At 74.0% G+C, this 57,164-nt stretch carries 50 protein-coding genes and 1 pseudogene (1 of these 51 cut by a window edge); 27 read left to right on the top strand and 24 right to left on the bottom strand.

Annotated features, from left to right (window positions below):
• Positions 1–123 precede the first annotated feature (123 nt).
• From AC07BF_RS22660 to AC07BF_RS22700, 9 genes are all read right to left on the bottom strand, one after another.
• A complete protein-coding gene (locus AC07BF_RS22660) occupies positions 124–669 on the bottom strand; it encodes a hypothetical protein (RefSeq protein ID WP_478333836.1) in 546 nt (181 codons plus the stop codon).
• Complete coding sequence (locus tag AC07BF_RS22665) at positions 669–3,176, bottom strand: helix-turn-helix domain-containing protein (RefSeq protein WP_478333837.1); 2,508 nt, start codon at positions 3,174–3,176, stop codon at positions 669–671. Before AC07BF_RS22665 ends, AC07BF_RS22660 begins: the two co-directional genes overlap by 1 nt.
• A 14-nt stretch (positions 3,177–3,190) precedes the next feature.
• Positions 3,191–3,793, bottom strand: coding sequence for a hypothetical protein (locus AC07BF_RS22670; protein ID WP_400812111.1), 603 nt, complete (start codon positions 3,791–3,793; stop codon positions 3,191–3,193).
• A 485-nt stretch (positions 3,794–4,278) separates the two neighbouring features.
• A complete protein-coding gene (locus AC07BF_RS22675) occupies positions 4,279–6,228 on the bottom strand; it encodes a DUF3732 domain-containing protein (protein ID WP_400986911.1) in 1,950 nt (649 codons plus the stop codon).
• Positions 6,229–6,259: 31 nt separating this feature from the next.
• Positions 6,260–6,745 carry a three component ABC system middle component gene (locus AC07BF_RS22680; protein WP_400986909.1) on the bottom strand — a complete coding sequence of 162 codons (486 nt, stop codon included), beginning with the start codon at positions 6,743–6,745 and terminating at the stop codon, positions 6,260–6,262.
• Entirely contained in the window at positions 6,742–7,992 is a 1,251-nt protein-coding gene (locus AC07BF_RS22685; RefSeq protein WP_478317904.1) for an ABC-three component system protein, read from the bottom strand. The genes AC07BF_RS22680 and AC07BF_RS22685 overlap by 4 nt, the downstream gene beginning before the upstream one ends.
• Before the next feature lie 462 nt (positions 7,993–8,454).
• The gene (locus AC07BF_RS22690) at positions 8,455–8,826 is read right to left on the bottom strand and encodes a hypothetical protein (protein WP_478333838.1); all 372 of its coding nucleotides are present in this window, start codon (positions 8,824–8,826) and stop codon (positions 8,455–8,457) included.
• A gap of 177 nt (positions 8,827–9,003) precedes the next feature.
• Positions 9,004–10,110 (bottom strand): hypothetical protein, encoded by a 1,107-nt coding sequence (locus tag AC07BF_RS22695; RefSeq protein WP_478317902.1) that lies wholly within the window; start codon positions 10,108–10,110, stop codon positions 9,004–9,006.
• A gap of 1,710 nt (positions 10,111–11,820) precedes the next feature.
• Entirely contained in the window at positions 11,821–12,315 is a 495-nt protein-coding gene (locus tag AC07BF_RS22700) for a cupin domain-containing protein (RefSeq protein ID WP_400986899.1), read from the bottom strand.
• Between the two features lie 80 nt (positions 12,316–12,395).
• Between AC07BF_RS22700 and AC07BF_RS22705 the strand changes: the two genes are divergently transcribed.
• Both AC07BF_RS22705 and AC07BF_RS22710 read left to right on the top strand, forming a co-directional pair.
• Positions 12,396–13,253, top strand: a complete 858-nt coding sequence (locus AC07BF_RS22705) for a LysR family transcriptional regulator (protein ID WP_363631007.1) — start codon at positions 12,396–12,398, stop codon at positions 13,251–13,253.
• A 159-nt stretch (positions 13,254–13,412) separates the two neighbouring features.
• Positions 13,413–13,601 carry a hypothetical protein gene (locus tag AC07BF_RS22710; protein ID WP_478333839.1) on the top strand — a complete coding sequence of 63 codons (189 nt, stop codon included), beginning with the start codon at positions 13,413–13,415 and terminating at the stop codon, positions 13,599–13,601.
• Between the two features lie 50 nt (positions 13,602–13,651).
• On the opposite strand, the gene AC07BF_RS22715 is transcribed toward AC07BF_RS22710, so the two are convergent.
• Positions 13,652–14,854, bottom strand: a complete 1,203-nt coding sequence (locus tag AC07BF_RS22715) for a serine hydrolase domain-containing protein (RefSeq protein WP_478333840.1) — start codon at positions 14,852–14,854, stop codon at positions 13,652–13,654.
• A gap of 225 nt (positions 14,855–15,079) precedes the next feature.
• On the opposite strand from AC07BF_RS22715, the gene AC07BF_RS22720 reads away from it, so the two are divergent.
• The 4 genes from AC07BF_RS22720 (at position 15,080) to AC07BF_RS22735 (ending at position 21,439) form a co-directional block, all read left to right on the top strand.
• Complete coding sequence (locus AC07BF_RS22720) at positions 15,080–15,802, top strand: GbsR/MarR family transcriptional regulator (protein ID WP_478333841.1); 723 nt, start codon at positions 15,080–15,082, stop codon at positions 15,800–15,802.
• A gap of 262 nt (positions 15,803–16,064) precedes the next feature.
• Positions 16,065–16,265 (top strand): hypothetical protein, encoded by a 201-nt coding sequence (locus AC07BF_RS22725; RefSeq protein WP_478333842.1) that lies wholly within the window; start codon positions 16,065–16,067, stop codon positions 16,263–16,265.
• Between the two features lie 798 nt (positions 16,266–17,063).
• Positions 17,064–19,835, top strand: a complete 2,772-nt coding sequence (locus tag AC07BF_RS22730; protein WP_478333843.1) for a M4 family metallopeptidase — start codon at positions 17,064–17,066, stop codon at positions 19,833–19,835.
• Between the two features lie 338 nt (positions 19,836–20,173).
• The gene (locus AC07BF_RS22735) at positions 20,174–21,439 is read left to right on the top strand and encodes a serine hydrolase domain-containing protein (RefSeq protein ID WP_478333844.1); all 1,266 of its coding nucleotides are present in this window, start codon (positions 20,174–20,176) and stop codon (positions 21,437–21,439) included.
• On the opposite strand, the gene AC07BF_RS22740 is transcribed toward AC07BF_RS22735, so the two are convergent.
• Positions 21,433–25,020 carry an AfsR/SARP family transcriptional regulator gene (locus AC07BF_RS22740; protein ID WP_478333845.1) on the bottom strand — a complete coding sequence of 1,196 codons (3,588 nt, stop codon included), beginning with the start codon at positions 25,018–25,020 and terminating at the stop codon, positions 21,433–21,435. The genes AC07BF_RS22735 and AC07BF_RS22740 overlap by 7 nt on opposite strands.
• A gap of 357 nt (positions 25,021–25,377) precedes the next feature.
• On the opposite strand from AC07BF_RS22740, the gene AC07BF_RS22745 reads away from it, so the two are divergent.
• On the top strand, positions 25,378–25,653 hold the full coding sequence (locus AC07BF_RS22745) for a hypothetical protein (RefSeq protein WP_363589091.1): 276 nt from the start codon (positions 25,378–25,380) through the stop codon (positions 25,651–25,653).
• A gap of 103 nt (positions 25,654–25,756) precedes the next feature.
• Here the strand turns inward: AC07BF_RS22745 and AC07BF_RS22750 are convergent, their stop codons facing one another.
• Positions 25,757–27,082: a cytochrome P450 gene (locus AC07BF_RS22750; protein WP_478333846.1), complete on the bottom strand. Its 1,326-nt coding sequence runs from the start codon at positions 27,080–27,082 to the stop codon at positions 25,757–25,759.
• A 246-nt stretch (positions 27,083–27,328) separates the two neighbouring features.
• Here AC07BF_RS22750 and AC07BF_RS22755 point away from each other — a divergent pair, with 246 nt between their 5' ends.
• From AC07BF_RS22755 to AC07BF_RS22765, 3 genes and pseudogenes are all read left to right on the top strand, one after another.
• Positions 27,329–28,432 carry an NADH:flavin oxidoreductase/NADH oxidase gene (locus AC07BF_RS22755; protein WP_478333847.1) on the top strand — a complete coding sequence of 368 codons (1,104 nt, stop codon included), beginning with the start codon at positions 27,329–27,331 and terminating at the stop codon, positions 28,430–28,432.
• A 299-nt stretch (positions 28,433–28,731) separates the two neighbouring features.
• Positions 28,732–29,049 (top strand): annotated as a pseudogene (locus tag AC07BF_RS22760) (maleylpyruvate isomerase N-terminal domain-containing protein); the annotation flags it as partial.
• Between the two features lie 116 nt (positions 29,050–29,165).
• Positions 29,166–29,885, top strand: coding sequence for a hypothetical protein (locus AC07BF_RS22765; protein WP_400986881.1), 720 nt, complete (start codon positions 29,166–29,168; stop codon positions 29,883–29,885).
• A gap of 30 nt (positions 29,886–29,915) precedes the next feature.
• On the opposite strand, the gene AC07BF_RS22770 is transcribed toward AC07BF_RS22765, so the two are convergent.
• On the bottom strand, positions 29,916–31,049 hold the full coding sequence (locus AC07BF_RS22770; protein WP_363589083.1) for a sensor histidine kinase: 1,134 nt from the start codon (positions 31,047–31,049) through the stop codon (positions 29,916–29,918).
• On the bottom strand, positions 31,046–31,717 hold the full coding sequence (locus AC07BF_RS22775; protein ID WP_063353004.1) for a response regulator transcription factor: 672 nt from the start codon (positions 31,715–31,717) through the stop codon (positions 31,046–31,048). Before AC07BF_RS22775 ends, AC07BF_RS22770 begins: the two co-directional genes overlap by 4 nt.
• Before the next feature lie 188 nt (positions 31,718–31,905).
• Here AC07BF_RS22775 and AC07BF_RS22780 point away from each other — a divergent pair, with 188 nt between their 5' ends.
• The gene (locus AC07BF_RS22780) at positions 31,906–32,556 is read left to right on the top strand and encodes a M15 family metallopeptidase (protein ID WP_478333848.1); all 651 of its coding nucleotides are present in this window, start codon (positions 31,906–31,908) and stop codon (positions 32,554–32,556) included.
• Between the two features lie 180 nt (positions 32,557–32,736).
• Positions 32,737–33,660 carry an endonuclease/exonuclease/phosphatase family protein gene (locus tag AC07BF_RS22785; RefSeq protein WP_478333849.1) on the top strand — a complete coding sequence of 308 codons (924 nt, stop codon included), beginning with the start codon at positions 32,737–32,739 and terminating at the stop codon, positions 33,658–33,660.
• A gap of 48 nt (positions 33,661–33,708) precedes the next feature.
• On the opposite strand, the gene AC07BF_RS22790 is transcribed toward AC07BF_RS22785, so the two are convergent.
• From AC07BF_RS22790 to AC07BF_RS22805, 4 genes are all read right to left on the bottom strand, one after another.
• The gene (locus tag AC07BF_RS22790; RefSeq protein ID WP_478333850.1) at positions 33,709–34,749 is read right to left on the bottom strand and encodes a hypothetical protein; all 1,041 of its coding nucleotides are present in this window, start codon (positions 34,747–34,749) and stop codon (positions 33,709–33,711) included.
• Positions 34,746–35,660 carry a hypothetical protein gene (locus tag AC07BF_RS22795; protein WP_478333851.1) on the bottom strand — a complete coding sequence of 305 codons (915 nt, stop codon included), beginning with the start codon at positions 35,658–35,660 and terminating at the stop codon, positions 34,746–34,748. The genes AC07BF_RS22790 and AC07BF_RS22795 overlap by 4 nt, the downstream gene beginning before the upstream one ends.
• Positions 35,657–36,568, bottom strand: a complete 912-nt coding sequence (locus AC07BF_RS22800) for a hypothetical protein (RefSeq protein WP_478333852.1) — start codon at positions 36,566–36,568, stop codon at positions 35,657–35,659. The genes AC07BF_RS22795 and AC07BF_RS22800 overlap by 4 nt, the downstream gene beginning before the upstream one ends.
• Positions 36,569–36,655: 87 nt before the next feature.
• A complete protein-coding gene (locus tag AC07BF_RS22805; RefSeq protein WP_478333853.1) occupies positions 36,656–37,600 on the bottom strand; it encodes a hypothetical protein in 945 nt (314 codons plus the stop codon).
• A gap of 335 nt (positions 37,601–37,935) precedes the next feature.
• On the opposite strand from AC07BF_RS22805, the gene AC07BF_RS22810 reads away from it, so the two are divergent.
• The 4 genes from AC07BF_RS22810 (at position 37,936) to AC07BF_RS22825 (ending at position 41,967) form a co-directional block, all read left to right on the top strand.
• Entirely contained in the window at positions 37,936–38,904 is a 969-nt protein-coding gene (locus AC07BF_RS22810) for an ABC transporter ATP-binding protein (protein ID WP_363589069.1), read from the top strand.
• Positions 38,901–39,752, top strand: coding sequence for an ABC-2 transporter permease (locus AC07BF_RS22815; protein ID WP_478333854.1), 852 nt, complete (start codon positions 38,901–38,903; stop codon positions 39,750–39,752). Before AC07BF_RS22810 ends, AC07BF_RS22815 begins: the two co-directional genes overlap by 4 nt.
• Before the next feature lie 122 nt (positions 39,753–39,874).
• The gene (locus AC07BF_RS22820) at positions 39,875–41,293 is read left to right on the top strand and encodes a sensor histidine kinase (protein ID WP_478333855.1); all 1,419 of its coding nucleotides are present in this window, start codon (positions 39,875–39,877) and stop codon (positions 41,291–41,293) included.
• Positions 41,290–41,967, top strand: a complete 678-nt coding sequence (locus tag AC07BF_RS22825) for a response regulator (RefSeq protein WP_400986872.1) — start codon at positions 41,290–41,292, stop codon at positions 41,965–41,967. Before AC07BF_RS22820 ends, AC07BF_RS22825 begins: the two co-directional genes overlap by 4 nt.
• 32 nt (positions 41,968–41,999) lie before the next feature.
• On the opposite strand, the gene AC07BF_RS22830 is transcribed toward AC07BF_RS22825, so the two are convergent.
• Positions 42,000–42,461 carry an SRPBCC family protein gene (locus AC07BF_RS22830; RefSeq protein WP_363630979.1) on the bottom strand — a complete coding sequence of 154 codons (462 nt, stop codon included), beginning with the start codon at positions 42,459–42,461 and terminating at the stop codon, positions 42,000–42,002.
• A gap of 221 nt (positions 42,462–42,682) precedes the next feature.
• On the opposite strand from AC07BF_RS22830, the gene AC07BF_RS22835 reads away from it, so the two are divergent.
• The 3 genes from AC07BF_RS22835 to AC07BF_RS22845 are packed head-to-tail and all read left to right on the top strand — an operon-like array spanning position 42,683 to position 44,524.
• Positions 42,683–43,270, top strand: a complete 588-nt coding sequence (locus AC07BF_RS22835) for a hypothetical protein (protein WP_363586831.1) — start codon at positions 42,683–42,685, stop codon at positions 43,268–43,270.
• Positions 43,271–43,323: 53 nt separating this feature from the next.
• Positions 43,324–44,037 (top strand): AraC family transcriptional regulator, encoded by a 714-nt coding sequence (locus AC07BF_RS22840; protein ID WP_363586830.1) that lies wholly within the window; start codon positions 43,324–43,326, stop codon positions 44,035–44,037.
• 10 nt (positions 44,038–44,047) lie between these two features.
• Positions 44,048–44,524: a hypothetical protein gene (locus AC07BF_RS22845; RefSeq protein ID WP_363630978.1), complete on the top strand. Its 477-nt coding sequence runs from the start codon at positions 44,048–44,050 to the stop codon at positions 44,522–44,524.
• A 65-nt stretch (positions 44,525–44,589) separates the two neighbouring features.
• Here AC07BF_RS22845 and AC07BF_RS22850 read toward each other — a convergent pair whose 3' ends face one another.
• Positions 44,590–45,243, bottom strand: a complete 654-nt coding sequence (locus tag AC07BF_RS22850) for a class I SAM-dependent methyltransferase (protein ID WP_063352855.1) — start codon at positions 45,241–45,243, stop codon at positions 44,590–44,592.
• A 237-nt stretch (positions 45,244–45,480) separates the two neighbouring features.
• Between AC07BF_RS22850 and AC07BF_RS22855 the strand changes: the two genes are divergently transcribed.
• The gene (locus AC07BF_RS22855; protein WP_478333856.1) at positions 45,481–48,240 is read left to right on the top strand and encodes a M4 family metallopeptidase; all 2,760 of its coding nucleotides are present in this window, start codon (positions 45,481–45,483) and stop codon (positions 48,238–48,240) included.
• 51 nt (positions 48,241–48,291) lie between these two features.
• Here the strand turns inward: AC07BF_RS22855 and AC07BF_RS22860 are convergent, their stop codons facing one another.
• Positions 48,292–49,356, bottom strand: coding sequence for a helix-turn-helix transcriptional regulator (locus AC07BF_RS22860; protein WP_478333857.1), 1,065 nt, complete (start codon positions 49,354–49,356; stop codon positions 48,292–48,294).
• A 292-nt stretch (positions 49,357–49,648) separates the two neighbouring features.
• Between AC07BF_RS22860 and AC07BF_RS22865 the strand changes: the two genes are divergently transcribed.
• The 5 genes from AC07BF_RS22865 (at position 49,649) to AC07BF_RS22885 (ending at position 54,386) form a co-directional block, all read left to right on the top strand.
• Positions 49,649–50,773, top strand: a complete 1,125-nt coding sequence (locus AC07BF_RS22865) for an alpha/beta hydrolase (RefSeq protein ID WP_363586826.1) — start codon at positions 49,649–49,651, stop codon at positions 50,771–50,773.
• A 75-nt stretch (positions 50,774–50,848) separates the two neighbouring features.
• A complete protein-coding gene (locus tag AC07BF_RS22870) occupies positions 50,849–51,952 on the top strand; it encodes an RICIN domain-containing protein (protein WP_478333858.1) in 1,104 nt (367 codons plus the stop codon).
• 189 nt (positions 51,953–52,141) lie between these two features.
• Positions 52,142–52,564 (top strand): hypothetical protein, encoded by a 423-nt coding sequence (locus tag AC07BF_RS22875; RefSeq protein WP_478333859.1) that lies wholly within the window; start codon positions 52,142–52,144, stop codon positions 52,562–52,564.
• Between the two features lie 11 nt (positions 52,565–52,575).
• Positions 52,576–53,781, top strand: coding sequence for a sensor histidine kinase (locus AC07BF_RS22880; RefSeq protein WP_478333860.1), 1,206 nt, complete (start codon positions 52,576–52,578; stop codon positions 53,779–53,781).
• Positions 53,778–54,386 (top strand): response regulator transcription factor, encoded by a 609-nt coding sequence (locus AC07BF_RS22885; protein ID WP_478317879.1) that lies wholly within the window; start codon positions 53,778–53,780, stop codon positions 54,384–54,386. The genes AC07BF_RS22880 and AC07BF_RS22885 overlap by 4 nt, the downstream gene beginning before the upstream one ends.
• Positions 54,387–54,473: 87 nt before the next feature.
• Here the strand turns inward: AC07BF_RS22885 and AC07BF_RS22890 are convergent, their stop codons facing one another.
• Both AC07BF_RS22890 and AC07BF_RS22895 read right to left on the bottom strand, forming a co-directional pair.
• A complete protein-coding gene (locus AC07BF_RS22890) occupies positions 54,474–54,995 on the bottom strand; it encodes a peptidylprolyl isomerase (protein ID WP_363586821.1) in 522 nt (173 codons plus the stop codon).
• A gap of 23 nt (positions 54,996–55,018) precedes the next feature.
• Positions 55,019–55,831: a hypothetical protein gene (locus AC07BF_RS22895; RefSeq protein WP_402449942.1), complete on the bottom strand. Its 813-nt coding sequence runs from the start codon at positions 55,829–55,831 to the stop codon at positions 55,019–55,021.
• A gap of 271 nt (positions 55,832–56,102) precedes the next feature.
• On the opposite strand from AC07BF_RS22895, the gene AC07BF_RS22900 reads away from it, so the two are divergent.
• Complete coding sequence (locus AC07BF_RS22900) at positions 56,103–56,342, top strand: hypothetical protein (RefSeq protein ID WP_478317878.1); 240 nt, start codon at positions 56,103–56,105, stop codon at positions 56,340–56,342.
• The gene (locus AC07BF_RS22905; RefSeq protein WP_478317877.1) at positions 56,284–56,622 is read left to right on the top strand and encodes a hypothetical protein; all 339 of its coding nucleotides are present in this window, start codon (positions 56,284–56,286) and stop codon (positions 56,620–56,622) included. Before AC07BF_RS22900 ends, AC07BF_RS22905 begins: the two co-directional genes overlap by 59 nt.
• 63 nt (positions 56,623–56,685) lie before the next feature.
• Here AC07BF_RS22905 and AC07BF_RS22910 read toward each other — a convergent pair whose 3' ends face one another.
• A protein-coding gene (locus AC07BF_RS22910) for an ALF repeat-containing protein (protein ID WP_478317876.1) crosses the window boundary here: on the bottom strand, positions 56,686–57,164 show its end. The gene runs 1,153 nt beyond the window's last position; only the last 479 of its 1,632 coding nucleotides appear in the window; its start codon lies beyond the right edge, outside the window; its stop codon occupies positions 56,686–56,688.

Raw genomic sequence — 57,164 nt, forward strand, 5'->3', positions numbered from 1 at the left:
GGGGGGGCTTTTTTTTCTTTTTCTTTGGGGTGTTGGCGTAAACCCGCGCCCCGCCAAAAACACGCGACCAGTGGCCCAGAACCAGCTTCTGTGGTGGGCTAGTTGAGCATTCGATGGAGTCGGTCAGCGCAGGTCGAAGTCGCCTGCGTCGAATTCGAAGTCGTCGGCCGAGAAGCCTCCGTAGCCGACGCCGCCGTTGAAGTAGTCGGCGAGGGCCTGGCCGATGATGGCGCGCGCTTCGTCCTCGTCCTCGGCGAGGGCCAGGGCGGCAGCCTGTTCGCCCGTCAGGTTCAGGTGGATGTCACGGGCTCGGACGGCGTCCGAGCCGCGGATCTCGAAGTTCACGGCGCGGCCGACCCTGGCTCCGATGCCCGAGACGGTGCCGCGCTGCGCGAGCTGCTTGGCCTTGCGCTCCCGGCCGCGCTCGGTGGTCTGCACGTCGACCGCCTCGCGCTGGAGCCGCTGGGCGTCCTCTCCCTTGGGGCGGCGGGTGCCGTCGATCCAGCGCAGCACGGTGCGCGGGGCGACGCCATAGGCGGATGCCATGGCCTTGGTGTTCCCGCCGTACTTGCGGTCCCGCACCTGCCCGGCCTGCGTGGTGGACTGCACCGGCGCCTTCCGGGAGGGGAACAGCGCCTCGCGCACCCGACCGAACAACCCGCCCGCCATCAGTTCCCGCCTTCCTCATCGTCGTTGCCGGTGCCGGCGGTCCCGTCGTTCTGCTCCGGGCCGATCGGGGTGCCGTCGGTGGTGTAGTGGTGGACCAGCTTGGAGGGGTGCTCCCGGCGCTCCATCGCCTCGACCACGGCCGTCAGCGGGATCGAGGCCTCGTGCTTGTGGCTGCCCGGGGCGATGCCCAGCCGCAGCGCGCCGGGGACCGGGGTGCCGTCGTCCTTGACCGGGAGCAGCTCCAGCGGGGACGGGGCGTCGGTGGCGTACAGGTAGCTGTCCACGTTGACCGCGATCGGGGCCCGGCCGGTGAGCAGCAGGGTCTTGCGCAGGCGGCGGTGGGCGGCGATGCGGGCGGCGGCGATGACCTGGAAGCGCAGCGCGGGGTCGTAGGACCAGGACGCGGCGATCTTCTCCAGCCACACCTGGTCGTCCAGGTGGCGGGCGGAGTCGGCCCACTTCCCGATGCCGCCCTTGTAGACGTTCTTGTAGCTGCCCGCGAGAACCATGGCGTCCGCGCGGACCGGGTCGGTGCCGACGTCCTTGTGCACGGCGTAGGCGGCCAGGAACTCCTCGGGGTTCTGGCCGTCGAACAGGCCGAGGTGGGCGTAGGTGCGCTTGTAGCCGCCGCGGATGCGGCCGGTCCATTCCTTGAGCAACGGCGCGGTGTGGGCGGCCAGGTAGGCGGCGCTGATGGTCGCCGGGTCAAAGTTGTAGGTGGTGGCCATGTAGGCGACCGTCACGGTGGCGTACCAGCCCGGGCCGGTCGGCGCCTGGCCGTGGAAGGTGGCCGGGTGCGGCAGCAGGGGATCGACCTCGATGCCGGTGAAGTCGCACCACCACAGGCCGGCGGTCTTGCCGCCGTCCCAGGCCGGGTGCTCCGCGTACGCGTACGGGCCGATGGGCAGGCGCAGGGAGTCAGTGACCGAGAGGTAGCTGGCGCAGACGTCGACCGCGACCGCCCACGGACGCCGGGCCTCCTCGGCGGTGAGGGTGCGGGCCCACCGCTTGTAGTCCTCCTCCTCGCACACCGCCTCGCCGCGCGAGAGCAGTTCGCGGGTCAGCGGGTGGCGGGCCCCGGCGGCCGGCGGCACGCACAGGTCACCCGAGGGCAGGGCTCCCTCGCGCGGGTGCGAGGACCACTCCCCCGTCGTCTGGTCCTTGACCCACTCCACGCGGGGGCGCACCGCGTCCAGGAGCAGCATCGCGGTGGAGGCGGTGGTCGCGCCGGGGGCGACGCCGAGGTCGGCGGTGAAGGCGCGGTAGCGGCGGGCCAGGGTCAGCCCGTCCTTGGTGCCGTCGGGGGCGGTGGCCAACGGGGCGGCGAGGGCGCTGACGGCCTGCTGGCGGCCGTCGCCCTGGCCCAGCCACGGCGCCACCGTGACCCGGACCGAGGTCTTCGGGCCGCCGGCCGATCCGGTGCGGCGGAAGACGTGGAAGGACGGTCCGATCTGGTCGCTGATCTCCATGCCCACCGTGGCGGCGGCCTTCGCCAGCTTCGTGTGGAGCGCGGTCAGGGCCTTCTCCGTGGTCGGCAGGGCGGCGGGCAGTCCCAGCTGCTTGAGCGCGGCAGCGGTCAGGCAAACCATGCCGTCGCCGCCGCGCCCGGCCGAGTGGGCGCGCTCGACGCGCAACGGCAGCCCGGTGCCCAGCCACGCGAACCAGTCGCCCAGCTTCGGCCCGGCCGGGGCCGGGACCTGCGGCACATCCAGGACCCAGCCGCCATCCTCGGCGGCGTCCAGCGCGACCGCCGGCCACCAACGCGCGGCAGCAGAAGACGGGGCGGCTGGACGCGGCGCAGCCGGACGGCCAGCGGGACGGGACGCCGCCGGACGCGGCCTGGCCAACTGGGTCCGGGCTGCGGTCGGCGCGGGCCGGACCGGCACCAAGGAGACCGGAGCAGGAGCAGCTGCGGGCGTGGTCGGGGCGGCGACGGGCGCCGGAGCGGGCGGGGCCTGGGCCGGGGCCGGCTGCTGGGTGACCGCAGCGGCGGCCTCGGTCACCGGGGCTGCGGGGCGGCAGAAGCCGCCTAGGTGCATCGGGTGGCCCTGGGCGCGGTAGACGGAGGGCTGGCCGCACTGCACGCACGGCGCGGCCGGGCCCATCACCAGCGAGCCGTCCGGGTTCTGGTCGAGCACCGGGACAACGGGCGCCTCGGCGGCCTGCTGGGCGGGCGCCGAGGCGGGATGCGCCTGCGGCACGGCCAGGACCGGGGAGGCAGGCTGCGTGGAGGCGGGTTGCGTGGAGGCGGGTTGCTCGGGCGCGGGAAAGCGGGCGGCGAGGCCGTCAAGGAGTCGCGCGTAGGACGGGGCGATGTCCGGGCCCGGGACGGCGCTGCCGTCCTCCCAGCCCGTCACCAGGGCCGAATCCACCCGCAGAGCCGCGGCAATCTGCGCGGGCGTCAGCCCGGCCGCCAGGCGCAGCCGTGCCCGCTCGGCCGGGAGCGGCAGGCCGGTGTGCACGGCCGCGAGCAGGGCGTCGACGGAGTTGAACAGGTCGTCGGACATCAGGGTCGGTCTCCTCAGCGTCCGTTGGGTCGGGTCGGGTCGATCCGCGGGTCGCCGAACAGGGCGTCGAAGACCTGCTCGGTGAGGCAGGCGATCGGGCCCTGCTCGGGGCGCAGGGTGTAGCCGGCGGTGCGTCCGAGGTCGGCCACCGCGATCGGGACCTGGGGGCGGTAGTAGAACTCGAGCTCCCGGCCGGCGAACTCCGTGGGTTCGGCCCCGCTCTGGGCGGGGTTGGGTGGCAGGGTGAACGAGGGCAGGCCGGCCACGTCGTCCTCGGCGGCCAGGTGGAGGACGCTGTCGTCGGTGGTGCGGAAGGCGACGGCCAGGTCCACTCCGCCGGCGCGGCGGTCGCGCGGGAGTCCGTGGCCCTCCAGGACCCGGCCCAGTTGGGAGGGTGCCATGGCGGCCGCGATGCCCAGGGCGCGCCGGTTGGAGTAGCTGTCGCTGGCGTCCGCGCGGGACATCGCCAGTTCCTTGACCACGTTCAGGTGCTGGGTGACCCGGCTGATGCAGGCCACCAGGGCGGTCAGGTCGTCGAAGTCGGCGGCTTGCGGCGGTTCCACCAGACGCTCGCCGCGCAGGGCCGCGAGCAGCGCCCGGCCCAGGTCGTCGGGCACCTCAACCCGCTCACCACCGAAGCTGACCCTCACCACAGACTCCCAAATAGTAGGACCTAACCAAATACTACACATATCTCCTGTGGGATCCCAAAAGGAAAGGGGGCACGCAGCACCGCCGCGCGCCCCTCGAAGTCTTCGTCGGTCTACCGGCTGTTGCCTTGATTCAGACCGTCAACCGGCATGTTGCCGGTCACGTCGGGCCGATAAGCAGCACCTACCGGCGGTGCCATGCCCCCAGGTCCCGATTCCGCTCCGGCAGGGCCCCGCCCTGGCCACGGGCATGGTCCGCGCCACCGGGTCCAACCGGCGCAGCCGCAACCGCAGTCAGCATTCTTGGCCATGACGACCAGTCACAGGTTGGAGGATCCGGTCAACAGGGGAGCGTCAGCCAGGTCTTCCTTCCGACTGCGCAGAGGGCCTACCGGGCGGCACCTAACATGCAGCACTGGCACCGGAGGCCGCTTCCGGCGGCCCATGGTCCGTCAGCCGAGCCACCCCGGGGGAACGAGGGCGTTTCGGCTTCCGTCGTCATTGGGGCGCCAGTTAGCGATGACCGCGTCTTGGAACCAGGCGTCGGGCAGGTTGGCGTGGTCGCTGACGATGATCTGGAGGTTGCCCTTGTTGAGTTGTGCCACCTCGTTGAGGAGGCTGAAGTAGGCGGTGACAGTGGTCCAGTCGGCGTCCTGGATCTTCGAGGCGTCGCGCGGCTTCTCGGGGAAGAAGGCTTGCGTGGGCTGGTCAAGCATGAGGAAACCGGGTACAGGCCGATTGTTGCGCCGCAGATAGGTGTGCAGGGCGAGATGGGCCACGAGGTGGTAGCCGATCCAATTCTTGGCGCTGCCGATCCGGGTGAGTGGCAGTCGGCCGGCCGGGCGCCGGACGACGACGTTGAGCAGATTGAGGCTGATGCTCACCTCTGTCGCGTCTGCCGCCTGTCCGAGTTTGAGTCGCTTCGCCCAAGCAGTCATGTCGGTGGCGATGCCGGCCAGGCACCGTTCGGTCTCGGCGGCTACATCGTCCTCGTCCGCGAGGACTTGGAGTGCTGCGGTTCGTTCCTCGGCCAAGGCCAGGTCATGACGCAGTCGGCTGATGTCGCTGTCCGAACCAGTACGGGTTAGGGCTTCGGCGATTCGTCCCTGGATGTGCGCAATGCGGAGGTTCTGCTCCTGAAGATTGCGCATCCGTTCGTCGCTGGTCAGCAGTTCTCGCAGCTGCACACCGTTGAGCCGGAGGCGTTCGGCGACGCTGTCGCGTTCGGCCTGCAAGGCGCGTCGGTGCTCTTCACGAACAGGCTGCAGAGTCTGCGCGTGGGCGAGCTCCTCAGCCAGGTGCCCGGTGAGCGCGGCGATGTCCTGCGCTGACGGGTCGGGTTGCGGAAGAGGCTGGGTGCACATCGGGCAGACGCTCGTGTCGTGCTGGTGCTCGGGGCCGAGCAGCGCGAGCGTCTTGAGGCGGTCGAGCTGGAGGTGGAGTTCCCCGCTGAAAGCGCGGCCCTGCTGCTGCCAGCGGTCGACTGTCGCCAGGGCCTCGTCGTGCTCCTGGAGCTGATCGCGCAGCGTACGGCGCTCGTCGTTCAGCCCCTGGCGCTGGTCGGACAGGTTCAGCGGTGCTGCGGTCCGCGGCGAGGCGGCCAGTGCCTGCTGCAGAAGATCGACGACCTGGGCGGTGTTCGGTGCGGCGGGAACGTCGGTGAGCAGTCCCTCATTCTGTGCGAGGCGCACCAGTGCGAGCCCGTTCGCGTCGGTTGCGGCCTGGTGGCGTAGGGCATCGTCGTACTTGCGTTGCGCCGCGCGCTGCGCACGGGCGGCTTCCGTGAGGTGGTGGCGCCGGAGGGCTTGTTCGGGGCCGGCGGCTCCGAGGAAGTAAGGCAGTGTGTCTTTGAGCGTCTGCGCCATCCCAGTTTCGGTCTGCCGGTGGAACAGGGCTTTCTTGTCGGCGATCTCGTTCTGGTTCTGGAAGCAGAGGAGAGCAGCGTGGGCGATCGAGACGTCGAAGGGGTGTCGCCCGGCGCCGGAGGGTGGTTGGAAACGGAAGTCCTCGATCCCGAGCCGGGCGCTGACCTCACTGCGCAGAGCCGCCACATTGGAGTTGGGGGCGAGTTCGCCAATCGCGGGAAGATCGAGACGGCTGTCGCCGGTCTGCACCATGGCGTGGAGGGTGGAGGCTCCGGTGGGACGGGGCCGGGCCAAGACCATGCGGCTTTCGTCGTCGAAGACGACGAGGAGTGCGTACCAGCCGACGGTCTGGTCGATCGGTTCGTCGGGCAGGTTCGGTGTTCTCCGCCCAAGGCAGTAGTCGACGATGTCGAGCACCTCGGACTTCCCGGTCTCGGACTCACCCGTGATGACGTTCAGCGCCCCGGGACGGAAGCGCAGGACTCTCGGGGCTGTCCCGCCGTCGCGGTGGTACATGGCCAGGGCGAGCAGCTGCATGGCGGTTCTGGAACTCCTTGTACGGGGCGGGTCAGGGACGGACGCCGAGGACGGTGAAGGCGCGGGCCGGGTCTGTCGCGGCAAGCCAGCGGCCGACGAGTACGGCCGCGCGTGCGCATTCGGCGACCTCCTCTCCGGGGGCCTGTGAGGAGGGCTTCGGAGCGCGGGGGCATGTCAGGCCTTGAGGGCTGGTGCCTATGGCCTGGTGGCGCAGGGCAGTCCGCAGGCTGGCTCGGGTGTAGTCGGTCAGTGCAGCAGCTCGTTCAGCGAAGGCCGCCTGGTGGCGCGGGTTGGCGTGAGCCCAGGCCATGAGGGTCACGGTGGACTTGCCCGGCAGGGAGCGCCGGGTGTCCTCGGGAAGGATGAGCGGGAGGACGAGGAAGGCGCTGGGCCACGGCAGAGGGCTCTCCGCTTTCTTGACCGCAGCGTGGACGCTGCTGGCCAGGAGGTAGGCCCCGAAGGCGGGGTTGAAGAGGGCTTCTGCCTCAGGAACGCCGTGATGAAGGTTGGTGGTCACTGGTCCTGTGCCTCTTTCCGGGGCTCGCACAGGTTCCTGTAGTCAGGGTGCCAACCGATGGCACGGTCCGGGTCTGCGGTGTCCGCTTGATCGGCCAGGCTGTGCACGGTGCCGCGGCCGATCCACGGTGCGGTGATGCTGCCGGGGCGAGCAGGTCTGTCGGCGGCCCTATCCATGGTGTCGTCCAGTACGTCCTGACCGAGGGACTCGCGTTCGGGTCCGGTCATGTCACCGTGGAGGCGGCGGGTGCGACGGCGGAAGACGTGTTCCCACTCGTCGTGTAGCTCCTGCTCGTACTCGCCGAGCCGCTCGGGTGTGATCTTGAAGGTGCGCAGCCATTCGGAGCGTTGGGCGCGTGCGTAGTGATACTCGCGCAGGTGCATGGCGATCTCGGGATCGGGCAAGCCGATCCATCGCATCTGAGTCACGACGAGCTGGTCCTCGTAGCCAGCGATCTCGGCCTGGGTGAGGTTGCGCAGGGTCTCGGTAATCGGAAGGTTCCTTCCGGCGTACCGGTCGAGGACTTCGTCCCTGCGGCACATGAGCTCCTGGGCGCTGACCGCGGGTCTCTTACGCTTGGGGTTCCTGCGCTCCAGCAGTCCGATCGCCATGCCGTACCACCACCCTTTGATGTCGTCGAGAGCGGCTTGAGCATGGTCGCTCGGCGTGATCCCCAACTCTTTGGCCAGACTAGGGTTCAGGTCCGACATCACCGGGGCACCGTCATCGACCGTGATGGCGTCAACCAGTTGATGGCGCTGCGACGGGCTGAGCGACATGAACAGTTTGCGGTCTTTCGCCGTACCGTCCGCACCGTTCTCGTCTCCGGCGACCTTCTCCATCCGAGTCAGTGCGGCACGAGTGTCCCGATGGGCTCCGGAGCGGAGCATCGAGAGAAAGGTCCCTGCGGGAGCGACCTGGGTCGAGACCAGGCGCAGCAGCGGCATCGCTGTGCTCAAGGGGGTTGAGATGGCTTCCAGGGCATCGATCCAGGAGGCGACCGAGCGCCAGAGGTCCTTGCCAGCCTCGCTCAACGGACCCGCCGCTTCGCGGTGCTTGGACTGGATCAGCTCCAGTGGGGTGTGGTTGTCGGGGTCCAGGAACTCGATGTCGTCGAGGACTTCCATCCGGACGGAGCAGGAAGCGTCCTCCCAGCTACGGCGCGCGAGTTCCAGCAGAGCCAGTTCGCACTGGTAGAGATACCCGGTCATCTGGCCTGCGGCCGAATGCGAACCAGCTTGCGCCACGTTGCCCACTATTGATCGCGCTTGTCCGAACGGCGCGCTCCTGCAGTCCGGCCGATGGTTTGCGACCGGCGTCCGGGCGCCTCTGCCGCTCCCCCGTGGCGACAACATAGCACTGGTTCGGCAGCCGTCACGCAGCTCTGCAAATAAGCTGTCGCATGTTCGAACGCCGCCCTGCAGGGGCCAGTTCGCCAGTCCGCCAAGCACCGTGGGCCTGTTTCCCGCCGGCCCCGGTGTCCCCGGTTTCCGGCCTGTCCGGCGCCTGGCGCACTGCGATGCTGCGACGGGCTCGATCTCCACAGCTGCGGCATGGCTCGCTGCTGTGGTGGTGGCTGGCCAAGTCTCGCGGCTGTACCGAGTTTCCTGGTGGCTGGACTGTGGCCACCAAATCCGGCTGTGGCTCCTACCGTCCCCTGCTCACGCGGGCCTGATCGGCGACCAACCGTTCGCGCGCTGTGTGGGCGCTCAGCGGAACAGCGCCTCAACGAGGGCTGCGTGGAACTGGCGCTGCTGGACTCCGGTGGCGATGGCCTGTGGTGTCGGGTCTCCCGTCAGGCCGACGCACATGACGACGGCTCCGGTCTTCTCGAGCATGCGCCACATGTCGTCGGTGAGACGGACGGGTACCGCGATGCGGGCGATCTCCGGGTGGGCGCTATACCGTGACTCGTTGTAGAAGCCTTCGAAGGTGCGGTTGGCCGGGTTGAAGACGGCCTTCCAGTCGTGGTCCTGGGTGGGTATGGCGGGCGCGTCCCACACAGGCCACCCGAAGTGGTCCTGCACGGCGGTGGTCGTGGCGGATGTGTGACCGGACAGCACCAGGGTGACAGTGCGCACCTGATTTCCCGTGATGACGGTTGTCCTGCCTCGGGATCGGGCACTCACCGCGCCAGGCGCTGACAGGCCAATGTGCGTGACCGCCGTGTTGAGTTGAGACCACAAATCCCGGGGACGTTCTGCCATGCCCCCAGCATCGGGTAGGCGGGGTGGCGCGTGGGACTGTATCCGGTTGATTCATTCTTTCAGGTGAGCACGTGTACGCGGCGGGCTGGAACGCGCTTGACCCCCGCTGAGAAGCCGATGCCCGAGCAGGCCGCAGATGTGGGCTGCTTCGTCCACGGCTCTCCTGTCCCAAGGGGCGAGTTGCATGCTTTGACGGCCGGGCGGCCTCCCGTCCAGCTCCGCGAAGCGGCAGGCTGCGGAAATCAGGTCGGCTGCCCAGGGCGGTACGGGAAGATCGCCACCGCCCTCGGCGCGGACGACGGACAACTGGAGCGGCGCGTCGGAGCGTCCGGTGGCAATCCGCTGTGCCAGCGCGGCAGCATGCAGCGGGTGGGCGATGCGTGTGTGAAGCCGGTGGGTGAGCAGGACCGTTGCATGGTCGGGTTCGGGTGGAAGTCGGCCGCCGACGGGCAGTGCGAGCAGCGTGCGGCCCAAACGGCGGCTGGCAGCGTCCAATCGGCCGTGGTCGGGCGGGCTGTGCGTGGGCTGGATGAGGCCCGGCTCGTCCGCGTGGGGTGGGATGTGTGTGGCGGCCTCCCACCAGGCGTACCGGTCGGTGGGCGGTGGCGGGAGTCGTGTGCTGACGGCGGGGCGGGCGCCGTCCAGGGTGTGCACGCCGTGATACGGCAGGACGGTCAGGGCGGAGGCGAGCGCGGGCGGGAGGGGGCCATGGCACAGCAGGGTCAGGTGGATCCCGGTGAGTTCCAGCAGGCCGAAGAGGTGCTCGAAGTGACGGGGGCTGATGCGGTGGGCGCGGGTGACGATGACGTGTCCGATGTGCAGGGCGGTGGTCCAGGCAACGACAACGCGCCAGGCGGTGGCGGTTCGACCGGCCCAGTGGTCGGCCTCTTCGCTTCCCGGGAGCAGGTGCTTGTTCAGACTGCGCAGGAGGTCGTGGGCCAGGGATGCGGGAGCGGTGGCCACGGAGGTGGGGTGGACGGTGATGCGGCCCAGCGCCGGGGTGTGGGCGGTCAGGGCCGCCGACATGAAGGCGTGGTCGTCGTGTGCGTCGTGCACCACGGTGAGCGCGGGCAGGTCCGGGTTTCCTGGTCGCGGTGACCAGGTGGGCCGCCACTGCCCGGTAGTGGCGGCGGGTGCGGCGGCCGGACGCGTCGTCATCGCGATCCCGGTGGCTGCGGTATGGCTCCGGCGGGCATGGGCCTGGCCACGGAATCGGCGAGAACCGCGGCCGGGTGGTCGGCATGCCGGAGCTCTTGCGGGTCTGCCACGGCGACGCGGTGGCCAGGGATTTGGCTGTCGGTTGGAGCGGGGTTGTCCGTGAGGGGATGGGGGGCCAGGCCGAGGGCGAACAGCACGTCGGGGTGGATGGTGGGCTGCCCGCCGGTGGGGGCGAGCAGGCAGCGGTTGGCCAGGCGCGGGATCTGCTCGGGTGACAGGTCCAGGGGCAGACCACAGGCGGTGCGGTGCAGCAGGTGAGTGACGGCCGCTGCCTCAAGTGGGCTGAGGGAGGCGGCGGTGTGGCCGGCGCCGTGCAGGTTCTGCCGTTGTCTGCCGGTGAGCAGCCCGGGCGTGGTGGCCAGGTGGATGCTGGTGTCGGTGTGGACGAGCCGGTGGGGCTGTGGTGCTGCTCGAGGTGTGCGGCCAGGGCGGTGGCGGCGCGCCCCAGACGGTGGGCGGGCCATTCCAGGGCACAGGCCAGGTCGTCGGGGTGGATGCGGCCAGCCTCCATGAGGGCCGCGTGCAGCACGGTGGCGTGGGCGGCCGCCGCAGGGGCGGGGCGTGGGTCCTGGGCGGGGGTGCGCAGGAGGGATTCCGGGGAGGTGGCGAGGGCGCGGGCCAGGTGGATCAGCGCCTCGGCGGAGAGGGTCTGCGGGGTGAGGTGGGTGTCCCAGTCGGCGGTGGGGATGCCGGTCAGCGCGGTCAGCTCGTAATCGCCCAGTCGGCAGTCCATGGCGCGCTCGCGCAGGAACGTGAGATCGAAGGCGAGCGGGCTGGCGCCGGGCGGCGGGGCTGGGGCGGTCACGGGCTTAACTCCACAAGGCGCGGCAGGACATCCGGGGTGGGCGAGGCGGGGGTGTGCAGGTGCCAGCAGCGGGCGGTGGTGTGCCAGTCGTCCCCGGGGTGGGGATGGACCAAGGCGGGGATCGCGATACCCGCGTCGGCGACGAGGGCCTCGAAGCGTGGCGTGGTGCCGAAGCAGTTCGCGAACAGGCCGTGGTGGTCGGCGGTGCGCGGGGAGCGGCGGCGGAACGCGGCGGCACACCCGTGTCGGCGCCGCCAGCAGCGTTGACCATGCGGCGGCACAGCTCAGCGACGTTGCCCCCCGAAGCGGCCAGCAACGTCCACGTCTCATCCGACAATGCGTAGCCCTGACGGGCGGGCGCTCTGTCGACCTCCCCGGTCGCCTTCGCCGTCGCCAGCCACCGCCACACCGTGCGCACCGACACCCCCACCATGTCCGCCACCGCCCTCACGTGCCGCGACGTCAGCTCACCAGCCGCCTGCCGCTCCACCAGACGTCGCACCACCAACGCCCGCGGCAACCCCCGCCCCACACCCCCACCACCGCCGTCTCCCATACCCGAGATCCAAGCGACGCCCCACAGATCTGAGCGTTAGATCTCTCAAACCCAAGACAGCACCAGCCGCAGCGAGATAAAGCCCCACGACAGCACAACAGGCCCCTGGCCTCTCACCCCGCGACAGTCAGCCTGTCAGCCGGCCACCCGCACCGAATCCAGCCCGACCAGCAAGAACCTGGACCACATGCCTCGAAGCACTACCGACTCTCACCACCACTGACACCAAACCGAGAAATCGCAGTCATGACGTCCTTTCACGGTCACCGCTGGCGGGTGGCCGTGGGCTTCAGGCCACGTCGGTGGCGGGCTCGGTGGCGTAGCGGCTCATCGTGCGCAGGCCGGCCTCGGGGGTCGGCGGCCTGCCATCGGCGGTCATGTCCCGCAGGTCCCGGAAGTACTGCACGTACAGGTCGGGGGTGAACACGCTGAGCATGACGGCGCTGTGGTCGGTCACGTTGGCGAAGGTGTGCGGGGCGCCGGGCGGGACCATCACGAACGTGCCCGCGCTCGCGTCGTGGTGCAGGTCCCCGACGGTGAAGCGCACCGTGCCGGAGATGACGTAGAAGCCTTCGTCGTGGCGGGCGTGGCGGTGCTGCGGCGGTCCGGGGGTGTGCGGGGCGAGGAGGGACTCGGTCATCGCCAGGCGGTGCCCGGTGCGGCTGCCGTCCTCCAGGACGCGCATGCGCGTGGTGCCCAGGACGATCGTCTCGCCGTCGCCGGGGGCGACCACCGATACGGTGGGGCCGGCCTGCGGTTCGCTGGTCTTCGCTGTGTCGGTCATGTTCCGAGTCCACCGCCGGGGCCCTGCCGGTGTCCAAGACCCGTTGCGCCACGCCGATACCCGGGGGGTATCGTCGCAGCGTGGAGCTACGTACCCTGCGCTACTTCGTGGCGGTCGCCGAGGAACTCCACTTCGGCCGGGCCGCCACCCGCCTGCACATGAGCCAGCCGCCGCTGAGCCGGGCGATCAAGCAGTTGGAGAAGGAGAGCGGCGCCCTGCTGTTCGCCCGCTCCCCCGCCGGTGTCACCCTCACCCCGGCGGGGGCCGTGCTGCTCGACGAGGCACGGGACCTGCTCGACCGGGCCGAGCGCCTGCGCGCGCGCGTCGCCGCGGCGGCCGGCACCGCGACCCTGACCGTCGGCATCCTGGGCGACGGCACCGACCCCGGCATCACCAGGCTGGCGGCAGCCTTCCGCCGCGGCCACCCCGGCGTCGAGATCCGCGTACGCGACACCGACCTGACCGACCCGACCTGCGGACTGCGCGCCGCACTGGTCGACGTCGCCCTGACCCGCGCGCCGTTCGACGACACCGCCCTGGCGGTGCGCGTCCTGCGCACCGACCCGGTCGGCGCGGTCCTGCGCGCCGACGACCCACTGGCCCGGCGCGGCCGCCTGGAACTGGCCGACCTGGCCGACCGCCGCTGGTTCCAGTTCCCCCCGGGAACCGACCCCCGGTGGCAGTCGTACTGGAACGGCGGCACCCCACGCGAGGGCCCCGTGGTACGCGGCGTCCAGGAATGCCTCCAGGCCGTGCTCTGGAACAGCACCGTCGGCCTGGCCCCGCTGCTCGGACACGACCTGCCCGAGAACCTCACCACGGTCCCGCTGGCCGACATGGCACCCAGCCCGGTGGTCGCGGTGTGGAACGACGGCGACACCAACCCGCTGGTCCGCTCGTTCGCCGAGATCGCGACGGCCGCGTACCGCCAGACGTGAGCACCGCCAAGCCTGAACACCGCCAGACGGGAGCACCGCCAGGCCTGAGCACCGCCAGACGGGAGGGGACGGCGCCCCGCGGGAGGGCGGCGTCCGTCGAAAAAGTGGTCCCGGTCCGCCCGCCGTGTCGATCCGCGACCACGCCGTTCGACGCTGCACATGGTCGACGAACTGGCCGCCTCCGGCCGGCTCTCGGGGTCGCACCTGCTCCCGGGCGTACACGGCGAACTGCTGACCTGGCTCGGCCGCACCACCCAGGCCCGGGCCGAGCCGGAACTCGCCGCCCGGCCGGGCCGCAACACCCGCGAACGCTCGGTGCCGCTGCGCACGGCGGCCGCGTTGCCCTGACGCCCCCGGCCGGACGGCCGTCACGAGCCGGGCCGTCACGAGCCGGGCCGTCACGAGCGGGGGCAGAACTCCGCCTCCAGCTCGGAGGTGAACACCGCGATCGGCCAACTCCCCTCGACCCAGTCGCCGTTGACGTTGGTGGCGAGCAGGTGCCGGCCGTCGCGGGTGCCGAACGCGTAGGACCACGAGCCGTTGACGGCGCCGCCCATGCCCCAGACGGTGGGGCCGCAGTCGAGCCTGATGCCGGCGACGCCCAGACCGTAGTCCGCCTGGTCGATCCACTGGTGCCCGGTCGGGACCATCGTGAACATCTCCCGCTGCTGGACGGGCGGCAGGAGCCGCCCGTCCAGCAGGGCGGCGAAGAAGGTGTTCAGGTCGCGAACGTCGGAGATCATGTCGCCGGCGGCCCAGCCCCAGGACGGGCTCAGCTCCGTCACGTCGTAGGCGGTGGCGTTCGCCCCGGTGAGCCCCAGACGCGAGTACTCGCGCCCGTGCGGCCCGTGGACGGCGGTGTCGCCGGAGGAGGGCTCGTAGGTGCCGGTGAGGCCCAGCGGGGCGGTGATCCGCTGCCTGATCTGCGCGGCCAGGGTGGCGCCGGAGGCCCGTTCGACGATCAGGCCGGCGAGGACGTAGTTGGTGTCGGAGTAGGTCCAGCCGGCGCCGGGCGCGAAGTCGGGCCGGTGGGCGACCGCGATCCGGACGAGCTGTTCGGGGGTGTAGCCGTCGAAGCGGTGCCGGAGGAAGGGCAGGCCGCTCGCCTCCTGGCGGACCTTCTCGTCCATCGCGTAGTTGTAGATGCCGCTGGTGTGGTTGAGGAGTTGGCGCACGGTGGTCCGGTCGCCGTCGTAGCCGGGGGCGCCCAGGAGGCCGGGCAGCCAGCGCTCCACGCTGTCGTCGAGGCTCAGCCGCCCCTCGGCGGCGAGCTGGAGGACGACGGTGGCGACGAAGGTCTTGGTGGTGCTGCCGATGCGGAACCGGTCCTGCGCGAGACGGGCCCGCCCGGTGGCGAGGTCGGCGACGCCCGCGCTGCCGAACCACCGGCGGTGGCCGTCCCGGACCTCGGCGACGGCGCCGGGCAGACCGCCCGTGGCCACCGCCCGGTCCAGCACCCGCTGGACCCCCGGGTGCCCGCCCCCGCCGTCCGGCGCGGGCGCGGCGAACGCCGGTGCGGTGGCGGCACCGGCCAGCACGGCCCCGGCGAGCACGGCCCCGGCGAGCAGGGTGGCGACGGCAGCGCGCGTGGTGGTTCCCATGGCGTGTTCCCCCTCGATGTGGTGTCGCGGTTCGGGAAGGAAGCTACGAGCAAATTCACATAATGGTCAATGCGAAACCTGCCAATGATGGATGTATACGCAGGCAGATGCCGCAATATTCTTGCAATGACTCTCCCGGTGAATGCAACAGAATGTCGCAGTCCCATTGCAACAGCGGGTGAGCCGGACGGATACTGTTCACGCGACGGAAGGAGACGAGGACGGATGCCCGGAGCCAGGCTGACCCCGCAGGACCGCCACCGGATCGCCGCCGGACTGGCCGAAGGGCTGGGCTACGGCGAGATCGCCCGGCAGATCGAACGGCCGACCTCGACCGTCACCCGCGAGATCGCCCGCAACGGCGGGCCCTGCGACTACCGGGCCGAACACGCCCAACGCGCCACCGCGCAGCGCTCCCGCCGCAGCGGCACGACCGCCCGACGGGTCGCCGCCGCCACGCCGCCGGCCCAGGGCCGCGACCCGCAGGCGGTCCGCGAGTTCGCCGACGAACTGGCCGAGCTGCTGGTGCACAGCGGCCTGCCCAGAATGGCCGCCCGGGTCCTCGCGTGCCTGTACGTCACCGACGACGGCAGCCTCACCGCGGGCGAACTGGTGCAACGGCTGCAGGTCAGCCCGGCCGCCGTCTCCAAGGCCGTCGGCTACCTGGAGGGCCAGGCGCTGATCCGCCGCGAACGCGGCGAACAGCAGCGCCGGGAGCGGTACGTCATCGACGACGACGTCTGGTACCGGGCGCTGCTGGCCAGCGCCGAACGGAACACGACGCTCGCCGGCGTCGCCCGCCAGGGCGCCGAAACGCTCGGCCCCGGCACACCGGCCGGCGCCCGGATGGACGACGCCGCGGCCCTCCTGGACCGGATCGGCCAGGACATCGTGCGCTCCGTACGGCAGTGGCGGGAGGAGAGCCGGCCCGGATCGCGGACCGGCTGATCCCGGGCACCCCCTGCGGGGCGGCCGGGTGAGATGCGCAAGGGTCCGGGCGGGCGGGCTCCGCACCCGCCCGGGTGCCGTATCCGCGGATCCGCGGCCGGTCTTCGACAAGACGGTCGCGGTGGACCGGCAGCCCCCCGGGCGTGCCGGCGGCCGGGCGTGCCGGCGGGGGGGGCCGCCGGGGACGCGACGGACGGCGATGGCGGGCACGCGCAAACGACCGGAGGACTTCCCGCTGCCGAGGCTCAGCACCCGTCAACTGATGACGATCTCGACCGCGACAACGCTGGTGACGGCCACGGCGTCGATCTTCCAGGCGCCGGAGGGACGGCGGAGCACGATCACCGGCCAGTACGTGCCGCCGCCGTACAACCCCGACCAGTCCACCGGTCCGGCCGGCGGCCAGGCCCCCAACCGGCCCGCCCAGGCCCAGCAGCACGGCAACCCCTCCGCGCACCACTGAACGGACCGAGGAAGGACCGATCGATGAGCACCCACGTTCAGATGACGACGGCACAGGAGGCCACCGCCCAGGACCACAGGCCACCGAACTGGAAGAGGAACGCCGCCGCCGGGAGAACACGATGCCGCTCACGGTGGGGGGACCGGCGGCAGCCGGCCTCGGAGTCGCGCTGCTGTCGATACTGATGAACAACCAGCGGGGCACGGTCGCGGTCCGCATGTGAGTGCACACCCCCCGGACCCGACCGAACGACACAAGGACCCCCGGCACGTCCGGCGGCCCGGCAGGAGCTGGTTCAGACCACAGGGCCGGAAGCCCGGGACCGACCGACGGGGCAGAGCCGGGCACGGAGTCGCGTCTCCGCCCAACCCAGATCGACACACAGGCCGAACCAGACCCGGCCCGTACACACACCCGACCCACCGAGACCCACCACGACCCAGGAGAACACACCCAGGAGGACATCGCACCGACGCCCGGGGGCGGCCACGGACAGAGCGAAAGGCAAAGCGATACCGGCCCGAGCGACGATCAGACGGCACGGGTGACGATCAGACGGCCCGGGCCGTCCCGCTCCGGGCAGCCCCCAGCGAGGTAACACGGAACACCGACGACCCCGAACCACCCCACGACCACACCCGACACCTGCCCATCCACAATCTCCACAATAGAGCCGCGCACCGCAGGGGCGGCCGGAGGGCGGCAAACGGCTGAACCGGGCCTGTCCGGTGCCCCGTTCCTCCGTGAAAGGCAGCTCTGTCGTGCTGCCGTCACTGCCGATTTCCGTGGAGGACCGCAGTGCACCACCGTTCCCGTTCAGTGGCCAGGGTGCTCGGCTCGGGCGCCGCCTTGAGCCTGGCGCTGGCGCTCACCGTGACCGCCTCCCCCGCCCTGGCCGCGCCACCGGGCCCCACCGCCGAGTCCGATCCCGTCCCCGGCCTGGTGGCCGGCGAGGGCACCGCCGCCCCGCAGCTGGTGACCGGACTGTCCGAGGCGGCGCCCGGCGCTCCGGCCGAGGCGGCCCGGGCCCATCTCGCCGCCCACCTGGACCGGTACCGGGTCGATCCGGGGCAGCTGGCCGAGCTCGCGGTCGAGCGCACGGCCGCCGACCGGCGCACCGTCAGGTTCCAGCAGTACCACGGCGGCATACCGGTGCTCGGCGGGCAGTACCTGGTCCGCCTCACCGGCGAGGGGGCCGACCAGCGGGTGGAGTCGGTCGGCGGCAAGTACTTCACCGGGCTGACCGCACCGACCGCCCCCACCGTGCCGGACGCGGTGCTGCGCACGCTGGCGCTCGGCTCGCTCCAGGACCCGCGCGCCCGGGCCGGGGCCACCGCCGAGGACCGCGGCCTGGTCGTCCTGCCGGGCGGCACCGGCCGGCTCGCCCGGCACTTCACCGTGCACACCGCCGACCCGGGGAACGGCGAGCCACTGGTCCGCGAGGTCTACGCGGACGCCACGCTCGGCGTGGTCGCCCTCGCCCACGACTCCTCGGCCCCCTACCAGGTCAGCGGCGCCGACGACACCGGGGCCGGCGACACCGGGGCCGGCGCCGCCCGTGGCGCGGCCGCCGCCCAGCCCGCCACCGGGACCGCCCCCGACCTCCTGGGCCGTACCGTGCCGGTGAACATCTCCCGCCAGCCGGACGGAAGTTACCAACTCGTCGACCTCACCCGGCCCGTCACCATCACCACCTACGACGCGACCGGACGGGACTACAACGAGTTCAGCGGCCGACTGCCCGACGGCAGCCTGCCCGTCGGCTCCCCGGACCCGGCCTTCCCCGCCTCCACCGGCACCAGCGGCGCCACCGACGCCCACCTCAACGCCGCCGCCGTGTACGGCTTCTACCACGACCGGCTCGGCCGCGACGGCCTGGACGGCAAGGGCGGCGCGATCACCTCCGTGGTGAACGTGAGCAACCGCGGCAAGCCCTTCCCCAACGCCGCCTGGGACGGGCAGAAGATGCTCTACGGCAACGGCAACGCCAGGTTCCTGCCGTTCTCCGCCGCCCTCGACGTGGCCGGGCACGAGATGACCCACGGCGTCATCCAGCACACCGCCAACCTGGTCGGCGACGGCCAGTCCGGCGCGATGAACGAGGGCATCGCCGACTACTTCGGCAACGCCATCGAGGTCACCGCCCGCGGCATGTCCATGGACGACCCGGCGGCCCCGCTGATGGGCGAGAACCTGTGCCGCACCGGCACCCCGCAGGACTGCGCGAACCGCCGCCTGGACGACCACCGCACCACCGTGGACGACTACCTCGGCGCCGGGCTCGACCTGGACAACGGCGGCGCGCACCTCAACTCCACCATCTTCAGCGGCGCCCTGTGGGACATCCGGCACACCCTCGACCCGCTCACCGCCGACCGCCTCGTCTACCGGGCGATGGCCGAATACCTCACCCCACTGGACGACTTCGTCGACGGACGCAACGCGGTACTCGCCGCCGGCCGGGCCCTCAAGCTCAGCGGAGCCCAACTGCGCAAGGTGGCGGCCGCGTTCGACGCACACGGGATCAAGGCCGGCTGGCAGAGCCGACTCGGGACGGACACCCGTCCGCTGCTGCCCGGCACCTCCGCCCCGGTCGGACCGGCCGCGGGCGCAGGCCACTGGGTGATGGGCAACACCGACCCGAACGGCAAGGGCGCGACCGCCCTGTACACCGGCTCCACCACCACCGCCGACACCCCGACCCGGCTCAGCCCGGACGACGGGCGGATCCACGGCTGGGCCGCCACCGACGGCAAGTCCGCCGTCTGGCTGGCGATCGGTCCCGACACCACCGGCACGTGGGGAACGGAGGTGCTGACCCGTCCACTGTCCGGCGGCCCGGTGCGCAGCGTGTTCCACTCCTCCGACCAGTCGCCCGGCAGCGTCCAGGTATCCGGCGGGGACATCGCCTTCACGGTGACCGACAACGACACCGGCCGCACCCGGGTCCGCCTCTCCCACGACGGCGCCCCGCCCGTGGAACTCCCGCTGCCCGAGGGCCACAACCTCACGTCCCTCGCGTTCAAGGACGGCCTGCTCGGCTGGATCGAGTCCTGGACGGCCGACGGGGCCACCGTCCAGGCGCCGACGGCCTTCTCGACCGCCACCGGCAAGGTCACCGCCCAGTACCCGGTGAGCACCCCGAACGGCACCGACCCGCCGTACCTCGCCTCCCCACTGCTCGCGGGCGGCCGCCTGCTCTGGCTGGCCGCCCCGGCCGACCGCACCCGCCCGACCGCCCTGCGCTCCGGCGCCCTGGACGGCTCCGGCGTGCGCGACCTGCTCTCCACCGACTCGCCGTACACCCCGGCGGACATGGAGCTCACCGCCACCGACCAGGCCGTCACCTTCATGCACCGCAGCGCCCAGCCGAGCAGCGGCTGGTCGAACGCCGCTCTGCCCAAGCTGTACCAGCTGCCGGTCAGCGGCGGCACCCCCGTGCGGGTCTCCTGCAACCGGGGCAGCCAGTTCCACGCCGCCGCCGACCAGGGCACCCGGGTGGTCTGGCTGGACGCCACCGCCGGGCGCAACGACCTCGTGGTCCGCGACCGCCCGGCCGGGTCCTGCTGATCCGAGCACGGCAGCGTCGTCCGCCCCGGTGCCGGCGGGCACCGGGGCGGACAGCGAGGCGGGCACCCGATCCGGGGCGGACGGCGGGCGCCGGGGCGGACAGCGAGGCGGGCACCCGATCCGGGGCGGACAGCGGGCGCCTGACAGCGCGCTGTGCGCGGTCTGCCAGCGGCGGGCCACAGGCTGGGCCCGTCCAGATCACCCGGCAAGCAGAGGGAACCGCATCCATGCCGTCAGCTACTTCTCCTTCTCCCACTCCTTCTTCGGCTACTCCTTCTTCGGCGGCCCCTTCGCCCTCCCGCCCGGGGTGGTCGCGCCGCCTGCGGCTGGCGCCGCTCGTGCTGACGGCGTCGGCCCTCACCGTGGGGCTGGCCGCCGGACCGGCGCTCCCGGCCCCCCTCCCCGCCACCGCAGGGTCCGCGCCCTCCGCGACCCGCGGCGGGGCCGAGGCGCAGCGGGTCCAACTGGAGAAGCTGGCGCGGCAGTTGGTGGCCGCCGGGGCACCGGGCGTGGTGGTGCGGGTGGACGACGGCCGGGGCCGGCCCGTCGAGATCGCCGAGCAGGCCCCCTGGGCCGCGGCGGACCAGCGACTCGCGGCGGGGGACGAGTTCCGGATGGGCTCCAACACCAAGACCATGATGGCCGTGATCGCCCTGCAACTGGCCGCCGAGGGGCGCCTCGCGCTGACCGACCCGGTGGAGGCGTGGCTGCCGGGCCAGGTGCCCGACGGCCGGGCGATCACGCTGCGGATGCTGCTGAACCACACCAGCGGCCTGCCCGACTACACCGAGGACCCCGCCGTCCTGCCGTCGATCCTCGGCAAGGACCCGCACCGGTGGACCTCCGCCGAACTGCTCGCCGTGGGCGTCAAGCGCCCGGCGCTGTTCCCGCCGGGCACCCGGTGGTCCTACAGCAACACCGACTACGCGGCGGTCGGCGCCGTCCTGGAACGGATCACCGGAGCGAGCCTCGCCGACCTGATCCAGGACCGGATCGCCCGTCCCCTGGACCTGAAACACACCTACCTCGCCACGGACGGCAACTGGCACGGCCGCTACGTCCGCGGCTACGAGCCGGACTCCGCCCACATGCCGGCGGGGGTGCCCGCGGCGTTCCGGGACGTGGCCGGGGTGCACCGCGACGGCCGGGTGGACGTCTCCGGCAACGACCCGGGCTGGGGCGGGGCGGCCGGGGCCGTGGTGTCCACCGCGCAGGACTGGTCCCGCTTCTACAACGCGCTGATGTCCGGCAGGCTGCTGCCCGCGGCCCAGCTGGCGCAGCTGCGCGCCACCGTGCCGATGGACCCGCAGAACCCGGTGGACGGGCCCGGCTCCGGCCTGGGCATCGGGACGGTCCGCACCCCCTGCGGCACCGTCTGGGCCCACGACGGGGGGATCACCGGCTACTCCAGCACCAACCTCACCGACGGCACGGGCAGCCGTACCGCCACCGTCCTGATCTCGACCGAGTTCCTGTTCGAGTTCGGGGCCGACGCGGAGCTCACCGCGGCCGGCCAGGCCCTGCAGAGTGCGGTGACCTGCGCCATGTTCGGCAAGCCGGCCCCTGCTCCGGCCCCTGCCCCTGCTCCGGCCCCGGCTCACTGACCGGGCGGCCCGGCCGCGGGCGCGGGTGAGGCCGCGAGTGAGGGTGAGGGTGAGGGTGCGGTGATGATCGCGGACAGCAGGTCCCTGGCCTCGGTCCGCGCCATCGCCGCACCCGCGGCGTGCGCGGACGCGAACCCGGCGGCTCCCAGGTCCGCCGTGGCCCGCCCGGCGATCCTGCGCACGTCGGTGTCACCGAGGTCGTCCGAGCCCCGCAGCAGGTCGGCGGCGCCGAGCAGGAGCGCCGCCTCCCCCGGCCGGCCGCGGCACAGCTCGATGTCGGCGGCCGTCACCGCGATCCGGGCCGCGACCGCCGAGTTCCAGGTCAGCACCAGGTGCACCGCTGGGTGGTCGAGCCGGCGCACCGCCGCGCCGGGCAGGCCGTCCGCCGCGTCCAGCTGCGCGAGCACGCCCAGCAGCAGGGCGGTGAGGTGCGAGGGCGCCGGCTGGCCGCCGGGGGCCTGGTCCAGGGCGGCCAGGGCGTGCGCGCGGGCCGGCTCCCGTCGCCCGGCCCGCCATTCCAGCTGGGCCAGGCCCAGGCACACCAGGGCCCGGGGCTCGGCCCATCCGGCCTGCGCCACCTCCTCGAGCAGGCCCGCCAGCTGCCGCCGCGCGCCGTCCGCGTCCCCGGCCTGGGCGCGCATCAGGGCGGCCTGGACATCGCTGTCGACCGTGTCCTCCTGCATCCCGAGTTCCTGGAAGTACCGGGTGGCCCGCTCGTTCATCGCCAGCGCGTCGGCCAGGTCGCCGGAGCGCCGCCGCAGCGAACCGAGGGTGCTCAGCGCGGTCGCCATGCCCCACCGCTCGCCGAGCGCCTCGAAACCGGCCAGCGCGTGGGCGAGGAAGCCCGTCGCCTCGGTGACGTCCCCGGTGTGCAGGGTCAGCAGGCCCCGCACGAGCAGGGTGAACGGGCCGCTGGAGGGGTCCTTGCGCTCGCCGTCCGGGAAGTCCGGGGAACCCGGGGAACCCGAGGGGGCCGGGAGGTCGGGCGTGCGCGGGAAGTCGGGCGGGCGCGGCGGCGGCTGCGGGCCGGCGATGGCCGCGGCCAGCCGGGCCAGCTCCAGCAGGGGGTGGACACCGGGGTCGACACCCGCCATCGCCGCCTCGATCCGGCCGAAGGCGGCCGCCCTGTCCTCCGGCCGGCCGATGGACTCGGTGCCGACCTCGTACGTCGCGACCACCAGCGCGCGGGCCCCCGGATCGGCCGGCCCGGGGACCTCCAGCACCCGTTCGAGCAGGTCCAGCGACTCCGGCGGATAGCCCCGCATGGACCAGAACCAGCACAGCGCGGCGCCGAACCGGACCGCCGTCGCGGCGTCCCCGGACTCCACCGCCCAGCGGACCGCGGCCAGCAGGTCGTCCCGCTCGGCCGACAGCCGGGCCAGCCAGCGCAGCTGGTCGCGGGTGCGCAGCCGCGGCTCCGCCGTCTCGGCCAGGGCGAGGAAGAACCCGCAGTGGCGTTCGCGGGCGGCACCGTCCTGCCCGCGGCGGGTGAGCTGCTCCAGGCCGTACTCCCGGATGGTCTCCAGCATCCGGTAGCGCGGCTCTCCCGTGGCGGCGGCTCCGAGCGGGTGCAGCAGCGACTTGTCGACCAGCGCCGCCAGCAACTCCCGGACATCGCGGGTGGGGGCGTCGTGGTCGCCGGGGTGGTGGTCGGCGTGCGGGGCGCCGAGCCCGCCGACCGCCTGCGCCGCGTCCTCGGTGAAGCTGCCGGGCGCCACCGACAGCCGTTCCAGCAGCGCCCGCTCGTCGGCGGCCAGCAGCTTCCAGCTCCAGGCCACCACGGCGCGCAGCGTCTGGTGGCGGGGCAGGGCGGTGCGGCTGCCCCGGGTGAGCAGCCGGAACCGGTCGTCCAGCCGGGCGGCGACCACCTCGGCCGGCAGGGTGCGCAGCTGGGCGGCGGCCAGTTCGATCGCCAGTGGCAGGCCGTCCAGGCGGCGGCAGATCTCGACCGCCGCCGCCGGCGAGCCGTCCTCCTCGGCGAAGCCGGGGCACACGGCGGCGGCCCGGTCGTGGAACAGCCGGACCGCCGCGCAGGCGCGGGCCTGTTCGGGTGTCGAGCCGGGTTCGGGCAGTTCCAGGGGGAGCACCGGGTGCAGGTTCTCGCCGTCGATGCGCAGCGGCTCCCGGCTGGTGGCCAGTACCCGCAGCCCGGGGCACCGGCCGAGCAGGGTCTCGGCCAGCGCGGCCGCCGCCTCGATCACGTGTTCGCAGTTGTCCAGCACCAGGACCGGGTCGTCGTGCGTGAGCACCTCGGTCAGGCGGTCCAGGATCTCCTCGGTGGCGCCGGCGGCGCCGGGGCGGCGGGCCGGGGCCGCGGCGCTCTTGGGCAGGTCGGCCTCGCGCGTCCGCAGGGCGTCGAGCACCGCGCGGGGCACGTCCGCCGGGCCGGCCGGGGCCAGGGCGGCGAACCATACCCCGCCGGACGGTGTGAGCCGGCGGCCGGCGGTGGTGGCCAGCCGGGTCTTGCCGGCCCCGCCGGGTCCGACCAGGGTGACCAGGCGGGCTCGGCCGAGCAGCTCGGCCACCCGGCGGATGTCGTCCTCGCGGCCCACGAAGCTGGTCAGCGGCGCGTCCAGGTTGCCGGGCGGCCGTGCTCGGCGGGGTTCCGGCCGTTGGGGTTCCGGCCGTTGGGGTTCCGGCCGTTGGGGTGGCGGCTGTTGGGGTGGCGGCTGGTCGGCGGGCGTGCGGTGGCCGGGGAACTGCTGGCGGTCAGCGGGCGTGCGGTGGCCGGGGAACTGCTGGCGGTCAGCGGGCGTGCGGTGGCCGGGGAACTGCTGGCGGTCAGCGGGCGTGCGGTGGCCGGGGAACTGCTGGCGGTCAGCGGGCGTGCGGTGGCCGGGGGGTGCCGGGAGCTCGCCGCGCAGGACCGCGAGATGGGCCGCCCGCAGCTGCGGTCCGGGGTCGCTGCCGAAGGTGTCGGCCAGCCGGGCGCGCAGCCGCTGGTAAGCGGCCAGTGCCTCGGCGCCCCGGCCGCCGGCGGCCAGTGCCCGGATCAGCTGGGCGTGCAGCCGTTCGTGCAGCGGGTGCCGCGCGGTCAGCGATTCGAGTTCGGCGATCAGCTCCGGTCCGGCGCCCAGCGCGAGGTCGGCCTCGATCCGGTCCTCCAGGGCGACCAGCCGCGCCCGCTCCAGCCGCCGGGCCTCGGCGTCGGCGAACGGCGCCTCGCGCACGTCCGCCAGCGCGGGGCCGCGCCACAGGGCCAGGGCCTCCCGCAGCGCGGCGGCGGCCTCGGCCGGCCGGCCCTGCGCGTGCAAGTGCCTTCCGGAGCGGGCCAGTTGCTCGAACCGGGCGGTGTCCACCGCGCCGGCCTCGACGGCCAGCCGGTACCCGGCCGGTCCGAAGGTGAGCAGCGCGGGGTCGCCCAGGACGCCCCGCAGGCGGGACACCAGTGACTGCAGGGCGTTCGTCTGGTCGGCCGGTGGTGCCTCGGCCCACAGCGCGTCCGCCAGGGCCTGCGGCCGGACGGCGCGGCCGGCGTCCAGCGCGAGGTAGGCCAGCAGCGCCCGCAGCCGCGCGCCGCCGATCGGCAGCGGGCCCGCTCCGGCGTCCAGTACCAGGGGTCCGAGCAGGCCGACGCGCACCGGGTCACTATCGCAGCACCACCGGTTTGATCGTCAAGTCGCCGGCCGGCGCCCACGCGCCCGCCCCGGCCGTGAGCGGTGTCCGGGGCGGTGTCCCGGCGGGGCCGGCGGCCTCGCCGGTCGCCGGGCGGCCCGTCACCGGGGCTGCGGCGCCGCGCGGGCGGGGCGCTCCCCGGGCTCCGGCGGGCCGCCCGTCACGTCCTCGGGGCGGCGATGGGGGGCCCGGGTGAACCGGTAGCCCCGGACAGCCATCCCCGGTCGCGCTCCGCATACGAATGTGTGTGGATGGTGACAGGCCGCCATTTCGTGGCGGTCCGATCGACCATCACCACCCTTATCTGGAAGGGCTCTTCCCCCATGCGTACTGCGCGCCGTGTCCTGACCGTCTCCGCCCTCTGCCTCCCGCTCGTGCTCGGCGGGGCGACCATCGCCTCCGCCGCCACCCCCGACAACATCCCCTCCCTGAACTACGACCACGGGGCGTTCTCCGTCGGCCCGAACGGCAGTGCCCTGCACATCACCGACGTCCAGTTCGGTCCTGACGGCGCCTCGTTCCTCGACGCCGCCGTCGCGGTGGGCCCCAACGGCGTCGCCGGCTACGCCACCGAGACCGGTATCGGCATCGGGGGCTGATCCCCGCCGCTCCCCCATGCCGGGTGCCCCGGGGCGGTTCGTCCCGGGGCACCCGCACGCCCGGGGCCGGGCCGCGCGGGGCGCGCCGGCGGGCCCGCGGCGCTCACCCGGCCCGGCGCGGGCTGACGAGCATGCGGATGTCGTCGGCCGCCCAGAGGACGAACCGTTCGGCCGGGACCACCCGGTGGCCCGGCACGGGCCGAAAGCGCAGGCGCTTGAGGAGGACGGCCAGCAGCAGTTCGCACTCGACCATGGCCAGGGCGGCGCCCTCGCAGCTGCGCGGGCCGAACCCGAAGGGGACCCAGGCCAGCCGCGCGCGTCCGGCCGCCTGCTCCGGGGTGAAGCGCTCGGGGCGGAACCGTTCGGGCTCGGGCCAGTGGTCGGGGTTCAGGTGGACGGCCCAGAACGGGTAGAAGACCACCGCCCCGGCCGGGACCTCGTACGCGCCGAGGGTGAGCGCCTGGGTGGTCTGGCGCGCGCCGTACGGGCCGGGCGGGTAGAGGCGCATCGACTCCTGAAGAACCGTCCGCAGGTACGGCAGGCGCCGCAGGTCGGCGTACCCGGGGGCCGCGCGGTCGCCGAGCACGCGGTCCAGTTCCCCGGTGACGCGTTCGGCCGCCCCCGGGTGGCGGCCCAGCAGGTGCAGGGTCCAGGAGACGGCCACACCGGTGGTGTGGTGGGCGGCGAGCATCGCCGCGAGGACGGTGTCGCGGATCCGGGCGGGGCGCTCGCCGGCCTCGACCAGTGCGCCGACCAGGTCGCTGCGGTCGGCGCGGCCGCCGTCGCGGTGGGCCGCGATCACCCGGTCGACCGTCGCACGCAGGAGGGCGAGCGCCCGCGCGGTCCGCTCGGCGCGCTCCTGCGGGTCGACGGCGGGGGGCACCTGGTAGAGCCGTTCCAGGTAGTCGGCGAGCACCTCCTCGAAGGCGGCGGCGACGACGTCCGGGCCCTCCACCTCGCCGCCCAGGGCGTACGCGCAGATCATCCGCAGGGACAGGGCGGTCAGGTCCTGCTGCAGCGCGATGGCCTCGCCCCGCGCGCCCCGCGCGGCCCAGCGGTCCGCGAGGCCGGTGGCGAGCGCGGTGAAGCGGTCGAAGGCCTGCTCGTGCGAGGGGCGGCCGGCCAGGACCGAGAGCAGGGTGCGGCGCCACGGGGCGTGTTCGTCCGCCGGGAGCACTTGCAGGTTGCCGGCCTCGAACAGCGGGTCCAGGAAGGAGAACAGGCGCTCGGGGCGGCGGTCCAGGTGTGCGGTGGCCTCCAGCAGCACCGGGTCGGCGACCGACACGGCCGTCTCGGCGCCGGGCAGCTGGAACCGCGCCACGGGGCCGTACTCGGCGTGCAGCCACAGCTGGTAGGCGTGCAGCCCGCCGGCCTGCGCGATGGCGCCGACCCCGCCGTCCGGCCGGGGGTCGGGACCGGGGATCTTCATCGGACCTCCTGGTGACGCATGGTCGGATCCGCCGCCCGGACGGTGGACACGGGCGGCGCAGCGCCGACGGCCGTGGGGACCAGGATCGCGCGGGAGCGGGTCCGCCGGCAGGTGGCGACACCGGATGAAATGGCCAGCGCTTGCAAGTAATCAGCGTGCACAACTATTGTAGTGTCACACAAAGTGCACTTGCAATCATTCGAGAAGGTTTCCCCCGGCCCCGCCTCCGCCGACAGGAGTCCGCCCATGAGCACCACCCTCTTCACCCCCTACACCCTGAGGACCCTGACCGTCCCCAACCGCGTCTGGATGGCGGCGATGTGCCAGTACAGCGCCGCTCCGGACGGCGACGAGGCCGGAGCCCCGACGGACTGGCACTTCGCCCACGTCGCGGCACGCGCCACCGGCGGCACGGGGATGATCATCATGGAGGCCACCGCCGTCAGCCCCGAAGGCCGCATCACCCCCTACGACCTCGGGATCTGGAACGACACCCAGGTCGCGGCCTTCCGGCGGATCACCTCCTTCCTGACGGCACAGGGCACCGTGCCGGCCCTCCAGCTCGCCCACGCCGGCCGCAAGGCGTCCACCGAGCGCACCTGGATCGACCGCGGCCGCGCCCTCGCCCCGGACGAAGCCCACGGATGGACGCCGCTCGCCCCCAGCGCCCTCCCCTTCGCCCCCACCCGGACCAGGCCCGACGAACTCACCGAGGAGCAGATCCGCGGGATCGTCCGGCAGTTCGCCGACGCCGCCCGGCGCGCGCTCGACGCCGGCTTCCGGGCCGTCGAGATCCACGGCGCCCACGGCTACCTGATCCACCAGTTCCTCTCCCCCCACAGCAACCACCGCACCGACGCCTACGGCGGCTCCTTCGAGGGCCGCATCCGCTTCGCCCTGGAGGTCGTCGACGCCGTCCGCTCGGCGTGGCCCGAGGACCTGCCCGTCCTCTTCCGCGTCTCCGCGACCGACTGGCTCACCGAGAACCCGCGGGACGGCCGCACCGGGTGGACCTCGCAGGACACCGTCCGCCTCGCCAAGGAACTCCTGGCCCACGGCGTGGACCTGATGGACGTCTCCACCGGAGGCCTCGTCCCCGACGCCACGATCCACGCCGGACCCGGCTACCAGGTGCCCTTCGCCGAGGCCGTGCGCAGCGGGGCCGGCATGCCCGTGGCGGCCGTGGGCCTGATCACCGACCCCGTCCAGGCCCAGGACATCCTCGCCGCCGGCAGGGCCGACGCCGTCCTGCTCGGCCGCGAACTGCTGCGCGACCCGTACTGGGCGCGCCGCGCCGCCGCCGAACTCGGCGCCCGGGTCTCCACCCCCGTGCAGTACCACCTCGCGTAGCGGCGCCCCGGTACGGGCGGACGGGGGCCCCGCGGTTCCGGCGGCCCGGTTCGCCGTGGAGGCCCGCCGGCCCCGCACACCCGTGACCAGCTCTTCGGGCACCGCGGCGGGGACCGCGGCACAGGGCGAACCGTCAGCGGGGGGCGGCCACATGGCCGAACTGTCGAACGGTGCGACGACCTGGGTGGCGGCCGGGGACAGCATCACACCCCCGGTCCGCCGGGCCCGGGGGTGCGGGCGGGCAGTTCGCGGGGACGGAGGACTTCACGCGGTGTCGGACGGCGTTGCGGGCGGCGGTCGCCGGGCTCGCCGGTCCGGCGCCGCGGGTCGGTACGCGCGGACAGGTGCTCACGGCGGGCGACTACCTCGACGCGTACGTCCTGGAGTGGACGCTGCACCATCTCGGCCTGGCCGCGTTCCTGCCCGGGGTACCGGGGCCGCCGGCGCAGGGGCTGCGGCGCTCGCGCGCGCTGCTGGAGGGGATCGCCGGGGCCGCGTTCCCCGCGTCGTTCTCCGACCGGGACGCACTGCTGGTCGGGACGGGACGGCGCGCCCCCACCGGTGCGCAGCGGGCCGCGCTGGGCGCTCTGGCGGGGCGGTTGCCGCTGGTCCTGGGCTGGGCGGCGGCTGGGCGGCGTCGGAAATTTTTGTCGGGTCCCTGTCTAGTTCGCTTGCGTCCTGGTGTGGTGGGATGTGCCCGTCACGGGATTGAGGGCGCTGACGGGGGTGCGCGGTGAGGGGTGGACGGCTGTGCGGGCTGGACGGGGACGCGGCGCGGCTTGCCGCGGCGGGCCTGGTCCGGCTGGGTGCGCAGGAGTGGGTGGGCGACGCGGCCGGGGCTCCGGCGTGGCTGGGGCGGATGCGGGCGGCGTCGTTCGCGGACGCCTGGCTGGCGTTCGGCGAGCCGCCGGTGCCGGGGCTGCGGGTGCCGGCCGGGGAGGTCCTGCGGGCGCTCGCGTACCGGGCGGCGGAGCTGGTGCTCCAGGCCCGCGAGGGGGATGTGCCGGCGGTGCTGGAGTGGCTGGGCCGGCGGTCGGCGGAGGCCCGTGAGCAGGCGGGCCGGGCGGAGGTGACGCACCCGGCCGAACCGGCCGCGCTCGCCCTGGTGTGGCACGGCGTCCAGGCGGTCACCGCCGGCGAGGGGGACGGGGGCGGGGGCGCTTCGGCGGCCGGCCGGGAGGCGCACGGCCGGGAGGCTGAGGGCCGGGAGGCGCACGGCCGGCGTATCGACGAGCGGGGCGAGGCGTACGTCCGGGAGCGGCACCGCCGCCGGGACACCCTGGCGCTGATGCTGGCCTGTGCCCGGATCGCGGCCGCCGCGCTGGTGGAGTCGTGCGGCGGCGATCCGGGCCGGGTGGACGGGTGGCTGGAGGAGGACGCGGCCCGGTACATGGCGCTCGGCGGCCCGGCGCCGCTGTGGGTGCCGGGCCGGCCCGGGCAGCCGACGGGGTGAGGCCGGGGCTCGGCGGGACGGCGGCCGGGCTCAGCGGGCGGGGAGGCTGAGGGTGGCGTGCAGGCCGCCGCCGGGGGCGGGGGCGAGGCCGAGGTCGCCGTGGTGGGCGTCGGTGACGGCCACGACGATGGCCAGGCCGAGGCCGTGACCGCGGCGGGCGGGGTCGGACTGGGCGGTGCGGCCGCGACCCCGCAGGAAGGGCTCGGTGAGGGTGGGGACGGTCTCGGGGGCCAGGCGGGGGCCGGTGTTGGTGACGGCGAGCCGGACCCGGCCGGGGCGGTCCGGATCGGCCCCGGTGGTGACGGTGACGGATCCCCCGGTCGGCAGGTTGTGGCGCAGCGCGTTCTGCAGCAGGTTGACGGCGGCCTGGCGCAGCAGGACCGGGTTGCCGGTGGCGGGGGCGGGCCGGCAGTCGGTGGTGACGGTGACGCCCAGGGCGGCGGCCTCCTCCTGGACGGCGGCGAGGGCGTCGCGGGTGGTGCGGGCCAGGTCGAGGGGTTCGAGTTCGGGGGCGGTGTGGCCGAGGTCGGCGAGTTGGAGGAGGGCTTCGCTGATCTCGATGCCGCGCTGGTTGGTGTCCTGGAGCCGGGCGACGAGGGTGGTCCAGTCCTGGCGGGCCGGGTCGGCGGCGGCGACCTGGAGCATGGTGCGGGTGATGGCCAGGGGGGTGCGCAGTTCGTGGGAGGCGTTGGCGGCGAAGCGCTGCTGGGCGTCGAAGGAACGCTGGAGGCGTTCGAGCATCTCGTCGAAGGCGTCGGAGAGGTCGGTGAACTCGTCGCGGGGGCCGGCGAGGGCGATGCGGTGTTCGAGTGCTCCGCTCGCGGCGCGGTGGGCGGCCCTGGTGATGTCCTGGAGGGGCCGCAGGACGCGGCCGGCGATGAACCAGCCGCCGATCGTGCCGACGGCGGTGAGCAGGGCCAGGGCGTAGCCGGAGATGGTGAGCAGGGAGCGGAGGATCTCCTGGCGGGAGGGGGCGGAGAGGCGGTCGCGGGGGTTGGAGGAGGTGAGCGGGTAGTTGGGGATGTAGCGCATGCCGACGTAGACGACGGCCAGGCAGAGGGTGCCGGTGATGACGGCGAAGAGGGTGTAGCTGAGGGTGAGTCGCAGGCGGGCGGTCAGGCGGCGCGGTCGCGGCGCGGGGCGGGTGCGGGGCGGGGCGCTCACGTGGGGGTGCCGTCGGTGAGGCGGTAGCCGACGCCGGGCACGGTCTGGATCACCCAGGGTTCACCGAGTCGTTTGCGCAGGCCGGAGATGGTGATGCGGACGGCGTTGGTGAACGGGTCGGCGTTCTCGTCCCAGGCGCGTTCGAGGAGGTTCTCTGCGCTGATGACGCCGCCGCGTGCGGTCATCAGGACCTCCAGGACGGCGAACTGCTTACGGGAGAGGGCGACGTAGCGGCCGTCGCGGTAGACCTCGCGGCGGAAGGGGTCCAGGCGCAGTCCGGCGTATTCGAGGACGGGGGGCGCGGCCTGGGCGGGGCGGCGGGCCAGGGAGCGCAGCCGGACGACGAGTTCGGCGAGGTCGAAGGGTTTGGTCAGGTAGTCGTCGGCGCCGAGTTCGAAGCCGGCGACCTTCTCGTTGAGGCGGGCGGCGGCGGTGAGCATGAGGACGCGGCAGCCCAGGCGGTGCTCGACGATGGTGCGGCAGACGTCGTCGCCGTGGGTGCCGGGGATGTCGCGGTCCAGGACGACGACGTCGTAGGTGTGGACGGCGAGGCGTTCGAGGGCGGCGTCGCCGTCCGTGACGATGTCGCAGGCGATCGCCTCCAGGCGCAGGCCCGCCTGGACCGCCTCGGCGAGGTAGATCTCGTCCTCCACCACCAGGACCCGCACGCGCTGTTCTCCCGTCCCGCTCTTGCTGTCGTTGCCGTTGCCGTTGCCGTTGCCGTCCATTGGACACGAACGGGCCTATCGAAAACGTATCGGCTAGTGCAGACGTCCTGGTAACACCGCTTTTCCTCCCATGGTGTGGCCGCCGGGTTTCCCCGTCGCGGCGAAGTGACGAGCGCCGGGAGGCAGGGATGGACGGGACGACGCGCCAGGAGGCGACGCGGTGGCGGCCGGTGGGGGGCGGCCGGCGGGCGGTGGCCGTGGGCACCGGGGCGGTGGTGGTGCTGGCGCTGGCCGGCGCCTGCGCGGCCGCCGATCCGCCGGCGACCGAGGCGGCGCTGCGGACCCTGGCGGCCACCGTCGCGCCGTTCTCCTCCTCCCTCGCTCCGGGGTCCGGTTCCTCGGCGGGGGCGGACGGCGACATTCCCGACGGCACGAAGCTGACCCCGTTCGACACCGGGGCGCCGGCGGTGGGCAACCTGGACGGACCGCTGCTGGCAGCCGTCCAGCAGGCCGCCCGGGACGCGCGCGCCCAGGGCATCGAGATGACCGTCACCTCGGGCTGGCGCAGCAAGGAGTACCAGCAGCGGCTGCTCGACAAGGGGGTGGCCAGGTACGGGAGCCTGGAGCGGGCCAGGCAGTTCGTGAACACGCCGGAGAAGTCGGCGCACGTCTCGGGCAAGGCGATCGACATCGGTCCGACCAATGCCGACTACTGGCTGATCCAGCACGGCGCGCGGTACGGGCTCTGCCAGGTGTACGCCAACGAGATCTGGCACTTCGAGCTGCTGACCAGCCCTGGCGGGACCTGTCCGGCCCAGTTGCCCGACGCGGCCGGGTAGGGGGCGTTCATGATCCGATCGCAGGAGGGGCTCGCGCCGGGGGCGGGGGCGGTCTCAAGGCCGGGAGCGGTGGCGGGGGCGGGACAGGGGACGGTGGGGGGCGCCTCGGCGGGTGTCTCCCTCCCGGGCGGCCGGCGGCGGCAGCGGCGCCCGCCGGTCGGGCGCTGGCGGCGCGGCCGTGTGGCCGCCGCCGTGGCCCTGCTGACCGCTCTCGCCCTGGCCGGTCACCGGCGGGTGCCGAGCCTGGGCGTCCAGCTGGGGAGCCTGTGGGAGAGCGCCCTGCCCTGGGCCGGTGTCGTGGTGCCCGCCGTCCTGCTCGCCGCCGCGCTGCGGCGAGCGCCGGTGCCGGCGTGCGCCGCGGTGGTGCTGGCCGCGGTGTGGGCCGTCGTGCTCGGGCCGGTGCTCGCCGGCGGCGGCCCGCCGCCGGGGGGCGGTGCGGGCCCGGCCGGCGGTGCGGGCCTGACCGTGGTCACCCACAACGTGAGCGCGCAGAACCCGGACCCCGCCGGCACGGCCCGGGCGCTGCTCGCCGCCAGCCCCGACCTGGTCGCCCTGGAGGAGGTCACCGACGCCGCGCTGCCCGTCTACCAGCGCGTGCTGGACGCCGAACTGCCGCACCGCACGCGGATCGGCACCGTCGCGCTGTGGAGCCGCTACCCGGTGACCGACGCACGGCGGCTGACCATCGACCCGGGCTGGAGCCGCTCACTGCGGGCCGAAGTCCAGGCCCCTGGTGGGCCGTTGGCCGTGTACGTGGTCCATCTCGCCTCCGTCCGGCTCAACGTCACCGGCTTCGCCACCGCTCACCGCGACCGCAACCTCGCCGCGCTCGGCGCCGCGCTGGACGAGGAGCCCCTGCACCGGGTGCTGCTGCTGGGCGACCTCAACACTGCCGCCGGGGACCACGCGCTCACCCCGGTCGCCAGCCGGCTGAGCTCCGCGCAGGACAGCGCGGGCGGCGGCTTCGGGTTCACCTGGCCGGCGGTCTTCCCGCTGGCCCGGATCGATCACGTCATGACCCGGGGCCTGCCCGCCACCGCCGCCTGGACCCTGCCCGCCACCTCCAGCGACCACCTGCCCGCCGCCGCCCGGCTGACGGCGTGAGGGGCGTGCGGGCGGCGGGCCCGGGGGCGGCGGGCCCTGGGGCCGGTGTCAGGCGAGGAGGTCGGACTGGAGGGTGACCACCTGGCGGAAGGCCGCGTCCGGGACGCCGTCGGGGTTGGTCATGGTGACGACGGCGACGAGGTCGGAGGCGCAGAGGTAGGCGATGCGGGCGTTCGGGGTGCCCTTGGCGCCCTTCGCCGAGCTCTCCTGGGCGTCCAGGTGGACGCCCTCGACGGTGTCCCAGGCGCTGTGGGAGGTGCTCTTCGCGCCGGGCAGGGCATTGGGCTTGGCGTCGGAGCGCAGGGAGGAGAAGACGTTCCAGGACTCGAAGGAGGCGCCGAAGCGCAGCAGCCGGATCTGGGTGCGGGTGCCGTCGGAGGCCGTCCACTCCCGGACGGTGGCCGCCCGGCAGGCGTCCTGCAGGAGCAGCGCGCGGAGCTCGGCCGGGTCGCGCTGCTCGGCGAGGATCGCGTCGCAGGTGACCCAGTCGGCCGGAGCCTGGCCGGCGGGGGCCGTGGACGGGCTCGCGCCCGCCGACGCCGACGCCGACGCCGAGGCGGAGGCGGAGGCGGTCGGGCTCGGGGTCGCGCTCGCCGACGGGGTGCCGGTGGCCGAGGCGGTGGGAACCGGGTAGAGCGCCGGGGTGAGGCTGCCGCCGGCCTCCTTGGGGGCGGGCAGCAGCAGGTAGCGCAGGTCCGCGGCGTGCAGGGCGTTCTTGCCGCCCGTACGGTCCGGCGTGCTGCTGCCGGAGGGCAGCGGCGGCAGCGTCAGCGGCGGGAAGGTGTAGCGGCCGTCGCCCGGGGTGGCCAGGCCGGGCAGGTCGGTGCGCTCGGGGGCGGTGACGGCCAGCGCGGCGCCGGTGCCCGCGAGGGCGAACACCAGGGTGGCGGTGGCCCAGCGCGCGGCCGCCCTGCGGCGGGCGCTGCGCCGGGCGAGGCGGGCCTCGTGCTCCTCGGGGGTCTCCGCGGCGGGAGCGGCGGGGAACTCGGCGAAGGTGCCCGCGGGGGTCTCGACGGCGGCCTCAGCGGGGGTCTCGGCGGGGGTCTCGGCGGGGGCGGCGGGTTCGTGCGGGGTTGCGTGGTCGGTCATGCGGACGCTCCCGGGCGGGCGAGGCGGTCGAGCTGCAGGGTGAAGAGGGCGACGATCCGGTCCTTGGGCAGCGGTGCCACGCCCTCGACGTTCATGACCACCAGGAGGTCGCCCTCGGCGGCCGAGCACTCCAGGTAGTCGATCGGCGCGGACGGCGGCGCCGGCATCAGGTAGCAGTGCGCCTCGGGGTGGCCCGGGATCTCCGGGCCGATCCGGAACAGGCCGGTGTCGCCGGTGAAGACCGCGGTGTACTCGTTGAGCTTCTGCACTTCCTGCTGGTTGAACTGGCGCAGCTTCAGGCCGACCACCAGGTCGTCCTCGCTGGTCCGGTACGTCCGCACGCCGGTGGCCTTGACGTGCAGGCCCTCCCAGTAGGAGCGGAGCTTGTCGCGCTTGTCCTTGGGGATCTGCTGGAGTTCGTCGTCCAGTTCGGCGGACAGGAACTCGGCGCCGAGTTCGGTGTCGTTGCCGTAGCCGCCCTCGTCCGGGCCGGGTTCGTAGCCGGCCGGGACGGGCAGCAGCAGGTCGCGCAGCGAACCGAAGTGGTTGCCGTTGGACTTGGCGCCGAACGGCGTGGCGGTCGCGGTCGGGACGGGCGCGGCGGACGGCCCGGCGGCGACGGCCGGGGCGGGGTCGTCGTACTGGGTCTTGATGATGCCGACGCCGATGGCCACCCCGGCCAGCGCCGCCGCTGCCGTCGCGGCGCCCGCGCGCAGCAGGCGGCGGGAGGCGGGGCGCGGGGCGGCGGGATCGGCGGCGGTCGGCGCGGCGGGATCGGCGGCGGTCGGCGCGGCGGGATCGGCGGCGAACTGCTGCTCGGCGGCGGACTGTTCGACGGCGGCCGGGGCCGCCTCGGGGGCGGTCGGCGCCGGCGTGGCGGCCGGGGTCCCGGTCATGCTGTTGTCGGTCATACCAGCCGCTCCCATTGCTGCTTGGCGAGGTCCTTCACGACATCGGGGTTCACCGGCTTGGGGTCGAAGACCTCCACCACCATCGCCACCGTGCCGCGCTGGGCTACGGCCTGGCCGTAGTAGTACCGATCGGCGCTGTCGGCCCAGTACCTGGGTGCCTCGTCCACCCGGTAGCCGCCGTTGGCGCCGTCGGCGAACGGCTTCAGGTTGCGGGTGGTGCCGACGGCGTGCGTGGCGGCTTCGTTGGCGCGGTCCGGCGCGTACTGGACCAGCGACACGCGGTACCTGGTGTCGCCCTTCTTCCAGTCCACCTCGGCCGCGCGCCGGAAGCCCCGGGAGTTCAGGTCCTTGAAGTCGCGGACCGCGCTGTCGCTGTGCTCGGCGAGCTCGCCGACCGACACCCAGCTCGGCTTGTCCGGGAATTCTCCCCAGGCGGCGCTGCCGTCCGGGGCACCGATCAGCAGTTTGAGCAGGTCGCCGTCGATGGCCAGCGGTTTGGGCTGCTGGGCGGCGAAGGCGGTCGGGTCGACCACCGCGGCCGGGTAGGACGGGCGCGCGACCTGGATCGGCGGCAGCGGCGTCGGCGGGCGCTGGGCCTGGACGGCGTAGCCGACGCCGCCGCCGGCCAGGGTGCCCAGCACCAGGCCGGACACCGCCAGCAGCACCGGGCGCGGGCGGCGCGGGGCGCGGGGCGCCCGCTCGGGGGCGGGCGGCAGGAGCTCGGGAGCCGGCGCGCCGGACGGCATTTCAGTGGTGAACTGCGGTGCGGAGAAAGGCAGTTCAGCGACAGGCGGTTCGGCGGCAGGCGATTCGGTGGCGGGCGATTCGGTGGGCGCGGTGTGGGGCTGCGGCGGGGAGGCGGGCGCCGGCGCGGTGCCGGGCGGGGGCAGCGCGGGTTCGGTGGTCACGGGGTGGCTCCAGAGGAGGGTGGGAAGGACGGCGTCGGGACGGGCGGCGGCGCGGGTTCAACCGCGTTCAACCGCGTTCAGCTGCGTTCAGCCGCCGGAGGCGAGCCACTCGCGCTGGCGCTTCATCAGCCCGCTCAGCAGCGCCTTGTCCGGTGTCCCCTTCACCTCGACGTCGATCGTGTACTGGACGTCGCCCTGGCTGGAGATGCCGGTCATCGAGCCGGTGTACGCCTGCTGCTTGGGCTTGTGCAGGTAGCCGTGGGCGTTCGGGTCGCCGTCGATGTCGATCGGGTCCTGCGACTTGAGGGTGTATCCCTGGACGAACTCGCGCGCCATCGAGGTGGAGCCGAAGCGCAGCAGGGTGACGGTGACCTCGGCCTTGCCGTCGGCCGTCCGGTACATCCGGGTGGCGCCCGACTGGTAGCCGTACGAGCCGAGGATGTCCATGATGCCGTCCTGCTTGCCGAACAGGTCGGCGACGTCGTCGTTGGTCATGGTCATCCCGTCCGCGGGCCCGTACGACTCGCCTCCGTCCGGGATCGGGAGCAGGAAGTAGCGCAGGTCGCCCTCGTGCTTGCCGCCGTTGACGGTCCCCTTGACGGTGCTGGCCGGCTTGGGGGTGGTCGGGGCGGCGGTGGGCGTCGGCACCGGTAGCGGGGTGGCGGAGGCCGTCGGGCTCGGACTGGAGGCGGTGGTGGTGGCCGGCGCGGGTGCGGCGGCGGCGGCCGGGCGGGTGTCCGGCCTGCCGACGGCGACGGTCACCGCGGCGCTGGTCGCCGTGACGGCGAGCAGGCCGGCGGTGGCCAGCGCGACACCGACGGCGCGCGGCAGCCGGCGCGCGGCCGGTTCGGGTGCGGCGGCGTGCTGCGGCGCAGCGTCGGGCTGCGGTACGACGGGGTGCTGCGGTACGACGGGGTGCTGTGGCGCAGCGGGGTGCTGCGGTACGGCGGGGTGCTGCGGTACGGCGGCCGGTTCCGGCGCGGCGTCGGGCTGCTCCGGAACGGCGGCTGTTTCGTTTTCGGGCGCGGACAAGGAACTCCCCCGGGAAAATGTGGGATCTCGCGCACGGACTTCCTCGCAAACCGCTCCCCCGGCGGTTCTCCGGACCGTCCATCACGCGTCTCAGCAGGCATTATGAGAGACCGTTCGCATCACTGCCAACAAAGTTAATCGCCGCACTCCGGTCCAATACTCGATGAATCGGACACGTCGTGATGTAACCGCAACAGGCGGTCCTGGCGTGGTACCGGGGTACCGTGCCCCCTCCGATGATCGGTCCGGGGTACCACGGATCGCGCCGGCGCCGCGCCTAGCGTGGAGTGTGAGGGAGGCCGGGACGGTCCGGCCCCGGAGCGTAGGGGTGAGCGATGATCGAGGCGCACCAGCTGACGAAGCGGTACGGGGAGAAGACCGCCGTCGACCGGCTCGACTTCATGGTCAAGCCCGGCACGGTCACCGGCTTCCTCGGGCCCAACGGCGCCGGGAAGTCCACCACCATGCGGATGATCGTCGGGCTGGACGCGCCCACCAGCGGCTCGGTGCGCGTCAACGGGCGCCGTTACGCCGCGCACGCGGCGCCGTTGCAGGAGGTCGGGGCGCTGCTGGAGGCCAAGTCGATCCACCCGGGGCGCTCCGCGTTCAACCACCTCATGGCCCAGGCGCACACCCACGGCATCCCGCGCTCGCGGGTGGAGGAGGTCGTCGAGCTGACGGGGCTGCAGTCGGTGGCGAGGAAGCGTGCCGGGGCGTTCTCGCTGGGCATGGGCCAGCGGCTGGGGATCGCGGCGGCGCTGCTGGGCGACCCGGCGACGGTGATGCTGGACGAGCCGGTCAACGGTCTCGACCCGGAGGGCGTGCTGTGGATCCGCAACCTCCTCACCTCGCTGGCCGCCGAGGGCCGCACCGTCTTCGTGTCCTCGCACCTGATGAGTGAGGTCGCGCTGGTCGCCGACCACCTGATCATCGTCGGGCGGGGCCGGCTGCTGGCCGACACCACCGTGCAGGACCTGGTCCGCCAGGCCGGCGGCGACGTGGTGAAGGTGGCCAGCGCCGATCCGGCCCGGCTGCGCACGGCGCTGGCCGGGCCCGGGGTGGAGGTCACCGGCCGTTCCGGTTCGGAGGAGCTCCTCGTCACCGGCCTGGCCGCGCGGGAGATCGGCCTGCGGGCCGCCGAGCAGGGCATCGCGCTGTTCGAGCTCACCACCCGCACGGTCTCCCTGGAGGAGGCGTTCATGGAGCTGACCAGGGACGCCGTGGAGTACCACGGCACCACCACCGCGACCGGGCCCGCCGCCAGTGCGGGTGCCGGCGCCGAGTCCCCGAGGAGCGCGGCATGAGCACCATCGCACCGAGCCAGCCGTCCGCGGCCGCCGACCGGCGGCCCGCGCGCCCCGCCTACCGGGTGACGCCCGTGCGCGTGCTGCGCTCGGAGTGGGCCAAGCTGTGGTCGCTGCGCTCGACCTGGATCACGCTGGGCCTGGGCCTGCTGTTCCTGGTCGCGTTCGGGTTGATCGCCGCATTCCAGTTCAAGTCGAGGATCACCTCGGGGCGCCCGATGGACCGGGGGGACTTCGCCGACGCCAGTGCCCTGAGCCTGTCGCTGTTCGGCACCAACTTCGCGCAGCTGGCGTTCGGCGTCCTGGGCGTGCTGGTCGCCGCGGGCGAGTACTCCACCGGCATGATCCGCTCCACCCTGGCCGCGGTGCCGCGCCGGCTGCCGGTGCTGTGGTCCAAGGCGGCGGTGTACGGCGTGGTGGTGCTGCTGCTGGGCACCGTCGGGGTGTTCGTCGCCTTCGCGGCCGACAGCGGCATCCTCTCCGGTACCCGCGCGGCGATGACGTTCTCCGACGCCGGCGTCCTGCGCGGCCTGCTGGGGGCCGGGCTCTACCTCGCCCTGGCGGGCGTGATCGGTGTCGCGCTGGGCGCGCTGCTGCGGTCGGTGGCGGGCGGCATCTCGGTGCTGGTGGCCTCGCTGATGCTGGTCCCCGGCCTGATCTCGCTGCTGCCCTCGTCCTGGCAGGACCACATCAGCCCGTACCTGCCCAGCAACGCGGGCCAGGCGATGTTCGCCCTGCACCACGACGCGGCCACGCTGTCGCCCGCCGCGGGGCTGGCGGTCTTCCTGCTGTGGACGGTGCTCGCCCTGGCGGGCGCGGCCGTGCGGCTGATGCGCAGCGACGCCTGAGGGCTGGGAGACTGCGTGGACGTCCCGGTGCGGTGCCCGTTCGAGTCGGGTGCCGCACCGGGCCCGTTTCGTATCCGTATCCGTTCCGGGGTGAGCTGGACGAAGGTGACGACCGTTTGCGGATGGGCTGGACGAAGGTGACGACCGTTCCGGACGAGCTGGACGAAGGTGACGCCGTGAGCGAGCACGACACCGCCGCGGGGGCGGGGGGCGACCCGCTGTCGGGGTACCCGGTGTTCGCGCGCCTGGCCCGGCTGGGGCAGCGGGCGCGGCAAGCGGACCGCGACCACCCGTGGGTGCTGGACACCGCGGTGGTGGCCGCGGTCTTCCTGCTGTTCTGCCTGCCGGACCTGCTGCCCTTCCACGACGGCGGGGAGCGGGCGCGCGAGCACCGGATCGTCTTCGCCCGCCCGCCGCTGGCGGCGCTGCTGGCCTTGCAGGCGGGGCTGCTGCTACCGCTGCTGTGGCGCCGACGGCGACCGGCGACGGCGTTCGCGGCGGTCGCGGCCGTGTTCGTCCTGCAGTGGTCCCTGGGGGTGGCGCTGCGCGCGGACGTCGCGCTGCTCGTCGCCCTCTACAGCCTGGCCCTGCACGGGAGCCTGCGGCACCTGGCGTGGGCGTGCGCGGCGATGGCCGGCGCGTCGGCCCTGGTCGCGGTGGAGCTGTCCGGCGGGCTGCCGGTCGGGGACGCACTGTTCTTCCTGTTCAGCGCGGCGACGGCGGCGGTGGCCGTCGGCATCGCGGTGCGCATCCGCCGGGCCCAGCTCGCCGGGCTGCGCGAGCGGGCGGCGCGTCTGGAGGTCGAGCGCGACCAGCGCAGTCGGCTGGCCACCGCCACCGAGCGCACCCGGGTGGCCCGGGAGATGCACGACATCATCGGCCACAACCTGTCCGTGATCATCACCCTGGCGGACGGCGGCGCGTACGCGACCGAGGCCTCCCCCGAGCGGGGCCGGGAGGCGCTGCTGCTGATCGGGGAGACCAGCCGCCAGGCGCTGGGCGAGCTGCGGCGCATGCTCGGTGTCCTGCGCGACCAGGGCGAGCAGGGCCCCGAGTTCACGCCGCAGCCGGGCATCGCCGACCTCGACGGACTGTGCGCGCGCATCCGGGCCGCCGGGCCGCAGGTCGTGTACACCGCGCGCGGCGAGGTGGAGCGGCTGGACCGCGGGGTGCAGCTGATGGCGTACCGGATCGTCCAGGAGGCGCTCACCAACACCCTCAAGCACGCCGGGCCCGACACTCGGGCGCACGTGACGCTGGCCGCCGAGGGCGGCCGCCTGCGGGTGCGGGTGCGGGACGGCGGTCCGCCCGGCGGGGCGGTGCGCGGCGGTGCGGCAGGCGAGGAGGGGCACGGGCTCACGGGCATGCGCGAACGCGCGGCCCTGTACGGGGGCACCGTCACCGCCGGGCCCGGGCCCGGGGCAGGATGGACCGTGGAGGCCGTCCTCGACCTCACCCCCGATGGACCCGACGGACCCGGCGGCCCTGGCGGCCTCGGCGCCTTCACCCCCGACCCCGACCCGACAGGCGGCCTGACGTGACCACGGTCCTCATCGTCGACGACCAGCCGCTCCAGCGGTACGGCTTCCGGATGCTGCTGGAGAGCCAGCCCGGCACGGAGGTCGTCGGCGAGGCCGCGCACGGCGCCGAGGCCGTGCGCCTGGCGGCCGACCTGCGGCCCGACGTCGTCCTGATGGACATCCGGATGCCCGGCATGGACGGCATCGAGGCCACCCGGCGCATCGTCGCCACCGGCGGGCGCTCACGCATCCTCGTCCTGACCACCTTCGACCTCGACGAGTACGCCCACGCCGCGCTGCGCGCCGGCGCCAGCGGCTTCCTCCTCAAGGACGCCCGCCCGGAGGACCTCCTGGCCGGGATCCGCGCCGTCTCCGAGGGCGACGCCGTCGTCGCCCCCGCCATCACCCGGCGCCTCCTGGACGCCTACGCCCACCACCTGCCCGTGCGCCCGCCCGGCACGGCCGCCGAGGACGATCCGCGGCTGAACGCCCTGACCGAGCGCGAGCGCGAGATCCTGGTCGCGGTCGGCCGGGGCTGGACCAACGGCGAGATCGCGCAGCGCCTGGTGCTCGCGGAGTCGACCGTCAAGACGCACGTCAGCCGGGTGCTGTCGAAGATCGGCGCCCGGGACCGGGTGCAGGCCGTGATCTTCGCCTACGACCGCGGCCTGAACCGGCCGAACCCGCCGGCCTGAGCCGTCCCGCTCCTGCCGTGGGGGGCGCGGCGTCAGGGGCGCTTCTTCGGGGCGGCTTCGAGGTCGGTGGCGGCGGCGGCCAGGATGGCGCCGAAGACGTGGGCGATGACGGGCTTGCCGACCCGGCGGGCGAAGGCCGCGCCGACGAGGGGGATGGGGAGCGCGAAGCCGGTCGTCCAGACGACCAGGGTGCCCTCGGGGACCTCCTCGAAGGCCATCCGGCCGAACTCGTGCCGGGCCGGCGGGAAGCTGCGGTCGACGGTGTAGTCGAAGCCGTGCGGGGCGTTGTAGGCGGTGATCCGCTCGTTGAACCAGCCGATCAGCCAGGTGTGCAGCCGCACGGCGCCCACCCCGTAGGGCGCGCCCTCGCCGGGCCGGGCCAGGCGCGCCCTGAGCACGAACGGGGAGCGGGTGTAGTTGGTGCTCGTGGCGCACCAGTCGAACACCTCGGCGATCGGCGCCGCGATGACCCGTCGCACGGTCACGGTTTCCATGGCTCGTCCCTCTCCTGCAGCGGGGGGCGCGGGTGTCTGCCGCGCCCTGTTCACCGATGAAGACCGGGCGCGGACCGAAACCGTGACATCGGGTGGGGGCGTCCTCGGGGGTGGCGGTGTCGGGCGGGTGGGCGGCGGGGAGAGGGGGCGGGGTGGGGCGCGAGGCTTCCGTGGAGTGGGGGGCGCTGCACCGGCGGTGTGCGGTGGGTGTGGTGGCGGGGGTGGCGGTGCTGGGGGGCGCGGCCGGGCCGGTGGTGTGGGCGGGGTCGCAGGATCTGCCGGGCGATCGGCGGTGGTGGCTGGTGGTGTGCGGGGTCGCGCTGCTGGCGGCCGTCGGTGCCTCGCTGCCGCTGCTGCGTCGGGTCTCCACCACCGACTACGTCGTCTCCTGTGTGGCGCTGGTGCTGCTGCTGGTGCTCGCCCTGGGCGCGGTGTTCGCGGCGGCGCAGGCCGCCTACGCCGTCCGGACCAGGCTGCACGAGCCGCCCGGCGTCACGGCCACCGTGACGGGCTGCCGGACGACGGGCCGGGAGCTGGACGACCAGAACCAGGGCCGCGACATCTACGGCTGCACGTACCACTGGAGTGCCGGCGGCCGGGAGTTCAGCGAGGAGCGGCCCACCGGGAAGCTGTATCCGGACGGCCACGAGACCAGGGTGTGGCTCGCCGGCGAGCGGATGATCACGGGCCGGCCGAGCCTGCTCGGGATCCCGCTGTGGATCGCGCTCGCCCTGGCCGGGCTGGTGGGCACGGTCCGGTTCGCGATGGCCCTGGCCTGGAAGGCCCGCGAGGTGGGCCTGCGGCGCTAGGGGGTGGCCGGAATCCGGGGTGGCGGGTGCGGCGCTCTGGCAGCATCGGGCGGATGGGGCAGCGGGAGGGGATCGGGCGGCGCTTCGTGGTGGGCGCGGGGTACGCGCTGTACCGGGGGCCGTTGGCGGACAGTACGTCACATCGGCACGCCGCGTTCCAGGTTGCCGTCGCGGCGGCGGGCGGCGAGGTGACGATCGTGGACGGGGCCGGGGTCCGCCACCGGGGTGCGGCGGTGGTGGTGGCGCCGATGGTGTGGCACCGGATGGCGCCGGTCCGGGAGGTGTCGGCGTTCTTCGTCGATCCGCACTGCGCGTTCGCGGACCGGCTGCGGGCGGGGTGCGGTGACGGTGTCACCGTGGCACCCCAGTGGCGGGACCTGGTGGAGGAGGACCTGTGTCCGTCCGGGGTGCTGCCGTCGGCCGAGGTGGACGTGCGGCTGTGGGCGGCGATGGAGGCGCTGACGGACCACCGGGTCGCGCTGCCGGGGCTGGCGGCGCGGGTGGGGCTGTCGCCGCAGCGCCTGCGGGCGCTGGCGCGGCGGCAGTTGGGGGTGCCGCTGGCGCGCTGGCGGATCTGGCGGCGGCTGGCCCGCGCCGCCGACGCGCTGGGCGAGGGGCGCACGCTCGCCGAGGCGGCGCTGGCGGGCGGCTTCGCGGACCAGGCGCACTTCAGCCGGCAGATGCGGGAGATGACGGGGCTGACGCCGTCCGCGGTGCTCCCGGTGCTGCGCGCCTCGGGCCGGGCGGGCGCCTCGGGCCCGGCGTAGCCTCGTCCGCATGTGTCTGATGGTGTGGATCGGAACCGAACAGCCCGTGCTGCCAATCCCCTGCACCGCCGGTCCCCAGCTCGGGACCTGCTACTGCGGGGTTCGCGAGATCGCCGCCGACGCGCCCGTTCGAGCCCGCTTCACTTCACCGCACGTGACCTACGTCGGCTCGCACGAGGGCTGCGGCTGCGGATTCAACAGCTCCCGGTTCGAGTGGGAGGGGTTCACCGACACGGCCGACGCGATGGCGCTCGTCGACGCGATGCGGGACGAGGAGCGCGAGGAGTTCCTCGCTCAGAAGCACTCCCGGGAATTCCTGGCGGCGCTGGTGTCCGCGGCCCTCCCGCACGGGACGGTCGACATCTACATGTGCTGGGCCGGGGACGAGGACGAACCGCCCGACCGCGTGGAGAGCATCGAGACACGCCGGCTGACGGAGCGTTTGACCCCGCTCCAGGAGCGGGTGAAGTACACGACGCCCGGCTGAGCAGGAGGCGCGAGCCCGCCGGCGTACCCGTGGTCACCGGTCGCACGGGGAACCCGACGGGCGGCCTACGCGCGGCGGGCGACGTAGAACGACAGCGAGCCGGTGAGCGTGGAGACGGTCTCGGTCTCGCGCACGCCGTGGAAGCCGGCCTCGGTGATCAGCCGGGGCAGGATGCCGTCGGCGTTGGGCTGGGTGTCCTCCTTGCCGTCCGCCAGTTGCACGATGCGGAACGCCAGGCGCATGGCGGCCGTGCGCTGGCGTCCGAAGTCGGCGATGACGAGCTTGCCGCCGGGGCGCAGCGCCGTGTGCATGGAGGCGAGGACGGCCTGTTTCATGGGGATGGGGCACTGGTGGAGGACGAGGCTGGAGACGACGGTGTCGGCCGTTTCGGCGCCCACGAGGTCGGCGACGGCGTCGCCCATGCCGATGTGCCATTCGGGGGTCACTCCGGCGGCGGCGGCCTTGCGGCGGGCCACTTCGAGGGTGGTGGGGTCGGGGTCGACGCCGATGACGCGGGCGCGGGGTTCGACGCGGCCGAGGAGGACGGCCAGTGAGCCGGTGCCGCAGCCGACGTCGAGGATCACGTCGTCGGGGCGGGGGGCCACGTGCATGGCGAGCAGGCTGCGCCACAGGCGTTCGCGGGTGAGGGAGACGATGGGGTCGTAGAGGCGTACGGGGCCGAGGCGGCCGGCGGCGGGGGTGAAGGCGCGATCGGTCATGCGGGTCAGTGTCGGCCGGGGGGTGTGGTGGCGTCTTGAACGAATCGCTCGCCGGGCGGGGCGGGTTGGGGTTTCCGGGCCGGTTGCGGGGCCGGTTGCGGGAGTCGGGTTCCGGCCCTCCGAGGGCACATAGAAAGTCTATCGACATATGACGTTGGATGACTTATCGTGATCGTCGCGGTGGTCCGGCGCGGCCGGCCCGCCGCGACCACCGTTCGGCCCTGCGAGAGGACCTCCGTGCCCCGTCGTTCCCGCACGTCCACAGCACTCGGCATCGGCGCCACCGCCGTGGTGGCGCTGGCCCTGGCCGCGCCGCCCGCCCTGGCCGGGCCCGCGGCCACCCCCGACCCGGTGCCCTCCCTGGTGGCCGGTCAGGACACCGCCGCCCCACAGCTGGTCACCGGCCTGGCCGAGCCGGCCGTCGGCAGCCCCGCCGACGCCGCCCGCGCCCACCTCGCGGCCCACGCCGACCGCTACCACGTCGACCCCGGCGAGCTGGCCGAGGTCGGATCCGAGAGCACCGCCGACGGCCGGCGCACCGTCAGGTTCGAGCAGCGCCACGACGGCGTGCCCGTGTTCGGCGCGCAGTACCTGGTGCATCTGACGGGCGAGGGCGCCGGGCAGCGCGTCGAGTCGGTCGGCGGCAAGTACTTCACCGGCCTGACCGTGCCGACCACCGCCACCGTCCCGGCCGCCGCCCTGCGGGATCTGGCGCTCGGCTCCGTCCAGGACCCGAAGGCCCGGGCCGCGGCCACCGCCGAGGACCACGGCCTGGTCGTCCTGCCGGACGGCGCCGGCCGGCTCGCCCAGCGCTTCACCGTGCACGCCGCCGACCCGGCGACCGGGGCGCCGGCGGCCCGCGAGGTCTTCGTGGACGCCACCGTCGGCGTGGTCGCCCTCGCCTACGACACCCGCGCCCCGCTCCCGACGGGCGGCAATGCCGGGAGCGCCGCCGACGGGAGCGCCGCGGCCGGCCTCGAACCCGCCACCGGGACCGCGCCGGACGCCCACGGCAACTCCGCCAAGGTGAACATCGCCCGCCTGCCGGACGGCAGTTACCAGCTCACCGACCTCACCCGGCCCGCCGCCATCACCACCTACGACGCGGGCGGCCGGGACGAGATGGACTTCGGCGGCGGCATCCCCGCCGACCTCCCCCCGGCCCACTCCCCCGGCCCGGACTTCCCGGCCTCCGCCGGCACCAGCGGCGCCACCGACGCCAGCGTCAACGCCGGTATCGTGTACGACTTCTACCACGACCGGTTCGGCCGCAACGGCCTGGACGGCAAGGGCGGCGCGATCACCTCCGTCGTCAACGTGACCCAGGACGGCGCCCCCTACGCCAACGCGTACTGGGACGGGAAGAAGATGGTCTACGGCAGCGGGGGCCCCAACTACTACCCGTTCTCCGCCGCCCTCGACATCGCCGGGCACGAGATGACCCACGGCGTCATATCGAACACCGCCGACCTGGCCGGCATGGGCCAGGCCGGCGCGATGAACGAGGGCATCGCCGACTACTTCGGCAACGCCATCGAGGTCACCGCCCGCGGCATGTCCATGAACGACCCGGCGGCCGCGCTGCTCGGCGAGAGCAAGTGCCGCACCGGCACCCCGCAGGCCTGCGCGGACCGCCGGATGGACGACCACCGCACCACCGTGGACGACTACCTCGGCGGCACGGTCGACAACGGCGGACAGCACCTCAACGCCACCATCTTCAGCGGCGCCCTGTGGGACGTCCGGCGCACCCTCGACCCGCTCACCGCCGACCGGGTGGTCTACCGGGCGCTCACCGCCTACCTCACCCCGCTCGACGACTTCGTGACCGGGCGCAACGCGGCCCTGGCGGCCGGCCGCGACCTCGGCCTCAGCCACGCCCAACTGCGCACCGTGGCAGCCGCGTTCGACGCGCACGGGATCAAGCCCGGCTGGGAGAGCCGGATCGGCATGGACAGCCGCACGCTGGCGCGCAACCTCTCCTACTCGATGGCGCCCCCGGCCGCCGGCGGCGGGCACTGGGTGGCGATGGCCCCCGCCCCCGACCCGGTCAAGGGCACGGGCGGCACCCGCCCCGACACCACCGCGCTGTACACCGGCTCCACCACCGGGCGCGGCGCCCCCGTCCGGCTCAGCCCCGACGACGGCCGCTACCACAGCTGGCCCGCCACCGACGGCACCACCGCCGTGTGGAAGGCCATCGGCACCACCGCCCAGAACCACAGCCGCGAACTGCTGGCCGCACCGCTGTCCGGCGCCGGCCCGGTCCGCAGCCTGTTCCTCGCCGACGGGACGGAGCCCGGCAGCCCCCAGGTCTCCGGCGGCGACATCGCCTTCACCGTGAACGACTTCACCACCCACCGCACCAGCATCCGGCTGTCCCACGACGGGGCCCCCGCGGTCGAACTGCCGCTGGCCGACGGGCACCACCCGGACGACCTCACCCTCAAGGACGGCTACCTCGCCTGGACCGAGTCCTGGCAGGACGGACAGCAGTACGTCACCGCGCCGACCGTCTACTCGATCGCCGCCGGCAAGGTCACCGCGCAGTACACCGCGCACGCCGCTCCCGGCGCCGCCGCGAGCACCGCCTCCTCCGCCCGGCTCGCCGGCGGACGGCTGCTGTGGCTGGACACCCCCGACGGCGCGACCGCCCGCGCCTCCATCCGCTCCGGCGCCCTGGACGGCTCCGGCGTGACCGAGGTGCTGGCCGCCGACTCGCCGAACGCCCCGACGCGCGGCGGCAGCCTCACCGCCTCCGACCAGGCCGTCACCTACAAGGTCGAGGGCACCAAGCCCGCCGGCGGCTGGACCAACGCCGCACTGCCCAAGCTCTGGCAGCTGCCGACCGGCGGCGGCACCCCGCAGCGCCTCTCCTGCGACCGGGGCGGCCAGGACCAGCCCGCCGCCGACCAGGGCACCCGGGTGGTCTGGCTGGACTCCACCCCCGGCCGCACCGACCTGGTCGTGCGCGACCGCGCGGCGGGCACCTGCTGACCGCCTTTCCCTGACCCCCACCCCCCAGGGGTCCGGCCCGGCACGGACGGCTCACAGCCAACCGCGCCGGGCCGCCTGCACGCCCGCCTGGAAACGCGTGGTGGCCCCCAGCTGGGCCAGCAGCGCCGAGACCCGGCGCACCACCGTGCGCCGCCCCAGCCCCAGCCGCCGGGCGATGGCGTCGTCCGTGGCACCGCTGGCCATCAGGGTCAGGATGCGGCGGTCCCGCTCGCCGATCTGCAGGTCGGCGGCGGACACCGACGCCGGGACGGCCAGCCGCCAGAGCGTCTCGAACACCGCGGCCAGCGCCCGCAGCAGGCCCGAGGGCCGGATCAGCAGCGAGACGACGCCCGGGCGCCCGTCGGCCGCCAGCGTGACGATCGCCAGGTCGTCGTCGCCCAGGGCCAGCTTGAGCGGCGGATCGTCCAGCGTGCGGGCCTGCTCCCCCGCCTCCATCATGCGCGCCATGTTGGGGCCCGCGACCGGGTCGTCGAAGGCGCAGCCGTGGTAGATCGAGCGGTAGACGACCCCGGCGGCCATCCGCTGGCGCTGCAGCACCTCCTGGTCGAGGTAGTAGGCCGAACTGCCGGAGTAGGGCGGCACATCGATGACCCGCACCTGGTGGCGGGCGGCCAGCTGGAGTCGCCGGCTGGCCGCCAGTACCTGGGCGGCGTCCTCGACCACCTCCAGGGCGCCGTAGGTGCCGGCGTCGCGCCGGGCGAAGCGGTAGAGGCGTTCCAGTTCCGCCCCGGCCCGGCGCGCCGCGGCCTGCCGGACGGCGTCGCTCTGCAGCACCGCCTCGACCACCCGGCCGGGCGGCAGCGCCTCCCAGGCGCGGTCGCGGTGAACGTCGTCGCGGTGACCGTCGTCGCGGTGACCGTCGTCGCGGTGACGGTCGTCGCGCGGGCCGTCGCCGCGCGGGCCCTCACCGTTGCAGGCCACGACGACTCCCTCGTCGGCGAGTTCCCTGAGCACGGCCAGGACGACGCCCTCGCCGAGGCCGACCCCGGCCGCCAGCTCCGCCGCCCGCGCCTGCGGACGGCCGACCAGGCAGCGGTAGATCCGGCCGCGTTCGGAGTCTGGATCCAGCACGTCGTGCACGACGTCCCCCGTCATCGTGTCGGTGTATCGGTGTATCGGTGTGTCGGTGTATCGGCTCGTCAGCTCGGCGCTGTGCCGTTGTGTCGGCCCGTCCGCTCGTCGGTTTGTCGGCTTGTCGTTGTGCCGGTGTCGCCCGGACGGGCCGTCGGAGGCTACCCACGCCGGTGGCGCACATGCGCCAGTGGCCCAGGTGCGCCGCAGGGCGCTCTGGCGGACCGCGAGGTGATCTCGCAAGAGTTGTCGGTGCTCAGACAGTTCCAGCGGTTCCCCCCGGGAACAGCGGCACCCTCACGGCCAAGGACGACCCATGACACCAGCCCAGCCCGCCCGGCGCCCGCCCGTACGGCCCCCGCGCGCCCGGCTCCGGCACGCCAGGACGGCCGTCGCCGCCCTGGCCGCCTGCCTCCTGCTGCTGGGCGTGCCCGCCGCGCCCGCCGCGCCCGCCGAGGCCCCCGCCCCACCGCCGATGAAGGACGGCTTCGGGCTCACCCAGGTCGGCGCCCCCACCGGCAGCGCCACCAACTTCGTGCTCACCGTCACCACACCCCAGGTCGCCGGGGAGCACACCATCCGGATCCTGCTGCCCGCCGACTACGCGGCCAGCCCGGCCAAGCGCTACCCGGTCCTGTACTTCCTGCACGGCGCCTCGGACAACCCGAGCGACCCGGCCCTGGCCTACCCCGCCCTCACCGCCGCGCAGTCGATGATCACCGTCATCCCGGACGGCGGCCTGCGCGGCTGGTACACCGACTGGCTCGACCAGAACACCGCCGCCGGGGCGCAGAACTGGGAGACCTTCCACCTCGACCAGGTCGTCCCGTTCATCGACGCCAACCTGCGCACCCTGACGGGCCGCAGGAGCCGGGCCGTCGGCGGCCTGTCGATGGGCGGCTTCGGCGCGCTGCACTACGCGCAGGACCGGCCCCAGCTGTTCGGCCAGGTCCTCACCATGTCCGGCGCGAACGACCTCTCCGTGAACGAGATGATCATCCGCGGGGCCGTGGTCGCCACCCTGACCAACGCCGGCACCGTGCTGTGCGGGCCCAGCGACGGCAAGCCCTGCGGCCTCGACTTCGGCCCCACGGTCTCCAGCGACGCGATCTTCGGCTCGCCGTACCCGGTGTTCAACGCCGACTGGCGCTGGAACGCCGCGGACCCGGTCTCCCGCGTGGGCGCGCTCGCCGACACCGGCATCGCGGTCTACACCGGCAACGGCAACGGCAGCGCCTCCGACATGGAGTTCTGGGCCGAGGGCACCGCCAAGCGCCTCAAGGACCGCCTGGACGCCCTCGGTTACCGCTACCACTACGTCGACTACGGCAACGGCGCCGGCTGGGGCACCGCCTGCAACGGCGGCCACAGCGCGGGCTGCTGGGCGCAGGACCTCGTGGACTACGTCCCGCGCCTGGAAGCGGCCTTCGCCGCCGCCTGACCGGCCCGCCCTCCCCTTCTTTCCGACTTCTCTCCCCTCTCCCTCTCCCCGTTCCCGACGAAAGGACCCGACCCCGTGCTCTCCGCCACGACCCCGAGCCGACCGGCTCCCTGGCTGCGCCTGATCGCGGCCGTCCTGGTGGCCTGTTGCGCCGCCCTGGGCTTCACCGCCTCCCCGTTCGCGACCGCGCGGGCCCACGCCGCCACGGCGCCGGCCGCCGCCTGCGCCTCCCCGCAGCAGTGTCTGACCATCAAGTCCCTCAGCAACGGGCGCCAACTCGACGTCCAGAACGGCACCATGGGCGACGGCGCCTACATCGTCACCAACTCGGCGCCCGGCTACCACCAGTCCTGGCGGCTGAGCGTCGACCCCTCCGACTTCTCCTTCACCATCGTCAACAACGACACCGGCAAGTGCATCGACCTGGCCTTCTTCACCCCGGCCCTGCGCCAGCAGACCTGCGCCGGGCAGGCCAGCCAGCGGTGGTTCCTGCAGCCGGTCGCCGGGGCCGCCGACGCGTTCATGATCCGCCACCTGGGCGACAACACCTGCCTGGACCTGCTGCTCGGCGCCCAGTACGACGACGCCTGGACCGACCAGTACACCTGCAACGGCACCGCCAACCAGCAGTGGTCCACCGGCTTCCCGCAGGCCGCCCGCAGCCTCGCCGTCGACCACGCCGCCAAGCAGTGCCAGAAGGACGTCTCCTCCTGCTCCTGGGCCGTCAAGAGCGAGGCCCCCGCGGCGCCGCTGCCCAAGATCTGCGTCTCCTCGATCTGGTTCAACAACACCAGCAGCGCCGCCCAGCAGAACTTCGCGGTCACCAACATGACCGGCTGGTCCAGCACCCTCGGCGGGGAGATCGGGGCGGAGATCTCCGGCGGCGCGCCCGGCGGCGTCTTCACCACCGCGGTCAAGACCGCCGTCAACTACAGCAACGTCTGGCAGGGCTCGACCACCGTCAACAACGCCGTCACCGTCAACGTCCCGCCCCAGCAGTACGGCTGGGTGACGCTGGCCGAGCTCGCCCGCAAGGTCACCGGCAACTGGACGTTCGACGCCCGCGGCTTCCCGTGGACCGCCGAGGACACCGTCACCGTCCCGCTCACCTCCGACCCCAGCGGCGGCGCCACCCTCTACATCGCCAACACCAGCCCCACCTTCACCAGCTGCACCTGAGCCCCACCGCACGACCGACAGCCAGCCGCCGCCCGGCCCCGCCGGGCGGCGGCCCCGTTTTCCCCCGGCCCTTCCCCGGCCCTCCCCTCCCCCCAACCCTGACCTGCCCTGACCTGCTGACAATTGTCACGGTCGGCCGGTGCGGCAGCACACTGCCGGGCGGGGGCGCGGCGCGGACAGCATGGGGGCATGACCTCCACCGACGTGAACCACCCCGACACCGTTCGGGCCTTCCGCACCGTCAGGCGGCTGGTGTCCGCCTACCTGGGCCTGAGCGTCGTCACCCTGGCGGCCGCCTACGTCCTGCGCAACCACCCCGACCTGGTGAACCCGGCCGTGTGGATCCGCGGCACCCTCGTCGTGGCCAGCGCCGTGGTCACGTACCTGTTCACCACCCGGGCCGCCCGCGGATCGTACGCGGCGTACCGGCGGCTGCGGATCATCTCGGCCGTCATGATCGCCGCGATCGTCGTGATCATCTGCGTACCGGGGACCTTCCCGTTCTGGATGAAGGCCGAGCAGGCCCTGTGCGGGCTGGTGCTGGCGGGGGTGGCCGCCGTGATCAACGGACGCCACCTGCGTACCCTGTTCGCGCGATCCGATGCGACGTGAGGCGGGCGAGGGTGGACGAGGACACGCAGGCGACCCTCCCCGGGCACGCCGCCGCGGAGCGCGCCACAGGGGAGCGCGCCCCGCAGCGGTGGGTGCAGGGCTGGCGGCGGATCATGCTGAGCGCCGGGATGCTGGTCTACCCGTGCCTGACCGCCGTCGCCGTGAGCGGCAACGTGTCCGGGGCGGCCCTGGTCGCCGGGTACGCGGTCGTCGGCGCGTTCTGCCTCTGCTTCGTCCTCACCGCCACCGCGATGATCCACCGCCGGCGGCGACAGGTGTTCCTGCTGCTGGCGGTGATGAGCGCGCTGTTCCTGGCCGCGCTGCCGTTCGCCCACGAGAACGCGTTCTACCTCGCCATCGTCGTCGTCTCCTTCGTCGCCGTGCTGCGGCGCCGCCACGCCACCCTGGTGACCGTCACCGCCACCCTGGCCGCCCTGCTGGTGCCGTGGGCGGTGCCCGCCTGGCACGCCGGGCCCGGCGCCTTCCAGGCGCTGGCCCTGCTGTTCACCGTGCTCACCACGGGGGCGTTCGCGGAGATCGCCACCACCAACCAGGCCCTGGTGGCCGCCCGGGCCGAGGTGGCGCGGCTGGCCTCGGAGGCCGAACGCAACCGGATCGCGCGCGACCTGCACGACCTGCTCGGGCACTCGCTCACGGCGATCACCGTCAAGTCCCGCCTGGCCCAGCGCCTCGCCGCCAAGGACCTCGACCAGTCGCTGGCGGAGATGGCCGCGGTGGAGTCGCTGTCCCGGCAGGCGCTGGCCGACGTCCGGGCCGCGGTCACCGGCTACCGCGACGTCACGCTGGCCGGCGAACTCGCGCGCGGACGCGAACTGCTGCGCGCCGCCGGGGTGGTAGCCGACCTGCCGACGTCCACCGACCCCGTCGCCACGCGGGACGGGGAACTGTTCGGCTGGGTGGTGCGCGAGGGCCTGACCAACGTGGTCCGGCACGCCCGGGCCGACCGCTGCACCGTCACCGTCACCGGCTCCTCCGTGGAGATCCGCGACGACGGGACGGGCGCGGACGGCAGAACCGGCGGGACCGGCGAGGGCAGCGGGGTCGGGAAGGGCCTGAGAGGGCTGCGGGAACGGGTCGCGGCGGCCGGCGGTACCGTCGAAGCCGGCCCGCTGAGCCCGCGCGGGTGGCGGCTGCTGGTCACCGTCCCGCCGAGCGCCCGCCACGGGCGCGCCCCCGCCCGGAAAGGGACGACATGACGATCCGCCTGCTGCTCGCCGAGGACCAGGAACTGGTCCGCACCGCGCTGTGCGCCCTGCTCGACCTGGAGGACGACTTCGAGGTGGTCGCCGCCGTCGGACGCGGCGACCACGTCGTCGACGCGGCCCGCGAACACCGGCCCCACGTGGCCCTCCTGGACATCGAGATGCCCGGCCTCGACGGCCTGGCCGCCGCCGCCGTCCTGGCCCAGCAGGTGCCCGACTGCCGGGTCGTCATCCTCACCACCTTCGGACGCGCCGGCTACCTGCGCCGGGCGATGGAAGCGGGCGCGGTCGGCTTCGTCGTCAAGGACGCGCCGGCCGAAGTGCTCGCCGACGCCATCCGCCGGGTCGCGGCGGGCGAACGCGTGGTGGACCCGGAACTGGCCGCGGCCACCCTGGCGGCCGGCGCCTCCCCGCTCACCGCCCGGGAACGCGACGTGCTGAACGCCTCCCGCTCCGGGGCCGGCGTCGCCGAGATCGCCGGCAAGCTCTACCTCTCGGAGGGCACGGTGCGCAACTACTTCTCCTCCGCCATCGCCAAGACCGCCAGCCGCAACCGCACCGAGGCCCTGCGCACCGCCGACGACCGCGGCTGGCTGTGACACCGCCGGACGACGGGCGCAGGGCTGCCGGACTACCGTACTGCCGGACTACCGGACTGCCGGACTGCCGGACTGCCGGGGCAGGCGTCAGAGCCGCTCGACGGTGACCTCGGTGATCACGACGTCCTCCACGGGGCGCTCGCCGTCCGTGGGGACGGCCGCGAGGGCGTCGACGACGGCCCGGGAGTCGGCGTCGGCGACCTGGCCGAAGATGGTGTGCCGACGGTTCAGGTGGGCGGGCGTGCCGACGGTGATGAAGAACTGCGAGCCGTTGGTGCCCGGGCCGGAATTGGCCATGGCGAGCAGGTAGGGCCTGGTGAAGTGCAGTTCGGGGTGGAACTCGTCGGCGAAGGCGTAGCCCGGGCCGCCGGTGCCGCTGCCGGTGGGGTCGCCGCCCTGGACCATGAAGCCGGCCACCACGCGGTGGAAGAGCGTGCCGTCGTAGTACGGGCCGCTGCCGGGCCCGCCGGTGCGCGGGTCGGTGTACTCCCGGGTGCCCTCGGCGAGTTCGACGAAGTTGCGGACCGTCTTCGGCGCGTGGAACTGGAACAGCTCCAGCCGGATCGGGCCCAGGGTGGTGTGCAGGGTCGCGAACAGGCCCTTGGCCATGGCGGACTCCTTTGCTCGGGTGGTCAGTTGGGGGCGGGGACCGGCTCGACGGGGCCGAAGTCGCGGAAGGTGCCGTAGGTGCGCGTCGGGGTGCCCCTGATCTCGACGCGCTGGTCGAAGCGCACGGTGCGGCCCTGGGCGTCGATCCACTGGTCGAGCTGGAAGGACGCCACCCCCATGCGCTTGAGGTTGAGGTAGCGCTCGGCGTCCACGGCGCGCATCTGCTCCACGCCGAGCGTGCCGGACAGGTGGAAGGCGGGCGCGCCGTTCTGCTCCTCCATGCCCTTGCGGGCGGCGGGGCCGAGCGCCAGCAGGGCCTTCGCGTAGCCGTGGTAGTCGGCGATCCGGTCGGCGAGGGGGGACTTGCGCCAGCCGCTGCCGGACTTGATGTACGCCGCGTCCTCGGTGACGACGACCGGGTCGCCCGCCGAATCGCCGCCGGCGCCGAGGGACTCGGTGAGGCGGCCGGTGCGTACCTTGCCGTTGAGGTTGATCCGGCCGGTGGTGGTCGCGACCAGCGGGCCGCCCTCGGTGCGGAAGTCCTGGGAGGCCGCGTAGGGCGTGCGGGCGGCCTGGGCGAGGGCCTGCTCGGGGTCGATCACCCCGCCGGCGGGCGCCTCGGCCGGGGCCGAGGCAGGTGCGGACGCCGGGGCCGATGCCGATGCCGACGCCGACGCCGGGGCGGACGCCGGGGCCGATGCCGATGCCGGAGCGGACGGCGGGGCGGCGGGGGTCTGGGCCGCCGAGGGGGCGGCGTCGTCGTTGCAGCCCGTCAGCGCGGTGAGGGAGAGCACGGTCGCGGCGGCGGCCAGGGCGGTGGTGCGGCGAATCGTCAAGAAAGGTCTCCGGTCGAGGGGATCGGTGTCGGCATCCTGGCACACGGCGGGCTCGCCACCGCACTCGGCGCAGGGGCGGGGCGCAGGTCAGGGGGGTGGGTCGGGGCGCGGGTCGAGCGGATCCCGCGCGGCGCCAACTTCCCTGTAGGACAGGCCTGGTGTCCACTTGTATGGCGGATCGGCCCGGTTTCGGGCGGGTCGGGGGCGCGGGCGGGGGGCTCGGCTTGAGAGGATCGGCCCGGAAACGGGATGGACGGGAGAGGGGTGAGACGTGGTCGGTACCGTGCTGGTCGGTGTCCTGGTGATCGTGGTCGGCGGGTGCGTGTGCGTGGTGTGGGCCGAACGCGGCGGCCCCCGCTGGGTGCGCGCCGTGGCGTCCGTGACGCTCGCCTCGGGGTCCCTGCTGCGCCGCTCCTCGCGCAGCCGGCGCCGGAACCGGAGCCTGAGCGGCGGTGACAGCGGCGACGATGGCGATGGCGGCGGCGGTGGTGGCGGCGGCGATGGTGGCTGAGCGCCCCGCCCGCGGGCGCGACGACGACGAGCGGCTGCGGCGGGTCTTCGAGGCGGTGCTGGCCCAGACCCTGTCCGGGACCGGACCGCTCACCTGCACGGGCCTGGACGAGGACACCGAGAACGCGCTCTGGGCGGCCTGGGAGGCGTACCCGCACGCTTCGGCCGAGCTGGTGCAGGCCGCGCGGCGCGCCTTCGCGGGCCAGCTGGACGGCAGCAACGCGGCCCGCTGGCACGCGGACCTCGCCCGGGCGATCGCCGAGCGCAGCCCCCGCGGCTGAACGTGCGTCCCCGGACGTCCGGGCGTCCCCGGACGCGTGGGCGGCCGGGGACGCTCGGGGGCGTCAGCTCTCGGTGGAGCGGCGGCGGGAGGCGACGACGAGCGCAGCACCCGCGGCCAGGGCGGCGGCGGCGCCGCCGGCCTCCCAGCCGAGGCCCTCGGTGCCGGTGGCGGCGAGCTGGCCGGGGCGGGTGGTGACCGTGGTGGTGCCCGTGGTGGCCGTGGCCGTCCCGGCGGTGGTGCCCGCCGCGGTCGTGCCCGTGGTCGTGCCCGTCGTGGTGGTCAGGGCGGCGGGCTGGACGGCCGACTGGGCGCCGGTGGCGGTCTGCGGCTGCTCGGCGGGCCGGGCCGGCTGCGGGGCCGGCTTGTTCGCGGCGGCCTCGTCCTCGGCACGGGCCGTGAACTGGCCCTCCTTCAGGAACTTCACGACGTCCTCGTCGGTGCCGCCGTCCAGCGCCCGGCTGGCGGCCTCGCGCACGGCCCGCCCACCGGCCGCCATGATCTGGGCGAGCTTCACCCGGTTGTCGTCGGCCCGCTGCTTGG

Source organism: Kitasatospora sp. NPDC043950 (assembly GCF_056435345.1).

Bases quoted from the DNA above. Each gene is read 5' to 3' on its own strand.
- AC07BF_RS22660 (WP_478333836.1), bottom strand. From the start codon at position 669: ATGGCGGGCGGGTTGTTCGGTCGGGTGCGCGAGGCGCTGTTCCCCTCC.
- AC07BF_RS22665 (WP_478333837.1), bottom strand. From the start codon at position 3,176: ATGTCCGACGACCTGTTCAACTCCGTCGACGCCCTGCTCGCGGCCGTG.
- AC07BF_RS22675 (WP_400986911.1), bottom strand. From the start codon at position 6,228: ATGCAGCTGCTCGCCCTGGCCATGTACCACCGCGACGGCGGGACAGCC.
- AC07BF_RS22695 (WP_478317902.1), bottom strand. From the start codon at position 10,110: ATGACGACGCGTCCGGCCGCCGCACCCGCCGCCACTACCGGGCAGTGG.
- AC07BF_RS22700 (WP_400986899.1), bottom strand. From the start codon at position 12,315: ATGACCGACACAGCGAAGACCAGCGAACCGCAGGCCGGCCCCACCGTA.
- AC07BF_RS22710 (WP_478333839.1), top strand. From the start codon at position 13,413: ATGGTCGACGAACTGGCCGCCTCCGGCCGGCTCTCGGGGTCGCACCTG.
- AC07BF_RS22715 (WP_478333840.1), bottom strand. From the start codon at position 14,854: ATGGGAACCACCACGCGCGCTGCCGTCGCCACCCTGCTCGCCGGGGCC.
- AC07BF_RS22720 (WP_478333841.1), top strand. From the start codon at position 15,080: ATGCCCGGAGCCAGGCTGACCCCGCAGGACCGCCACCGGATCGCCGCC.
- AC07BF_RS22725 (WP_478333842.1), top strand. From the start codon at position 16,065: ATGACGATCTCGACCGCGACAACGCTGGTGACGGCCACGGCGTCGATC.
- AC07BF_RS22745 (WP_363589091.1), top strand. From the start codon at position 25,378: ATGCGTACTGCGCGCCGTGTCCTGACCGTCTCCGCCCTCTGCCTCCCG.
- AC07BF_RS22750 (WP_478333846.1), bottom strand. From the start codon at position 27,082: ATGAAGATCCCCGGTCCCGACCCCCGGCCGGACGGCGGGGTCGGCGCC.
- AC07BF_RS22755 (WP_478333847.1), top strand. From the start codon at position 27,329: ATGAGCACCACCCTCTTCACCCCCTACACCCTGAGGACCCTGACCGTC.
- AC07BF_RS22780 (WP_478333848.1), top strand. From the start codon at position 31,906: ATGGACGGGACGACGCGCCAGGAGGCGACGCGGTGGCGGCCGGTGGGG.
- AC07BF_RS22790 (WP_478333850.1), bottom strand. From the start codon at position 34,749: ATGACCGACCACGCAACCCCGCACGAACCCGCCGCCCCCGCCGAGACC.
- AC07BF_RS22795 (WP_478333851.1), bottom strand. From the start codon at position 35,660: ATGACCGACAACAGCATGACCGGGACCCCGGCCGCCACGCCGGCGCCG.
- AC07BF_RS22810 (WP_363589069.1), top strand. From the start codon at position 37,936: ATGATCGAGGCGCACCAGCTGACGAAGCGGTACGGGGAGAAGACCGCC.
- AC07BF_RS22815 (WP_478333854.1), top strand. From the start codon at position 38,901: ATGAGCACCATCGCACCGAGCCAGCCGTCCGCGGCCGCCGACCGGCGG.
- AC07BF_RS22820 (WP_478333855.1), top strand. From the start codon at position 39,875: ATGGGCTGGACGAAGGTGACGACCGTTCCGGACGAGCTGGACGAAGGT.
- AC07BF_RS22830 (WP_363630979.1), bottom strand. From the start codon at position 42,461: ATGGAAACCGTGACCGTGCGACGGGTCATCGCGGCGCCGATCGCCGAG.
- AC07BF_RS22840 (WP_363586830.1), top strand. From the start codon at position 43,324: ATGGGGCAGCGGGAGGGGATCGGGCGGCGCTTCGTGGTGGGCGCGGGG.
- AC07BF_RS22845 (WP_363630978.1), top strand. From the start codon at position 44,048: ATGTGTCTGATGGTGTGGATCGGAACCGAACAGCCCGTGCTGCCAATC.
- AC07BF_RS22850 (WP_063352855.1), bottom strand. From the start codon at position 45,243: ATGACCGATCGCGCCTTCACCCCCGCCGCCGGCCGCCTCGGCCCCGTA.
- AC07BF_RS22860 (WP_478333857.1), bottom strand. From the start codon at position 49,356: ATGACGGGGGACGTCGTGCACGACGTGCTGGATCCAGACTCCGAACGC.
- AC07BF_RS22865 (WP_363586826.1), top strand. From the start codon at position 49,649: ATGACACCAGCCCAGCCCGCCCGGCGCCCGCCCGTACGGCCCCCGCGC.
- AC07BF_RS22875 (WP_478333859.1), top strand. From the start codon at position 52,142: ATGACCTCCACCGACGTGAACCACCCCGACACCGTTCGGGCCTTCCGC.
- AC07BF_RS22885 (WP_478317879.1), top strand. From the start codon at position 53,778: ATGACGATCCGCCTGCTGCTCGCCGAGGACCAGGAACTGGTCCGCACC.
- AC07BF_RS22890 (WP_363586821.1), bottom strand. From the start codon at position 54,995: ATGGCCAAGGGCCTGTTCGCGACCCTGCACACCACCCTGGGCCCGATC.